The sequence below is a fragment of the Nonomuraea sp. NPDC003709 genome, assembly GCF_040610775.1.
Classification (GTDB): Bacteria; Actinomycetota; Actinomycetes; order Streptosporangiales; family Streptosporangiaceae; genus Nonomuraea; species Nonomuraea angiospora_A.
The window spans coordinates 1-57,671 of sequence record NZ_JBEXMW010000021.1; the positions used below are offsets into that span (position 1 = coordinate 1).

General features: G+C 70.9%; 46 protein-coding genes (1 of these 46 running past the window's edge). 25 read left to right on the forward strand and 21 right to left on the reverse strand.

What is annotated here, in order from left to right; all coding sequences use genetic code 11:
* Nucleotides 1–189: 189 nt before the first annotated feature.
* On the forward strand, nt 190–3,237 hold the full coding sequence (locus ABZX61_RS46395) for a glycoside hydrolase family 3 N-terminal domain-containing protein (RefSeq protein WP_355204553.1): 3,048 nt from the start codon (nt 190–192) through the stop codon (nt 3,235–3,237).
* Nucleotides 3,238–3,282: 45 nt separating this feature from the next.
* Here ABZX61_RS46395 and ABZX61_RS46400 read toward each other — a convergent pair whose 3' ends face one another.
* On the reverse strand, nt 3,283–3,654 hold the full coding sequence (locus tag ABZX61_RS46400) for a VOC family protein (protein ID WP_355204555.1): 372 nt from the start codon (nt 3,652–3,654) through the stop codon (nt 3,283–3,285).
* Nucleotides 3,655–3,729: 75 nt separating this feature from the next.
* Here ABZX61_RS46400 and ABZX61_RS46405 point away from each other — a divergent pair, with 75 nt between their 5' ends.
* Nucleotides 3,730–4,293, forward strand: a complete 564-nt coding sequence (locus ABZX61_RS46405) for a thioredoxin family protein (RefSeq protein ID WP_355204557.1) — start codon at nt 3,730–3,732, stop codon at nt 4,291–4,293.
* A gap of 292 nt (nt 4,294–4,585) precedes the next feature.
* On the opposite strand, the gene ABZX61_RS46410 is transcribed toward ABZX61_RS46405, so the two are convergent.
* The gene (locus tag ABZX61_RS46410) at nt 4,586–4,903 is read right to left on the reverse strand and encodes a hypothetical protein (protein ID WP_350739125.1); all 318 of its coding nucleotides are present in this window, start codon (nt 4,901–4,903) and stop codon (nt 4,586–4,588) included.
* A gap of 139 nt (nt 4,904–5,042) precedes the next feature.
* Between ABZX61_RS46410 and ABZX61_RS46415 the strand changes: the two genes are divergently transcribed.
* Entirely contained in the window at nt 5,043–5,537 is a 495-nt protein-coding gene (locus tag ABZX61_RS46415) for a carbonic anhydrase (protein WP_350739128.1), read from the forward strand.
* A 641-nt stretch (nt 5,538–6,178) separates the two neighbouring features.
* Here the strand turns inward: ABZX61_RS46415 and ABZX61_RS46420 are convergent.
* Nucleotides 6,179–8,245 carry a DNA topoisomerase IV subunit B gene (locus ABZX61_RS46420; RefSeq protein ID WP_355204560.1) on the reverse strand — a complete coding sequence of 689 codons (2,067 nt, stop codon included), beginning with the start codon at nt 8,243–8,245 and terminating at the stop codon, nt 6,179–6,181.
* Nucleotides 8,246–8,492: 247 nt separating this feature from the next.
* On the opposite strand from ABZX61_RS46420, the gene ABZX61_RS46425 reads away from it, so the two are divergent.
* Complete coding sequence (locus ABZX61_RS46425; protein ID WP_139635676.1) at nt 8,493–8,723, forward strand: hypothetical protein; 231 nt, start codon at nt 8,493–8,495, stop codon at nt 8,721–8,723.
* A 398-nt stretch (nt 8,724–9,121) separates the two neighbouring features.
* Here ABZX61_RS46425 and ABZX61_RS46430 read toward each other — a convergent pair whose 3' ends face one another.
* Entirely contained in the window at nt 9,122–9,862 is a 741-nt protein-coding gene (locus ABZX61_RS46430; RefSeq protein WP_355204563.1) for a GNAT family N-acetyltransferase, read from the reverse strand.
* A 339-nt stretch (nt 9,863–10,201) separates the two neighbouring features.
* Between ABZX61_RS46430 and ABZX61_RS46435 the strand changes: the two genes are divergently transcribed.
* Nucleotides 10,202–10,948, forward strand: coding sequence for a peroxide stress protein YaaA (locus ABZX61_RS46435; protein WP_355204566.1), 747 nt, complete (start codon nt 10,202–10,204; stop codon nt 10,946–10,948).
* Between the two features lie 1,035 nt (nt 10,949–11,983).
* On the opposite strand, the gene ABZX61_RS46440 is transcribed toward ABZX61_RS46435, so the two are convergent.
* From ABZX61_RS46440 to ABZX61_RS46450, 3 genes are all read right to left on the reverse strand, one after another.
* Nucleotides 11,984–13,636 (reverse strand): RNA polymerase sigma factor, encoded by a 1,653-nt coding sequence (locus ABZX61_RS46440; RefSeq protein ID WP_355204569.1) that lies wholly within the window; start codon nt 13,634–13,636, stop codon nt 11,984–11,986.
* A 242-nt stretch (nt 13,637–13,878) separates the two neighbouring features.
* A complete protein-coding gene (locus ABZX61_RS46445) occupies nt 13,879–15,975 on the reverse strand; it encodes a SpoIIE family protein phosphatase (protein WP_355204572.1) in 2,097 nt (698 codons plus the stop codon).
* Nucleotides 15,976–16,221: 246 nt separating this feature from the next.
* Entirely contained in the window at nt 16,222–16,785 is a 564-nt protein-coding gene (locus ABZX61_RS46450; RefSeq protein WP_355204575.1) for an HhH-GPD-type base excision DNA repair protein, read from the reverse strand.
* 154 nt (nt 16,786–16,939) lie between these two features.
* On the opposite strand from ABZX61_RS46450, the gene ABZX61_RS46455 reads away from it, so the two are divergent.
* From ABZX61_RS46455 to ABZX61_RS46480, 6 genes are all read left to right on the forward strand, one after another.
* Nucleotides 16,940–17,164, forward strand: a complete 225-nt coding sequence (locus ABZX61_RS46455; RefSeq protein ID WP_185078019.1) for a hypothetical protein — start codon at nt 16,940–16,942, stop codon at nt 17,162–17,164.
* A gap of 175 nt (nt 17,165–17,339) precedes the next feature.
* On the forward strand, nt 17,340–18,830 hold the full coding sequence (locus ABZX61_RS46460; protein WP_350739327.1) for a hypothetical protein: 1,491 nt from the start codon (nt 17,340–17,342) through the stop codon (nt 18,828–18,830).
* Nucleotides 18,831–18,883: 53 nt separating this feature from the next.
* Nucleotides 18,884–19,654: a thioesterase family protein gene (locus ABZX61_RS46465; RefSeq protein WP_355204578.1), complete on the forward strand. Its 771-nt coding sequence runs from the start codon at nt 18,884–18,886 to the stop codon at nt 19,652–19,654.
* Nucleotides 19,655–19,677: 23 nt separating this feature from the next.
* The gene (locus tag ABZX61_RS46470; protein ID WP_350739149.1) at nt 19,678–20,433 is read left to right on the forward strand and encodes a 5-oxoprolinase subunit PxpA; all 756 of its coding nucleotides are present in this window, start codon (nt 19,678–19,680) and stop codon (nt 20,431–20,433) included.
* On the forward strand, nt 20,430–21,044 hold the full coding sequence (locus ABZX61_RS46475; RefSeq protein ID WP_355204581.1) for an allophanate hydrolase subunit 1: 615 nt from the start codon (nt 20,430–20,432) through the stop codon (nt 21,042–21,044). The genes ABZX61_RS46470 and ABZX61_RS46475 overlap by 4 nt, the downstream gene beginning before the upstream one ends.
* Nucleotides 21,041–21,877: a biotin-dependent carboxyltransferase family protein gene (locus ABZX61_RS46480; protein WP_355204584.1), complete on the forward strand. Its 837-nt coding sequence runs from the start codon at nt 21,041–21,043 to the stop codon at nt 21,875–21,877. Before ABZX61_RS46475 ends, ABZX61_RS46480 begins: the two co-directional genes overlap by 4 nt.
* Here ABZX61_RS46480 and ABZX61_RS46485 read toward each other — a convergent pair.
* Nucleotides 21,855–22,685 carry a PhzF family phenazine biosynthesis protein gene (locus ABZX61_RS46485; protein WP_355204586.1) on the reverse strand — a complete coding sequence of 277 codons (831 nt, stop codon included), beginning with the start codon at nt 22,683–22,685 and terminating at the stop codon, nt 21,855–21,857. The two genes, ABZX61_RS46480 and ABZX61_RS46485, sit on opposite strands and share 23 nt — an antisense overlap.
* Nucleotides 22,686–22,745: 60 nt before the next feature.
* On the opposite strand from ABZX61_RS46485, the gene sthA reads away from it, so the two are divergent.
* A complete protein-coding gene (sthA, locus tag ABZX61_RS46490) occupies nt 22,746–24,161 on the forward strand; it encodes a Si-specific NAD(P)(+) transhydrogenase (RefSeq protein ID WP_350739158.1) in 1,416 nt (471 codons plus the stop codon).
* Here the strand turns inward: sthA and ABZX61_RS46495 are convergent, their stop codons facing one another.
* From ABZX61_RS46495 to ABZX61_RS46515, 5 genes are all read right to left on the reverse strand, one after another.
* Nucleotides 24,162–26,006, reverse strand: coding sequence for a ricin-type beta-trefoil lectin domain protein (locus ABZX61_RS46495; RefSeq protein WP_355204589.1), 1,845 nt, complete (start codon nt 26,004–26,006; stop codon nt 24,162–24,164).
* A gap of 132 nt (nt 26,007–26,138) precedes the next feature.
* Nucleotides 26,139–27,161: a LacI family DNA-binding transcriptional regulator gene (locus ABZX61_RS46500; protein ID WP_355204592.1), complete on the reverse strand. Its 1,023-nt coding sequence runs from the start codon at nt 27,159–27,161 to the stop codon at nt 26,139–26,141.
* A 43-nt stretch (nt 27,162–27,204) separates the two neighbouring features.
* Nucleotides 27,205–28,797, reverse strand: a complete 1,593-nt coding sequence (locus tag ABZX61_RS46505) for a membrane dipeptidase (protein ID WP_355204594.1) — start codon at nt 28,795–28,797, stop codon at nt 27,205–27,207.
* 316 nt (nt 28,798–29,113) lie between these two features.
* A complete protein-coding gene (locus ABZX61_RS46510; RefSeq protein ID WP_355204596.1) occupies nt 29,114–29,806 on the reverse strand; it encodes a DoxX family protein in 693 nt (230 codons plus the stop codon).
* A gap of 8 nt (nt 29,807–29,814) precedes the next feature.
* Nucleotides 29,815–31,344: an MFS transporter gene (locus tag ABZX61_RS46515; RefSeq protein ID WP_355204599.1), complete on the reverse strand. Its 1,530-nt coding sequence runs from the start codon at nt 31,342–31,344 to the stop codon at nt 29,815–29,817.
* 251 nt (nt 31,345–31,595) lie between these two features.
* Between ABZX61_RS46515 and ABZX61_RS46520 the strand changes: the two genes are divergently transcribed.
* The 8 genes from ABZX61_RS46520 to ABZX61_RS46555 all read left to right on the forward strand — a co-directional run bounded on the left by ABZX61_RS46520 (nt 31,596) and on the right by ABZX61_RS46555 (nt 43,585).
* Nucleotides 31,596–33,380: a tetratricopeptide repeat protein gene (locus tag ABZX61_RS46520; RefSeq protein WP_355205044.1), complete on the forward strand. Its 1,785-nt coding sequence runs from the start codon at nt 31,596–31,598 to the stop codon at nt 33,378–33,380.
* Nucleotides 33,381–33,395: 15 nt separating this feature from the next.
* Nucleotides 33,396–34,292, forward strand: a complete 897-nt coding sequence (locus tag ABZX61_RS46525) for a haloalkane dehalogenase (protein WP_355204602.1) — start codon at nt 33,396–33,398, stop codon at nt 34,290–34,292.
* A gap of 64 nt (nt 34,293–34,356) precedes the next feature.
* The gene (locus tag ABZX61_RS46530; RefSeq protein ID WP_355204604.1) at nt 34,357–36,708 is read left to right on the forward strand and encodes an AAA family ATPase; all 2,352 of its coding nucleotides are present in this window, start codon (nt 34,357–34,359) and stop codon (nt 36,706–36,708) included.
* A gap of 100 nt (nt 36,709–36,808) precedes the next feature.
* On the forward strand, nt 36,809–37,792 hold the full coding sequence (locus ABZX61_RS46535) for an ABC transporter permease (RefSeq protein ID WP_355204607.1): 984 nt from the start codon (nt 36,809–36,811) through the stop codon (nt 37,790–37,792).
* Nucleotides 37,792–38,706, forward strand: a complete 915-nt coding sequence (locus ABZX61_RS46540; protein WP_350739333.1) for an ABC transporter permease — start codon at nt 37,792–37,794, stop codon at nt 38,704–38,706. Before ABZX61_RS46535 ends, ABZX61_RS46540 begins: the two co-directional genes overlap by 1 nt.
* On the forward strand, nt 38,703–40,715 hold the full coding sequence (locus ABZX61_RS46545) for an ABC transporter ATP-binding protein (RefSeq protein ID WP_355204610.1): 2,013 nt from the start codon (nt 38,703–38,705) through the stop codon (nt 40,713–40,715). Before ABZX61_RS46540 ends, ABZX61_RS46545 begins: the two co-directional genes overlap by 4 nt.
* 30 nt (nt 40,716–40,745) lie before the next feature.
* Nucleotides 40,746–42,437, forward strand: a complete 1,692-nt coding sequence (locus tag ABZX61_RS46550) for an ABC transporter family substrate-binding protein (RefSeq protein WP_355204612.1) — start codon at nt 40,746–40,748, stop codon at nt 42,435–42,437.
* A gap of 41 nt (nt 42,438–42,478) precedes the next feature.
* Nucleotides 42,479–43,585 carry a winged helix DNA-binding domain-containing protein gene (locus tag ABZX61_RS46555; protein WP_355204614.1) on the forward strand — a complete coding sequence of 369 codons (1,107 nt, stop codon included), beginning with the start codon at nt 42,479–42,481 and terminating at the stop codon, nt 43,583–43,585.
* Nucleotides 43,586–43,612: 27 nt separating this feature from the next.
* Here the strand turns inward: ABZX61_RS46555 and ABZX61_RS46560 are convergent, their stop codons facing one another.
* Both ABZX61_RS46560 and ABZX61_RS46565 read right to left on the reverse strand, forming a co-directional pair.
* Nucleotides 43,613–43,864, reverse strand: coding sequence for a hypothetical protein (locus ABZX61_RS46560; RefSeq protein WP_350739188.1), 252 nt, complete (start codon nt 43,862–43,864; stop codon nt 43,613–43,615).
* 101 nt (nt 43,865–43,965) lie between these two features.
* On the reverse strand, nt 43,966–45,054 hold the full coding sequence (locus ABZX61_RS46565) for an MFS transporter (protein WP_355204616.1): 1,089 nt from the start codon (nt 45,052–45,054) through the stop codon (nt 43,966–43,968).
* Between the two features lie 80 nt (nt 45,055–45,134).
* Here ABZX61_RS46565 and ABZX61_RS46570 point away from each other — a divergent pair, with 80 nt between their 5' ends.
* The gene (locus tag ABZX61_RS46570; RefSeq protein WP_355204618.1) at nt 45,135–45,584 is read left to right on the forward strand and encodes a hypothetical protein; all 450 of its coding nucleotides are present in this window, start codon (nt 45,135–45,137) and stop codon (nt 45,582–45,584) included.
* A 23-nt stretch (nt 45,585–45,607) separates the two neighbouring features.
* On the opposite strand, the gene ABZX61_RS46575 is transcribed toward ABZX61_RS46570, so the two are convergent.
* The gene (locus ABZX61_RS46575; RefSeq protein ID WP_355204620.1) at nt 45,608–49,075 is read right to left on the reverse strand and encodes a WD40 repeat domain-containing serine/threonine protein kinase; all 3,468 of its coding nucleotides are present in this window, start codon (nt 49,073–49,075) and stop codon (nt 45,608–45,610) included.
* 87 nt (nt 49,076–49,162) lie between these two features.
* Here ABZX61_RS46575 and ABZX61_RS46580 point away from each other — a divergent pair, with 87 nt between their 5' ends.
* Together ABZX61_RS46580 and ABZX61_RS46585 are read left to right on the forward strand one after the other, a co-directional pair.
* Entirely contained in the window at nt 49,163–49,606 is a 444-nt protein-coding gene (locus ABZX61_RS46580) for a carboxymuconolactone decarboxylase family protein (RefSeq protein WP_355204622.1), read from the forward strand.
* Between the two features lie 300 nt (nt 49,607–49,906).
* Nucleotides 49,907–50,074 (forward strand): hypothetical protein, encoded by a 168-nt coding sequence (locus ABZX61_RS46585; RefSeq protein ID WP_350739201.1) that lies wholly within the window; start codon nt 49,907–49,909, stop codon nt 50,072–50,074.
* 62 nt (nt 50,075–50,136) lie between these two features.
* On the opposite strand, the gene ABZX61_RS46590 is transcribed toward ABZX61_RS46585, so the two are convergent.
* From ABZX61_RS46590 to ABZX61_RS46600, 3 genes are read right to left on the reverse strand one after another with little or no spacing between them, the layout of a single operon-like run.
* A complete protein-coding gene (locus ABZX61_RS46590; protein ID WP_355204625.1) occupies nt 50,137–50,757 on the reverse strand; it encodes a pyridoxamine 5'-phosphate oxidase family protein in 621 nt (206 codons plus the stop codon).
* Nucleotides 50,758–50,805: 48 nt separating this feature from the next.
* Nucleotides 50,806–51,879, reverse strand: a complete 1,074-nt coding sequence (locus ABZX61_RS46595; protein WP_350739207.1) for a PrsW family intramembrane metalloprotease — start codon at nt 51,877–51,879, stop codon at nt 50,806–50,808.
* A gap of 57 nt (nt 51,880–51,936) precedes the next feature.
* Nucleotides 51,937–53,148, reverse strand: coding sequence for an amidohydrolase (locus tag ABZX61_RS46600; RefSeq protein ID WP_355204628.1), 1,212 nt, complete (start codon nt 53,146–53,148; stop codon nt 51,937–51,939).
* 113 nt (nt 53,149–53,261) lie between these two features.
* Between ABZX61_RS46600 and ABZX61_RS46605 the strand changes: the two genes are divergently transcribed.
* Nucleotides 53,262–53,726, forward strand: coding sequence for a PPOX class F420-dependent oxidoreductase (locus ABZX61_RS46605; protein ID WP_355204631.1), 465 nt, complete (start codon nt 53,262–53,264; stop codon nt 53,724–53,726).
* On the opposite strand, the gene ABZX61_RS46610 is transcribed toward ABZX61_RS46605, so the two are convergent.
* Nucleotides 53,677–55,086: an MFS transporter gene (locus tag ABZX61_RS46610; protein ID WP_350739216.1), complete on the reverse strand. Its 1,410-nt coding sequence runs from the start codon at nt 55,084–55,086 to the stop codon at nt 53,677–53,679. The genes ABZX61_RS46605 and ABZX61_RS46610 overlap by 50 nt on opposite strands.
* Before the next feature lie 158 nt (nt 55,087–55,244).
* Here ABZX61_RS46610 and ABZX61_RS46615 point away from each other — a divergent pair, with 158 nt between their 5' ends.
* On the forward strand, nt 55,245–56,063 hold the full coding sequence (locus ABZX61_RS46615; protein WP_355204634.1) for a glycerophosphodiester phosphodiesterase family protein: 819 nt from the start codon (nt 55,245–55,247) through the stop codon (nt 56,061–56,063).
* A 463-nt stretch (nt 56,064–56,526) separates the two neighbouring features.
* Here the strand turns inward: ABZX61_RS46615 and ABZX61_RS46620 are convergent, their stop codons facing one another.
* Nucleotides 56,527–57,671: the final stretch of a vitamin B12-dependent ribonucleotide reductase gene (locus ABZX61_RS46620; RefSeq protein ID WP_355204636.1), read on the reverse strand. 1,696 nt of this gene lie beyond the right edge of the window; 1,145 of the gene's 2,841 nt are visible here — the last part of the coding sequence; its start codon lies beyond the right edge, outside the window; the stop codon is at nt 56,527–56,529.

Here is a 57,671-nt window from a genome sequence, read left to right on the forward strand (position 1 = left end):
CGCCCGGGCGGGCGCCCCCCGCCGCCCGGGCGCGGGCCCGCGCCCGGGGGGGGGCCGGCGCGCCCGCCCCCCCCCCCCCCCCGCGCGGCCCCGCCCCCCCCCCCCCCCCCCCCCGACAGCGCCTGTTATGAATCACGGATCGGCACCGATCTCATCTGGGAGAGCGCTCTCTCTCCTACTGGAGGTACCGTGTTCCGAGCCAGACGCCCGTTATGGGTGGCTCTTTCCCTGGTCGCCGCCCTGATCGTCGCACCACAGGCGGCCGCGGCCGCCGACCCCCTCACGATCACCGATTTCGAGTCAGGCGGCGTTCCCTCAGGCGTGTACGCCTGGGGCAACGACGCGGCCTCGACCCCCACGCTCACGATCGAGCCTGGCCCCGGCAGGCCGGGAGCCCCGGCGACCAACCGGGTGCTCAAGTCGGTCTACACCGTGAGCCAGTGGGGCGGCTGGTCGCACGATCTGGCCGCCACCCAGGACTGGTCCCCGTACGAGGGCTTCGCCTTCTGGGTGAACGGCGCCGCCTCGGGCCAGAAGATCTTCTTCGAGGTCAAGGACGGCGGCGGCGGGGCGGGCGCCGCCGAGCTGTTCGAGTCGTCGTTCACCGACGACACGGCGGGCTGGCGGCAGGTGAAGGTGCCGTTCGGGAGCTTCACCAGGCGCGCCGACTACCAGCCCGGCGGCGCGCCGTCCGACGGTGAGCTGGACCTGGTCGCCATGTGGGGCTACTCGATGCGGCTCCCGGCCTCCTCCCAGGGCACCCTGGAGTGGGACCAGGTCGAGCTCTACGGCACCGCTCCCCCGCGCCCGGTCAGGCTGTCCACCGACCGGCCCGTCTACCCGGTGAACGAGAAGGGCGAGGCCAAGGTCAACGTCACCGTCACCACCGCCGACGGCCGCCCCCTGCCCGCCGACCTGACCGTGACCTACAGGACCGGTACGGGCACCGCGACCCCCGGCGGCGACTACACGCCCGTCGAAGGCACGCTGACGTTCCCCGCGGGCAGGGCGTCCGGGGCCGCCAAGGCGTTCACGGTCAAGACGCTGAAGGACGGCCAGGACGAGGTCGCCGAGACCATCCCGATCGAATTGTCCGGCACGGGCACCAGGCCCCCGGCCGAGGCCCCGGTGGTCGTGATCAACGCGCACGGCCTCCCCTACCTGAACCCCCGCAAACCGATCAAGGAACGCGTCGCCGACCTGATCGGGCGGATGACGCCGGACGAGAAGATCGGGCAGATGACGCAGGCCGAGCGCGGCGCGCTGGGCAAGCAGAGCGACATCGCCACGTACGTGCTCGGCTCCCTGCTGTCGGGCGGCGGCTCCACCCCCTCGTCCAACACGCCGCGGGCCTGGGCCGACATGATCGACGCGTTCCAGCTCCAGGCGCAGCGGACCCGGCTCCAGGTGCCGCTGATCTACGGCGTGGACGCCGTGCACGGCCACAACAACGTGGTCGGCGCGACGATCTTCCCCCACAACGTGGGCCTGGGCGCCACCCGCGACCCGGACCTCGTCGAGCGGGCGGGCGAGATCACCGCCCGCGAGGTCAAGGCCACCGGCATCCCCTGGGACTTCGCGCCGTGCCTGTGCGTGTCGCGCGACGACCGGTGGGGGCGGGCCTACGAGTCGTTCGGGGAGGACCCGGCGCTGGTGTCGCGGATGGCCACGGTCATCGACGGCCTGCAGGACAACGGGGTGCTGGCCACGGCCAAGCACTACGTCGGCGACGGCGGCACCGCGTACGGCTCCTCGACCAGCGGCGACTACACGATCGACCAGGGCGTCACCAAGGTCGGCCGCCAGGAGCTGGAGGCGGTCCACCTGGCGCCGTTCGTGGAGGCGGTCAAGCGCGGCGTGGCCACCGTCATGCCGTCGTTCTCCAGCGTCGACTTCGGTGACGGGCCGCTCAAGATGCACGCCCACAAGGAGCTGATCACGGACGTGCTCAAGGGCCGGCTGGGCTTCAAGGGGTTCGTGATCAGCGACTGGCAGGCCATCGACCAGATCCCCGGCGACTACCCGAGCGACGTGCGCACCTCCGTCAACGCCGGGCTCGACATGATCATGGTGCCGTACGCCTACCCGGTCTTCGAGAGCACGCTGAAGGCCGAGGTCGAGGCCGGGCGCGTGCCGGTCAGCCGGGTGGACGACGCGGTCGCCAGGATCCTGACCCAGAAGTTCCGGCTGGGGCTGTTCGAGCACCCGTACGCCGACCGGTCGGGGATCGACGACGTCGGCTCGGCGGCGCACCGGGCGGTCGCGCGCACGGCGGCGGCCAGGTCACAGGTGCTGCTGAAGAACGACGGCGGCCTGCTCCCCCTGCGCCGCGACGCCAGGATCTACGTGGCCGGCTCGAACGCCGACGACATCGGCAACCAGGCCGGCGGCTGGACGATCAGCTGGCAGGGCTCGTCCGGGCCGATCACTCCCGGCACCACGATCCTGTCGGCCATCCGCTCCCGCGCGTCCTCCGTGACGTACTCCCGCGACGCCTCGGCCGAGCCGGCCGGGCACGACGTGGGCGTCGTGGTGGTGGGCGAGACCCCGTACGCCGAGGGACAGGGCGACGTGGGCCGCGCCGGGCGCACGCTGGAGCTGTCGGCCGCCGACCGGGCCGCGATCGACAAGGTGTGCGGGGCGATGAAGTGCGCGGTCCTGGTCGTCTCCGGGCGTCCGCTGCAGCTCGGCGACCTGTCGGGCGTCGAGGCCGTGGTGGCCTCCTGGCTGCCGGGCACCGAGGGCGCGGGGGTGGCCGACCCATTGTTCGGGGCGGTGCCGTACACGGGGCGGCTGCCGTTCACCTGGTTCCGTTCGGTGGCGCAGCTGCCGATCAACGTGGGCGACGCGGCTTATGACCCGCTCTGGCCTTACGGGTGGGGGCTGCGTACCGACCGGGCCCGCGACCGGCTCAAGGCGGCGCGCGACCGGCTCGCCTCCGGCGACGGGTTCTCCAAGGCCGCGTCGCTGGTCCTCGCGCTGCCCGCGCGCGCCTGGAACGCCGACGGGTCCGTACGTGACGCGCGGGCCGTCCTGGGCGCCCTGGGCACGGCCGCGACGCTGCTCGAACGGTCGAAGACGGACGCGTACACCGTGGACGACGCCGTCGTGTCGGTGGCCAGGGACGTCGCGCAGGGCGCGGGCAGACGGCCCGACCTGCAGGCGGCGGCCGACCACGAGCTGGCGGCGGGCAACCTGAGGAAGGCGGTGGACCTGCTGGCCCAGGCCGCCCGCTGAGGTCACGAGGGGCTGTCCCCGCCGGGGCGGGGACAGCCCCTCACGTCAGGCGCGGCACAGGCAGAACGGGTGTCCGGCCGGATCCAGGAACACCCGGAAGCTGTCGTCCTCGCTCGGCTGGTGCCCGTGCTTGGTCGCGCCGATCTCGATCACCTGCTTCTCCGCCTCGTCCATGTCGGCCACCGTTACGTCGAGGTGGAGCTGCTGGGGGCGTTCCGGATCCGGCCAGGTGGGCGGCCGGAAGTCGGGGGCGAGCTGGAACCCCACCCGTTTGGGAGCACCGCCGTCGCTCACCACCACCCACTCGTCATCGGCGTAGGTGACGGGCCATCCCAGCAGCCGGGAGTAGAACTCGGCCAGCGCCCTGGGGTCGGGACAATCGAGCACGACAGTGCGGAACTCCGCGATGCCACTCACGCGATTCACCTCTCATATTCGTTTTGCGGGCACGTCTTCGTTTTGCGGGCACGTCCGCAGACGAGAATGGATGCCATGGCTGCCAACTCGTACATGGTGCCGCTCGGCACCCCAGCACCCGCCTTCGACCTGACCGCCATCGACGGCGGCAGTGTCTCACTCGGGGATCTCAAGGGCTCGCCCGCCACTCTGGTGGTCTTCCTGTCCAACCACTGCCCGTATGTGCGCCACATCGAGAAGGGCCTCGGCGCCTTGGCCGCCGACTACGGCGCCAGGCTTTCCATAGTCGCGATCAGCAGCAATGACAGCGTGAACTACCCGGACGATGATCCGACACACCTGGCGGAGCAGGCGGCGCGGGCCGGGTTCGCGTTTCCGTACCTGCTGGACGACACCCAGGAGGTCGCCAAGGCCTACCGGGCGGCGTGCACGCCCGACTTCTTCCTGTACGACGCGCACCTGCAGCTCGTCTATCGAGGCGAGTTCGACGGCGCCAGGCCGGGCAACTCGGTGCCGGTGACCGGCGAGTCGCTGCGCGCCGCCATCGACGCCGTGCTCGAGGGCGAGCCGGTGCCCGGGGAGCAGAACCCTTCGCTCGGCTGCGGCATCAAGTGGAAGCCGGGCAACGCTCCCGCGTGATCCGGTTCCAGCCCCGCTCACCGGGCGGTGCCCAGCCGAGCAGCACCGGGACGCGGTGACGGCCGACCGACCTCGGCAAGCCGGTCTGAGGTGCCCCCACTGTCTGCCCGTGTGGCGCGTCGCCACCGCCTGCCCCCGGCAGTCACCTGGTCGGCCCTGGCGGTGGGGGCCGCGGGGAAGGGGCCGGCGCTGCGGCCGCGAGAAAGTGGCACGCATGTTCGCCGGGTTCGACGTGCTCGAACCCGGCGGCACCCGCGTGGCGGAGCCCGCGGGCGGCGAGCGGGCGGGCCGCTCAGGCGCCCGCGGCGCTGACGGCGGGCGGGAGGGCCAGCAGCAGTTCGTGCGGCTCGCCGCCGTCCCAGTGGCGGATCAGCTGGTTGCCTCCCTCCCCTGGGTCGAAGCTCTCGCACCCCAGGGGCCCGTAGCAGCCCGCCTGGTCCAGCATGAGGATCAGCGGATCGTCCTCGGGCAGGCTGGCCGCATAGGCGGCGGTGTCGAGGAGAGCCAGGGCCAGCCTGGCGTTGCGACCGCCGTCCTTGGACTCCACGCGGTCGAGGCGGCGCCGGGCTTGGGCACGGAGGTACTCGGCGAGCGATTCGGACCTACTCACGACAAACCTTCTTCGATCACGTACATACGGCTACGACATCATCACGCAAGGTGACGGTTTTTCGTGGGACGTTTGCCAACTCCAGCCAGTCGCCACCCCGTCTATCACTGGCTTTGGGGCACGGTGCATCATTTGTTGCATGAGTGCGTTCGACGACCTGTATGCCGCCAACGCGAGGTTTGCCAAGAAGTTCGGAAACTCCGGCCTCACCGGCCGCGCCGGCCGTGGGCTGGCCGTCGTGACCTGCATGGACTCCCGCATCGACCCGCTCGGCCTGCTGGGCCTGAAGCCCGGCGACGCCAAGATCCTGCGCAACGCGGGCGCCCGGGTGACGGACGACGTCCTGCGCACCCTGGTGCTGGCCGTCTACCTGCTCGGCGTGGAACGCGTGCTCGTCATGCCCCACACGGACTGCGGCATGGCCAAGGTCACCGACCCGGACGTCCACGCCCTCACCCAGGAACGCGGGGTGGACACCCGCAGCCTGGAGTTCCACACGGTCCCCGACCAGACCGAGGCGCTCCGCCACGACCTCACCCGCATCAGGACCAGCCCGTTCCTGCCGGAGGGCATGCCGATCGCGGGAGCCATCTACGACGTCCGCACGGGCCGGCTGACGCCTGCCGCGTTCTGAAAGAATTCACCTGACCTGAGTGGTGCCCGGTCCGTACAGCATGACCGGGCGCCCCGGACCCGCCCTGAGCGCGTTCGAGAGGACGCGCTTCGGGCGATCCGAGCTCTCCCCCGTCCTCGTACGAGAGGACGCGCTTTGGGCGATCCGAGCTCTCCCCCCGTCCCCGACGGCACGAGCGCGGACGACTTCGTGGGGGCACTGCGCCGGTTGCGGTTGTGGGCGGGCTCGCCGTCGATGTGACGGCTCGGTGGAACCAAGGTGGTCTCGGGGCCCGAAGTCGCCATCATTCCCCCGAGCACGATCTCGTACGTGCTGGCGGCCGCGCCTGGAGTTCGTGGAGGCGTACGTCGCAGCCTGCCTCGCGGCCCCGCTCCGCGCGTCAGAGCCTCGAGAGGCCGCGCTGAGCCGCGACCCGGCGTACCACTCCAGGAGATCGCCAAACGGCCCTGCATGGCACCTCAGAGCCGCGCGCGCATGCCTCAGGAACTCCCCTGACCGTTCACAGCGAGCTCACCAGCCACCCTGGGCACCCCGGGGCGGTCTCTCCCTGGGCCCCCTGGGCGGCCTCCCAGACGCCCGTCGCGTACCCAACCTCACCGGACGGCGGAACGGCTCCACGTCCTCACCGGACGGCGGAACAGCTAGGCGTCGATGTGGTCGCGGTCGACCTCGGCGGCGCTGTTGACGATGAACTCCCGCCGAGGCGCAACCTCGCTCCCCATGAGCAGGTTGAAGATGGCCTCGGCCTCCTCGACGTCCTCGATGCGGACGCGGCGCAGGACGCGGTGGCGCGGGTCCATGGTCGTCTCGGCCAGCTGGTCGGCGTCCATCTCGCCCAGACCCTTGTACCGCTGCACGGGGTCCTTCCACCGCTTGCCCCGGCGTTCGAGATCACGCAGCACCTTCTGCAGCTCGGCGTCCGAGTAGCAGTAGATGTACTTCTCCTTGCCCCGCCCGGGGTTGGTCAGCTCGATGCGGTGCAGCGGCGGCACGGCGGCGAACACGCGCCCCGCCTCCACCATCGGCCGCATGTAGCGGTGGAAGAGGGTCAGCAGCAGGCAGCGGATGTGGGCACCGTCCACGTCGGCGTCGGCCATGAGGATGACCTTGCCGTAGCGGGCGGATTCGATGTCGAACGAGCGCCCGGACCCAGCCCCGACGACCTGGATGATGGCGGCGCACTCGGCGTTCTTGAGCATGTCGCTCACGGACGCCTTCTGGACGTTGAGGATCTTGCCCCGGATCGGCAGCAGCGCCTGGAACTCCGAGTCGCGGGCCAGCTTGGCCGTGCCAAGGGCCGAGTCACCCTCGACGATGAACAGCTCGCTGCGGTCGATGCCGTCGCTGCGGCAGTCGACCAGCTTCGCCGGGAGCGCCGAGTTTTCCAGCGCGCTCTTGCGCCGCTGGTTGTCGCGGTGCTCGCGGGCCGCGATGCGGGCCTTGGCGGCGGCGACGATCTTCTCGAGCACGGCGCGCAACTGCTGCTTGAAGCCGCGCGGCGGGTTGGTGAACAGCTCCCTCAGCTCGCGGGAGACCACGTGGGAGACGATGCGGGTGGCCGCAGAGGTGCCGAGCACCTCCTTGGTCTGGCCCTCGAACTGCGGCTCCGGCACCCGGACCGTGACCACGCCGGTCAGGCCCTCGGAGATGTCGCTGTTGGTGACGGGGTCGTCGCCGTTCTTCAGCAGGCGCGTCTCGCGCAGCAGCTCGTTGACCGTGCGCACCAGGCCGCGCTCGAACCCGGTCAGGTGGGTGCCACCCTTGGGGGTGGAGATCACGTTGACGAACGAGCGGACGGTCGACTCGTAGCCCTTGCCCCAGCGGATCGCCACGTCGACGGTGAGCTCGCGCTGCACCTCGGTGGGCGTCATGTGGCCCTGGTCGTCGAGGACCGGCACGGTCTCGTGGAAGTGGCCCAGGCCCTGCAGCCGCAGCACCTCGCACACGGCCTCGTCGCGGGCCAGGAACTCGGTGAACTCGGAGATGCCGCCGTCGAAGCGGAACTCCTCCTCGGTGCGCTCCTCGTGCCTGCTGTCGAAGACGGCCAGCGTCAGGCCGGGCACCAGGAACGCGGTCTGCCGCAGGCGCACGTGGATCTCGTCGAGCGAGACCTCGGCGTCGGGCAGGAAGATCTGCTTGTCGGCCCAGAAGCGCACACGGGTGCCGGCGACGTTCTTGGGGAGCTTGTCGCCGATGTGCAGGCCGGACTTCTTCTTGAACTTCGCGGTGGGCCCGGGGCCGTCGAAGATCCCGGGGACGCCACGGCGGAAGCTGATCTCGTGGACCTTGCCGTCGCGGTCGACCTCGACGTCCACTCGCGAGGACAGGGCGTTGACCACGGAGGCGCCGACGCCGTGCAGGCCACCGGACGCGCCGTAGGAGCCGCCGCCGAACTTGCCGCCCGCGTGCAGCTTGGTATAAACCAGCTCGACCCCGGCCAGACCGCTCTTGGGCTCGATGTCGACGGGGATGCCCCGGCCGTTGTCGCGCACCTCGATGGAACCGTCGGCGTAGAGCTCGACCTCGATGCGGTCACAATGACCCGCCAGCGCCTCGTCGACGCCGTTGTCCACGATCTCCCAGAGGCAGTGCATGAGCCCGCGGCTGTCGGTGGACCCGATGTACATACCAGGGCGCTTGCGAACTGCTTCCAGGCCCTCAAGCACCGACAGGTGACGAGCCGTGTAACCCGCCTCCACTAGCGTCACTCCAGCTCCCCTGGTCTAGGCATCGAACACGTGTGCGTAGCTTACCGTTCTTCCCACACGCGCGCGTACAAGCTTGCCATGCCGACACGTTTGCTGTTACCAACCGGCTGATCGTCATTACTTTGGGACACATTCCGCTCTGGGCGTAGAGAGGGGGCGGTTGGGAACGTCCACGTCCGGTTAGATGTTGTTCCAAGTGACTGACGCCAGATCCTCGCTTCGGCGGGGGTGACCCGAAAGGCGATACGTGACTGGAGCTCTCGCCCCCGTTAAGCCGCTGACGGCCCTCGACCGCTGCGACCGCTGCGGTGCCCAGGCCTACATTCGCGCGACCCTGCCTGTGGGTGGGGAGTTGCTGTTCTGCGCCCACCACGGGCGTCAGCACATCGCAGCGCTGCGCGAAAAGGGTGCCGACATCCTGGACGAGTCGGCTCGACTCAGCGAAACCCCTTCAAATGCCCCCAACGACGAGCGCTGACGCAGCGCCTGTCGTGCTGAGATAACCACATATAGCGACAACGCAGAACGGCGACCCCGGCACCGCCCGGGGCCGCCGTTCTGCGTTCAGTCACTCTGGTATGCCCGGGGACACGCCGTCATGCACGGAGAACGGGGTTTATACGAGCGAAACGGCCGGTGCACACGCAGACGCGCGACTTCGCAGGTAGGCCGACCACTTCGCAGGCAGACGCGCGACTTCACGGGCAGACGCGCCGCTTCACGGGCAGACGCGCGACTTCACGGGAAGACGCGCCGCTTCGCAGGCGGACGCGCGACTTTGCGGGACGCCAGAGCCGCGCAGAGCGGCCGCCGGGACCGATAACGACGCGGTCGTGCCCAGAGCATCGGCCGCGCCCAAAGCGACAGTGGGGCCGGTCAGCGGACCCGGTAGTGGTACCGGTCCACGATCTCGAGTCCCTCACCACGGTAGAGAGCCTGAGCGGCCAGGTTCGGGGCCGTGGTGACCAGGTAGGCGGATTTCGCATCCGCATGCCGCACGAGCGCCCGGATGACCGCACGAGCCAGTCCTCGCCTGCGGGCCTGGGGCAGGGTGGCCATGCAGTAGATCCCAAGGGTGTCACTCTGCGAGGACGCCTCGTCCCCAGGGACACCGTACGTGCCGGCCTGGGGCACGGCCCGGCCGACGGCCAGTGCCACGCCGTCCTCCTCGAACGCCGCGTACCAGGCGGGCACCCCGGTGCAGATGCGCTCCGCCTCCTCGAACCCGGTGCCGTAACGACCGTCCACGGCCCACCACGTCTCCAGCCAGCCCTGCCACGGCCGGTCCTCGATCCTCACCTGGTACGGGGGCGGAGGGCCGGCGGGCGAGCCGGCCATGATGACGGTCGGATCGACCAGCTCATAGCCTCTCCGCTCCAGCTCCTCGTCCAGCCCGGGCGTGGCGTTCGGCCCCAGCGAGAAGACGCAACGCACCCCGCGCTCCCCGTAGAAGGCCTCCGCCGCCTCGATCGCCCCGTCCAGGTCGGCGGGCTCGTCCAGAGGGAGTACCGAGTTGGCCCGCTTGGTCACGCCACCGGCGTAACGAAGCACCCATCCGTCGTGAACGCGCTGCTCATAGGCGGGCCAGGCCTCATGGACAAGGAGGTCGAAATTCACCCGCGCAGCCTAGCCGACCTCCGAATACGCCTACCCTCCTGCCCGCCGGGCACCGGGGCTGAAGCCTCCCCAGAACGCTTCAACACCGTGCCGCAGGGCCGGGCCCATGCCGGAGCGGGACTCGCCGCCATGCCGGGAGCCTGCGCCCGAGGCCGACGATTCAGCGAAGAACATGGCCCAGGGGGCGCCGTTGCGGCGGCCGGCCATGTCCACCCGGTGAGCGTCACCCTGGACAGAGCCCGGCCACGGTCGGCGGGTGGTGCCCGCTTGGGCCACCGTAAAAGATCGTGACGGGGACGGCGGGAGAGCCTCCGACCAGGAGCAATAAGGTAAGGGGTTGTGCTGATCCTGTTGCCGCCGTCCGAGGGGAAGGCGCCCGAAGGCAGCGGGCCGCCCGTCGGCGAGCTGTCCTTCCCCACCCTCGACAAGGCCCGCAAGCGCGTGCTGAACGCGCTCGTACGGGCCTCCAAGCGCCGCGACGCCCTCGACGTGCTCGGCCTCACGCCTGGGCTCGCCGGCGAGCTGGTCAAGAACGCGGCCCTCAAGACCGCCCCCACCCTGCCCGCCGCCGACCTCTACACCGGCGTCCTCTACGACAACCTCGGGCTGGGCACCCTCGACGAAGAGGCGCGGAGGCGGGCGGAGGAGTCGGTGCTGATCTTCTCCGGCCTGTGGGGTGTGGTGAGAATCACAGATCTCATCCCGCCGTACCGGCTCTCGATGGGCGTCAATCTCCCGCCTCTCGGCGGGTTGGCCACGTTCTGGCGTCCGTTGATCGCCAAGGAGCTGGACCGGGTGCCGGGGCTGGTGGTGGATCTCCGTTCGGCCACGTACGCGAGCGCCTGGCAGCCTGGCACACGGTCGGTGACGGTACGGGTGTTCCGGGACGGCAAGGTCGTCAGCCACATGGCCAAGGCGACCCGGGGGGAGATCGCCCGAGCCCTTCTGCGGCACGACACCGCCCCGGACACCCCTGACGAGCTGGCCAAGACCCTCGATGCCCTGGGCTACACCATCGACCTGGCCGAGCCCGCCCGCGCCAACCGCCCCTGGACCCTCGACGCGCACGTCACCGACCCGGAGTAAGGGGTCGCGGGGCGGCTGCTGCCCATCGCCCGATCGCCGGGAGCCGTTCAAGGGCGGGCCCGCCCTGGTGATGCCGCCTCTCGACGGTGACCGTCCGTAGCGACGACCCTCAGGCGGGGATACGTCCCACGAGCCGTGCCACAACGGGCGTGGGGTGGGGCGATTGGCGTGCGGTGGGGGTACTGGGACTGCTGACCGTCGCTGGCGCGGGCATACATCCGGGCTCGGGCGAGGCGCATGCGCCTGAGCTCGGGCGTGGCGGAGGCACGTTACGGGCTACGGGCCACGATCGTCGGCGCAGCGCCTTGGACGATTCACTCGATCGCGGGCCGCCCGGGCGTGTCGCACGATCATGGGCCGCCCGGGCGTGGCGGAGGCACGTTACGGGCTACGGGCCACGACAGTCGGCGCAGCGCCCCGGGCGTGTCGCACGATCGCGAACTGCCCAGGCGTTTTCGCACGATCACCGGCTGCCCGGGCGTGTCGTACGGCCGCGACGCTGGATATACGCGGCGTCAGCGATGCGACCGGGGGCGCCCCGAGGCGCGGTGGAGAGCGACGGGAGCGCGACAGAACCGCCCGTGGTGCAGTGGGGGCGGTGGTAGTGCGACAAGCCATCCACGCTGCAGCGGCGGTCCCGTCGGGGTGTGGCGGCGCGGCGATGGTGCAACTGAGGCGTTGGGGACTGCGAAAAGCCACCGACGGCGCAGCGGCGGTGCCATCGGCCGGTGCGGAGGGGGCGGGGGTGCAGCCGAGGTGCCAACGGTGCGACGAGCGACCATGATCCAGCGGCGGTGCGGGGAGTACGGTAGAGCCGTCAGCGGTCTGGCGCGGCGTGCAGCAGAGCCGTCGGCTGGGTGGCGGGGCGTGCAGCAGGGCCGTCAGTTGGGTGACGGGGTGTGAGACAGGGCTGTCGGCTGGGTGGCGGGTGTGCGGCGGAGCCGTCTGCGGTGTGGCAGACGCGGAGTGGAATGGTGGGTGGGAATGCCGCCGCCCCGCACGGAAGGACCGGGCGGGGCGGGGGATTCGTGCGTGTTAGTCCAAGTAGTCCCGGAGGACCTGGGAGCGCGAGGGGTGGCGCAGCTTGGACATGGTCTTCGACTCGATCTGGCGGATGCGCTCACGGGTGACCCCGTAAACCTTGCCGATCTCGTCCAGCGTCTTCGGCTGCCCGTCGGTGAGACCGAAGCGCATCGAGACGACGCCCGCTTCCCGCTCCGACAACGTGTCGAGAACGGAGTGCAGCTGCTCCTGGAGCAGCGTGAAGCTGACGGCGTCGGCTGGGACGATGGCCTCGGAGTCCTCGATGAGGTCGCCGAACTCGCTGTCGCCCTCCTCACCCAGCGGGGTGTGGAGAGAGATGGGCTCACGGCCGTACTTCTGGACCTCGACGACCTTCTCGGGCGTCATGTCCAGCTCGCGGGCCAGCTCTTCCGGCGTGGGCTCGCGGCCCAGGTCCTGCAGCATCTGCCGCTGGACGCGGGCCAGCTTGTTGATCACTTCGACCATGTGGACCGGGATGCGGATGGTCCGCGCCTGGTCGGCCATGGCACGCGTGATCGCCTGCCGGATCCACCACGTGGCGTAGGTGGAGAACTTGTAGCCCTTGGTGTAGTCGAACTTCTCGACGGCCCTGATCAGACCCAGGTTGCCTTCCTGGATCAGGTCGAGGAAGAGCATGCCGCGGCCGGTGTAGCGCTTGGCCAGCGAGACCACGAGCCGGAGGTTGGCCTCCAGCAGGTGGTTCTTGGCCCGGCGACCGTCCTCGGCGATCCACTCCAGCTCGGCCTTGACGTCGACCGGCAGCCCCTCGGTCTCCCCGCCGCCGAGCTGCTCCTCGGCGAACAGGCCCGCCTCGATGCGCTTGGCGAGCTCGACCTCCTGCTCGGCGTTGAGCAGGGGGACCTTGCCGATCTGCTTGAGGTAGTCCTTGACCGGGTCGGCGGTGGCGCCGGCGGCGGCCACCTGGGCGACCGGGGCGTCATCGTCGTCGTCGGACAGGATGAGGACCTCGTCCTCGGTCTTCTGGACCGCGGCGACCTCGGAAGGCTTGGGCTCGGCGTCGGACTCGTCGTCGGACTCCTCCTCACCTTCGGAGTCGGAGTCCTCGGCCACGATCTCGTCGTCCTCGACGTCGATATCCTCGAGGTCCTCCAGCTCCACGTCGCCGTCGAGCTCGATGTCCTCGTCGTCGTCGGCGTCGGCCCGGGACTCGGGCTTCGGCTTGGTCTCGGCAGGCCCAGCGCTCTTCGGCTCGGCCTTCTTGGCGGCGGCGGGAGCCGCGGCCTTCTTCGCCGCCGGAGCGGCCTTCTTGGCAGGGGCCGCCTTCTTGGCGGCCGGCTCGGCTTCAGTGGTGCCCACGACCGCGGTCACGGTCTCGGGCTGCTGCTCTTTGGCGGCCGCTGCCGTCTTGGTCTTGACGGGGGCAGCGGTGCGGCGCTTTGCTGGACCACGAGACTTCTTCGGCGCAGCCGAATCCGCGGCGGTCACGACCACGGTCACGCCCTCTTTGCTGAGGTTCCGCAAGAACGCGGCGGCGTGCGACATGGGGATGTCCGCCTCCTCAAAGGCCTGACGGACATCCTCAGACTCGAGGAAACCCTGCGAGCGCCCACGCTCGAGCAGTCGCTGAATGACGGGCTCGTTCAGCTCTTGTGGCTTCGAGCGAGTCGAACTTGCAGGCGACACGAACACCTCTCGAACGAACGCGTGGCGACTATGGACCCAGATGCCCGCTGGGGGGCTGTTGCCTCTCTCGGAGATCGGTGAGGCCGTGCGGACCGCGACGGACCTGCACAGCATTCTGGCACGACCCCGCGCTCCGTACGGCCACCTCCCGGCGGTTGACCTCCACCCTAGGCCGACCGAGACAGTAGTGCGTACGTAAGCGGGGCACTGATACCCGAAAGCAACCGTTATGACTGTTTCATTCAGTCACTCTTCGTGGCTGGCGGGACGTGAATTGCTAGCGCGGTAACGTCATCATCCTGTTCATATCCAGACAACATCCGGTCAACCAGGAAGTCCAGCAACATGTGCGGACTACTCACAACTTCAGGCGGAGCTTCGGTCACAACACTGCAAAGGTCTGCCAATCCGGCATCCAGCCCGCGCTTCCTGTTCTCGACGAGACCGTCGGAGTAGAGCACGGCGGTATGGCCGGGCGGCACCACGAACCGGAACTGCCTGCGGCTGGTCGGCCAGCCTAGCGGAGTGCCGGGCTCGCCGTCGCACAGGATCGCCGTGCCCTGCGGCGAAACCAGGACGGGAGGCGGGTGGCCGGCCAGGGCCAGAGTGCCCTCGCCGGTGACCGGCTCCACGACCATGTACGCCAAAGTCGTGACCTGTTCTTCCTCTTCCGTGGCCTCGAAGACCCGGTCGAGCCCGGTCAGCACGGCCGCGGGCGGCGGGTTGGTCAGCGCCAGCGCCCGCATGGCGTTGCGGATGCGGCCCATGCCCGCCGCGGCCTTGACGCCCTTGCCCATGACGTCGCCGACGACCGCCGCGACCCGCCCGTCCTGCAGGACGAACGCGTCGTACCAGTCGCCACCGACCTGGACGTGGCGGCTGCCCGAGCGGAAGCGCTGGGCCAGCACCAGACCCTTGATCACGGGCAGGCGGTCGGGCAGCAGGCTGCGCTGCAGCGTCTCGGCGGTGCGGTGCTCACGCTCGAACAGCGTGGCCCGCTCGACCGCCAGCGCGCACTGGCCGGCCAGCGCCTCCAGGAAGACGCCGTCCTCCTGGGAGATCTTCACCGGCCTCGTGAAGGAGAATCGGAGCGCTCCCAGAGCCCTCCCCGCCGCCAGCAGCGGCAGGCCCACCCAGGCCCGCTCGTCGCCGTGGGTGATGAAGCCGGCCAGGATCTCCTCGTCGTCGCCCGCCTCGAGCAGCTGGGCCTTCAGCGACTCGGGCGACTCGGCGAAGACCGGCCGGCGGCTGTTGACGGCCATGGTCATCACGTTGGAGTGGGACAGCGGGATCTCGTCACCCGTGATCCCGGAGGCCTCCATGATGCCCTCGCCGTTGATCAACTTGAGCGCCGCGCGGTCGGGGTCGAGCAGCGCCACGGCCGAGCGGTCGGCGGCTAGGGCCGTGCGGCCCACGTCGATGATGACCTGCACCACCTGCTCGACCGTCAGGGCCTCGGCCAGCTGGGCGGTGGCGCCCTGGAGCCGGGCCGTGCGCAGGGCGGCGGCGCCGAGCTGGTCGGTCAGCCTGCCGCGCATCTCCTCGGCCTCGCGCTGCGGGGTGACGTCGGTGTTGGCGCCGACCCACTCGACGACCCGGCCGTGCCTGATGATCGGCACGGCCCGCACCTCGAAGTGTCGGTAGCCGCTGGCCCGGGTGCGCACGCGGTAGTTCCACTCGAACATGGTGCGCCCGCGCAGCGCCTCCCTCCAGGCCTCCTCGGTCTGCTGGCGCTCCTCGGGGTGGACGACCTCCAGCCAGCCGTTGGCGAGGTATTCCTCCAGGCCCTGGCCGGTGATGGCGCGCCACTGGGGAGCGTCCTCGACGACCGCGCCGGTGGGGGAGGTGATCCAGACGAGCTGCGACTGGGCCTCGACGAGCGAGCGGTAGCGCTCCTCGCTGCGGCGCAGCGCCTCCTCGGTCTGGCGGCTCTCGGTCACGTCGAGCCCGACGAGCGCGATCGCGCGCAGCTCGCCCGCCGCCTCGTCGTGGACCGGCGAGAACGACAGCGACCAGTGCCTGGTGTCGCCCTCCGCCGTCCGCACGCGTACGCGGCCCTCGGTGACGGGCGCGTCGGTCTCGATGACGGCCTGCACGGCGTGGGTGATGATCTGACTGAGGTCGGCGGCCAGCACCTCGACCGGCAGCCTGCCGGCCATGCGCTCGGCGGGCACGTTGACGACGTCGCTGAACACGTCGTTGACCCGCTGGATGCGGCCGTCGCCGTCGAAGAACGCGAAGGCGAACTCGGCCTCCGACAACATGCCCTTGAACAGAGCGGAGTCCGAGATGTCCACATCCGACTCCCGGGGACGGGGAACGGAGGTCTCGGCACTCATGGTCCGCACCTCCGTCGCGTGCCAGGGTCTCCCACGCGGCACATCTCCATAACTGTGTATCGGCGTAGCGCAGCTCCGGGCGACCGGATTCTGCAGTACATCATCGGCGATGGGCATGTGCGGACGGAAGCCCCTGCCGCGGCCCGGTCGCCTTTAGGGTCTACGCATCCTGTCAAAGTCGCTCCACATTGCGCAGCAAGATCAGGTTACAGCGCTCGATCGCCGGGGCCGAGACCCCGGCCCCAACTACTTCGCCGCGCGCTTCGCCTCCTGCTTGAAGGCTCGCACTCGGGCCAGGCTGTCGGCGTCGACCACGTCGGCGACCGACCGGCTCGACCCCTCCTCGCCATAGTGTCCGGCCGCTTCTCGCCAGCCCGGCGGCTGGACCTCCAACTGCTTCCCCAGCAATGCCAGAAAAATCTGGGCCTTCTGTTTGCCGTATCCCGGCAGGGCCATCAGTCGTTTCAGCAACTCTTTGCCGTCGGCGGCGTCTGCCCACAGCTTCTCCGGCTGACCGTCGTAGTGCTCGACGAAGTAGGCGGCGAGCTGCTGGACCCGGGCCGCCATGGACTTGGGGTAGCGGTGCACGGCCGGCTTCTCGGCCAGCAGCGCCGCGAACGCCTCCGGGTCGTAGGAGGCGATCTCCGCGGCGGTCAGGTCGTGGCCCAGACGCTGGGAGATCGTATATGGCCCCGTGAACGCCCATTCCATGGGGATCTGCTGGTCGAGCAGCATGCCGACGAGCAGGGCGAGCGGGCTGCGGCCGAGGAGCTCGTCTGCCTCGCTCCGCTGGGCGAGCTGGATGCGCATGGAGACAGCTTCGCACGAATGGGCACCGGGTGAAGTGAACACAACCGCCGCGGAGCCTTGACAGCCGCCCGAGAAAAGGTGAAATGAGAGCGCAAGTCGCCCTGCCGACATTCCTGGGGGTTTGCCCCCTGGTCTCCAGAGGAATCTCACTTCTATGCTCGCTCTGGCCACACGGTTCCTGCGGGAGCCGGTCAGTCTCAGGCTGGCCGAAGAGTTCCTGACCGTGCCCGTGGACACGATCGACCGCTGCGTGGCCGACGTGTGCGCGTGTGCGCAGCATCTCGGCGTCTCGGCGACGCCGGAGATAGTGGAGCGCATCGCTCGCGAGCATCTGCTCGCGATCGTCAACTCAGCGCCTCCGCCCCGAAGTTCCCGGTAGACAAACAAAAGCCCGGAAGTCGAGTTAAGTCCCATCCAGAAGTCCCCGATAACATCGGGGTCACCAGGCCGAGTTCTCCGCACCGTTTGCGCCTGGAATACGAGAGAGTGAGGGTGTGCGCCGACACCGACGAGATCCCCGGGAGAGCACCCCGCCAGACGACGTGTTCAAGGAGATGGTGCAGGCGGCTCGCGAGCTGCTCGCCGTACGCACCCCTCTGGACGCGGAGCTGATGGTCTCCGACATGATCGGGGCCTGGTGGGGCAGGCGGGTCAGGGGCGGCGACGTGGAGCAGGTGCTCGGGGAGGGACTGGTCGACTACGCCGCCAAGGCCGGCACGCCGGCCTCGCTGACGCTGCTCATCTGCCTGGCCTATCTGGGCACGGCCCGCCAGGGCGCCAAGGCCGAGGGCGCGGCGCTGGCCATGATGGAGTCGGGGGTGGCCAGACCGGGCTGGGCCGACCGGGTGGGCGCGGTCAAGCCGGCGGGCTGTTACGTCTCCCGCGACTCCTACGGCGACCAGGACACGGTGATCTGCACCTTCGCCTACCGCTGGGACGAGGACTCGCTGCCCGTCGACCGGCACGCGCTCGTCATGGTGGTCGACTACAACATGAGCGGCATGGCCCGGGACGCCTGGGTGTCCTCGCAGGTCGACAAGCTGCTGGAGCAGGCCAGGGCCGAGGCGGCGGGCAATCCGCTGCTGCTGTTCGAGGAGATCGAGCCCGAGCAGGCCAGGGCGCTGCTGGAGTCGGCCATGAAGGCCACCAGGGAGCCGAAGACGCCGCCGCCGGTGAGCGACAGCTACAGCGCCTACCACGCCTTCGCCCGCGCCAGGCTCAAGGCGCTGCCTCCCGGGCGCAAGCGGCCTGCGCCGCGGCACACCGAGGCCCCGTACAGCAGGGAGCGGCGGGCCATGCTGGCGGCCGAGTTCCTGGCGTCCGACGCGGCCGAGCACCTGTCCGACCCGTCGGCGGCCTCGCGCTGCGCCGACCACATCATCGACTACGGCTGCGACCAGGACTTCAACCGTCCGCTGCGGGTCAGCCCGACCAAATGTGAAACGTTCCTGCTCGACTGGCTGCCGCGCAAGGTGATGCTGAGCGTGGCCGAGCAGGAGGCGATGCCGCACGTGCTGTCGGCGTGGGTGCGCTTCGCCGCCCACCGCACGGGCCTGCCGGAGCAGGGGCTCAAGGCCACGCTGGACGCGGTGTGGGAGGCGATCGGCAAGTTCCCCGAGGCGTACCGGGACCCGACGTCCTTCGGGCTCGACCGGCCGCTGCTGGAGCGGCTGCTGCCGGACGGCGACCTGTCGGCGCTGGCCAGGCGGGTCTTCGCGTTCCCGTATCTGCAGGGCGTGCACAACGGGATCGAGCTCGACAAGCTCAACCCCGCCGACCAGGCGGACCGGCGTACGCTGCTCGAGATCGACCACGGCGACGCGATCGACCAGGAGCACCTGGCCTGGCACGAGGAGATCGCCACCCGGCTGTGGGAGGGCGACCCGCCGCAGCTGTGGGAGGCCGCGCAGCGCCTGCTCGACCTCGGCCACGACCGCCACGACGTGCTCCACGTGCTGATCGAGATCGCCGAGCGGATCGGCGGCGACCCCGACGAGCTGGCGGCGGCGCTGGACGACATCGCCGACATCCCGGACGAGTTCTAGGAACGGTCCCCGCGACGGACCGCCGGACGCGGACCGCCGTAGAATTTTCTTCTATGGCGATGTACACCCGCTTGACCGAAGGGCGTTACCGGGCCTCCGAGCACACGCAGGGTCCGTGGGATCCGCGCACCCAGCACATGGGCCCGGTCACCGCCCTGATCGTCCACGAGCTGGCCCAGACCGCGCCGCGCCCGGGCCTGGAACTGTCCAAGCTCGTGGTGGACGTGTTCGCCCCCGTGCCCGTGGCCGAGCTGGAGATCGCCACCGACGTGACCCGCGACGGCAAGCGCGTGCAGTGCCTGTCGGCCAGCGTGTCGTCCGGCGGCCGCGAGTACGCCAGGGCGAGCGCCTGGCGCATCCGTACGGCCGACACGCCCGCCTCGCCGGTCCCCGGGCCGCCGGGGCCGGTCCCGCCGCCCTCGGAGGAGGTCGCCGGCTCGTGGCTCGGCTCGGGATTCGGGTACGGCCGCGCGCTCGACTGGCGTTTCGCCGAAGGCGGCCCCACCCGGCCCGGCCCCGCCACGGTCTGGGGCCGGTTCACGGTCCCGCTGGTCGAGGGCGAGGAGTTCAGCCCGATGGAGCGCCTGGCCGCCTTCGCCGACAGCGGCAACGGCGTCAGCGCCGCCCTCGGCTTCGACACGCACGTGTTCGTGAACGTGGACCTGACCATCTCGCTGTTCCGCGCCCCCGAGGGCGAGTGGATCTGCATGGACGCCGCCACGGTCGTCGGCCCGTCCGGCAGGGGCCTGACCCGGTCCACCCTGTACGACGGGACAGGTGAAGTCGGCACGGCGATCCAGACGTTGTTCGTCGCACCGAGATAGGCGCCGAGATAGCCTCTACTGCCATGGTGATCGACCTCAACGCCGACCTGGGTGAAGGGTTCGGCGTCTGGCGGCTCGGCGACGACCTCGCTCTGCTCGACATCGTCACGAGCGCCAATGTGGCCTGCGGTTTCCACGCGGGCGACCCTGTGACGATCAGACGCACGTGCGCGGCGGCCGTCGACCGCGGGGTGACGATCGGCGCGCAGGTGTCCTACCGCGACCTGGCCCACTTCGGGCGCAGGGAGATGGACACCGAGCCGGAGGAGCTGTGCGCCGAGGTGCTGTACCAGCTCGCGGCCGTCGACGGCATCGCCAAAGCCATGGGCGGCCGGGTCTCCTACATCAAGCCGCACGGCGCGCTCTACAACCGGATCTGCCGCGACGAGGTGCAGGCGGCGGCGGTGATCGACGCGGTGGCCGACTACGACCCCTCGCTGCCGGTGCTCACGCTGCCCGGTTCGGTGGTGCACGCGGTGGCGGCCGCCGCGGGCGTCCCGACCGTGAACGAGGCGTTCGCCGACCGCGCGTACACCCCCGAGGGGACGCTGGTGTCGCGCAGGGAGCCGGGCGCGGTCATCCACGACCCCGCCGCGGTGGCCGACCGAGCGTGCCGGATGGCCGTGCACGGCTCCGTGACGGCCATCGACGGCAGTTCTGTCCCGGTTTCGGCACGTTCCATCTGTGTGCACGGCGACACGCCTGACGCCGTCCGGCTGGCGCAGGGGGTGCGGGACGCGTTGCTGGCGGCCGGAGTGGTCCTGCAGGCGTTCGCGTGATCCGGGCGGCCGGGGAGCACGGGCTGCTCGTGGAGACCGGCTCGCTGGAGCTGTCTCACCGGCTGGACGCGGCGCTGCGGGCCGATCTGCCGGCCGGGGTGGTGGAGATCGTGCCGGGGCCGGAGACGGTGCTCGTGGTGGCTCCTGGGGCGGATCAGGCGCGGCTGCGGGCGCTTCTGGCGGACGTGGTCGGCCGCGAGCGGGACAGGGCCGGCGCTCGGGCGGCCGAGGGGGAGGTCGTGACGATTCCCGTCGTCTATGACGGGGCCGATCTCGATTCCGTGGCGGCACTGGCCGGGATCCCGGTGGACGAGGTGGTCTCCCGGCACGCGGGGCGGGAGCTGGTGGTGGGCTGGCTGGGGTTCGCCCCGGGGTTCGCCTATCTCACGGGGCTGGATCCGGTGCTGGAGACGCCCAGGCTCGACACGCCGCGCACGTCGGTGCCGGCCGGGTCGGTGGCGGTGGCGGGGCCGTATTCGGCGGTCTACCCGAGCGCCTCGCCGGGCGGGTGGCGGCTGATCGGACGCACCTCCGTCCGGGTGTGGGACGTGACGGCCGACCCTCCCTCGCTCTTCAGGCCGGGCGTGCGCGTACGGTTTGAACCCACATGATCGAGGTGATGGCGGCGGGGCCGTACGCGACCGTCCAGGATCTGGGGCGGCCGGGCCTCGCCCATCTGGGGGTGCCCCGCTCGGGGGCGGCCGACGCGCCGAGCCTGCGGCTGGCCAACAGGCTCGTGGGCAACCCGGAGGGGCTGGCGGGGATCGAGCTGACGTTCGGCATGGCGCGGCTGCTGTTCCACGACGGGGCGTGGGTGGCGCTGGCGGGCGCGCCCGTGGACAGCGCGGCGGGGATGGGGTCGCCGTACTGGGTCGCGAAGGGCACGGAGCTGCGGCTGGGCATGCCGGACTGGGGGCTGCGCACTTATGTGGCCGTGCGCGGCGGGATCGCGGTGGAGCCGGTGCTCGGCAGCCGCTCCACCGACTCGCTGTCCGGGCTCGGCCCGGAGCCGCTGCGGGCGGGGACGCTGCTGCCCGTCGGGCGGCCCGAAGGCATGATCTCCGTCGACCTGGCGCCGCCGCCCGGGCCCCGGCCCGCCGTGCTGCGGGTGACGCCGGGGCCGCGGGACGACTGGTTCGTGCCGGACGCGCTGACCGAGCTGTGCGCGCGGCCGTACTCGGTGAGCCAGGACAGCAACCGCGTCGGGGTGCGGCTGAGCGGCGCCGAGCTGGTCAGGGCCAAGGAGGGCGAGCTGCCGAGCGAGGGGATGGTCACCGGGGCGATCCAGGTGCCGCCGAGCGGGCAGCCGATCGTCTTCCTCGCCGACCACCCGCCGACGGGCGGCTACCCGGTGATCGGCGTCGTACGCGAGGCGGACCTGCCGGTCGCCGCCCAGCTGCGGCCGGGCGACGAGGTGCGGTTCACAGTTCGACCTGGCCGGTGACGCAGGTCAGCACGGAGCCGCCCACCCACACGTCACCCTCGGCGTCGGTGGAGATGTGCACCCGGCCCGAGAAGCCCAGCACCGTGCCCTGTCTGGCCACGTACGGGGCCTTGGCCCGGCCCGAGCGCAGCAGCCACTGGGCCATGGAGGCGTTGAGGCTGCCCGTCACCGGGTCCTCGATGGTGGAGCCGTGCGCGTGCGTGAACGCCCGCACCTCGAAGTCGTACGGCGCCCCCTCGGGGTAGGGGCCCGCCACGCCCACGTAGTTGGGGACGAGGCCCGGGCGCAGCGCGAGCACGGACTCGGCGTCCGCGAGCAGCACCGCGATCCAGCCGGGGCCGTTGTCGGCCCATTCCATGTCCACGATGTCGGCCCGCCCGATCCCGAGGGACTCGGCGATCCGCCCGGCCAGCGGCTCCTCCACGGGGCCCGACCGCACGAGGGGCGGCGCGTGGAAGGCCAGCCCGTCGCCGCTCCTGCGTACCCGTACCAGTCCGGCCGCGCACTCCTGGACGATCTCGCCCTCCTGGTGCGGCACTCCCCCGGCCTCCAGCCAGGCGTGGCAGGTGCCGAGCGTCGGGTGCCCGGCGAAGGGCAGCTCCACGGACGCGGTGAAGATCCGTACTCGGTAGTCGGCCTCGGGTGTGGTCGGCGGCAGCAGGAAGGTGGTCTCGGCCAGGTTCGTCCAGGTGGCGAACCGCTGCATCTCCTCGGTCGTCAGCCCCTGGCCGTCGAGCACGACCGCGAGCGCGTTCCCGTGGTACGGGGTGGTGGTGAAGACGTCAACCTCGGTGAAAGGGCGCAACATAATTCGGAGTCTCGCAGACAGGTCTTTTCCCGTTAACACGCCACCAGCAGACTGGACGGTGTGGCGGACTTTGATGTTGTGGTCCTGGGTTCCGGGCCAGGTGGACAGAAGGCCGCGATCGCGGCGGCGAAGCTCGGCAAGCGTGTCGCTGTGGTCGAGAAACGACACATGCTCGGCGGCGTGTGCATCAACACGGGGACGATCCCCTCCAAAACCCTCAGGGAGGCCGTCCTCTATCTCACAGGGCTCAACCAGCGGGAGCTGTACGGCGCCAGCTACCGCGTCAAGGACGAGATCACGGTCACCGACCTCGGGATGCGCACCCAGCACGTGATCGGCCGCGAGATCCAGGTGATCCGCAGCCAGCTCGCCCGCAACCACGTGACGGTGCTGCAGGGCACCGGCCGGTTCCTGGACGCGCACACGATCGGGATCACGCACGAGGAGGGCAAGTCCGAGGAGACGAAGATCACCGCCGAGAAGGTCGTGATCGCCACCGGCACCTCGCCCGCCCGTCCCGACAGCGTCGAGTTCGACGACAGGACGATCATCGACTCCGACGCGATCCTGCACCTCGACCGGATCCCCGAGACCCTGGTCGTGGTGGGGGCCGGGGTCATCGGCATCGAGTACGCCTCCATGTTCGCCGCCCTCGGCACCAAGGTGACGGTGATCGAGCGGCGCGAGCGCATGCTGGAGTTCTGCGACCTGGAGATCGTCGAGGCGCTGAAGTACCATCTGCGCGACCTGGCCGTGACGTTCCGCTTCGGGGAGAACGTGGCCGCCGTCGAGCGCCGCCCCGGCGGGGCGCTGACCCTGCTGGAGAGTGGCAAGAAGATCCCCGCCGACTGCGTCATGTACTCGGCCGGGCGCCAGGGCAAGACCGCCGAGCTGTGCCTGGAGGCCGCCGGCCTGGCCGCCGACGCCCGCGGCCGCATCTCGGTGGACTCCAACTACGCCACCGAGGTGTCGCACATCTACGCCGTGGGCGACGTGATCGGCTTCCCCGCGCTGGCGGCCACCTCCATGGAGCAGGGGCGGGTGGCCGCGCAGCACGCGTGCGGGGAGCCGGTCGAGGACGCCCGCGAGCTGCCGCCCATCGGGATCTACACCATTCCCGAGATCAGCTTCGTCGGCCGGTCGGAGGACGAGCTGACCCGGGACAAGGTGCCGTTCGAGGTGGGCATCTCGCGGTACCGGGAGCTGGCCAGGGGGCAGATCATCGGCGACTCGTACGGGATGCTCAAGCTCCTCGTCTCCCCCGAGGACCGGCGGCTGCTCGGCGTCCACGTGTTCGGCACGGGGGCGACGGAGCTCGTGCACATCGGGCAGACGGTCATGGGGTGCGGCGGGACGATCGACTACCTGGTCAACGCCGTGTTCAACTATCCGACGCTGGCCGAGTCGTACAAGGTGGCCGCGCTGGACGCGATGAACAAGATGCGGGTGGTCGCCCGCCTCACCGCCGGCATGTGATCACGACAGCGTCCACTTCTGGTTGGCGGCGCCCGTGCAGGTCCAGATCTGCAGCCGGGTGCCGTCGGCGCTGGAGTTGCCGGTGACGTCGGCGCACTTGTTCGCGGCGGGGTTCACCAGGTCGCGGCCCGAAGTGTAGGTCCACTGCTGGTTGGCGCCGCCCGAACACGACCACAGCTGGAGCTTGCTGCCGTCGGCGGTGCCGCGGTCGACCACGTCGAGGCACTTGCCGAGCGCGCGCAGCGTGCCGTCGCCCGGGCGGGTCCACTGCTGGGCGGCGGTGCCGTTGCAGGTGTAGAGCTGCACGGCCGCGCCGTCCGCGCTGCTGCCGCCGGCCACGTCGACACACTTGCCGCCCAGGCCGGTGATCGCGCCGGCCGGGTTGCCGCCCGGCGTGCCCGACCAGGTGAAGGTCGCGGTGGTACGGGCGGGCAGCGTGTACACGAACGACTGGTTGCCCCAGTTGACCCTCACCGACTGGGCCGAGGTGCCGCCGTTGTGGGCGATCAGGGCCTTGGAGCCGTCGGGGTTGCGCCAGGCGACGTTCTGCACCGTGGAGTTGGCGGTCGAGTCGATCCGGTACGCCCCAGGTCTGACGAACTTGGTGAGGTGGCCGGTCGTGTAGTACTCGATCGTGTAGTCCACCTGGCCGGCGCGCGAGCCACCCTCCTGGACCGTGATCAGGCCGGTGCAGGTGTCGCAGCCGCCGTTGTGCGGACCCATCTGCTGGTTGAGCGCCAGGCTCCACTTGACCAGGCTGCGGCTCCAGTTGCGGGTGTAGTGCACGATGTCGGCCATGTCCTCGTTGTGCTGGTTGCCGATCCAGGTGCCGCCGGAGTGCTCGGTGCTGAACTGGGGCACCGACGGGTACTGGTCGTGCACCTGCGAGCCGACCGCCGGGTCGCCGAAGTAGCCGTGCCAGGCGATGCCGCCGAACAGCGGGTCGTTCCGCAGCGCCGAGTCGGCCAGGATGGGGCCGCCGATCTGGCCGTAGTCGCCGTAGTTCCAGTCGTGTACGAGCACCTTCGTGGTGATGCCGGCGGCCCGGAAGGCCGGGTACACGAAGTTCTTGGTCAGCTCGATGAGGCCGGAGGAGTTCCAGTTCATGCCGGGGTAGTTCATGGCGGTCGGGTTGGACGCCTGGCAGCAGTTGGGCTCGTTCTGGACGGAGATGTAGTTCACCGGGACCCCGGCGGCCTGGTAGCTCTGGACGTACTTGACGAAGTACTGGGCGTACGTGGCGTAGTACTGCGACTTCAGCCAGCCCATCTGGTCCATCCGGCCGTTGTCCTTCATCCAGCCGGGCGCGCTCCACGGCACGCCCTTGACCCGCAGCTCCGGGTTGAGCTGCTTGGCCTGGACGGTCAGCAGGCGGACGTTGGTGTCGTAGCCGTTGGCGCCGAAGTCGTTGAGGTCACAGCAGGTGTCGTCGAGCGAGACCATGCCGGGGCGCGACAGGTCGGAGGCGCCGATCGGGTTGCGGACGAACGACAGGCCGATCCCGTCCGTGGGCGAGAACAGCTTGCGCATGGTCGCGTCCCGCGTGGCCGCGCTGACGGGGCCGCCGCGCAGCAGGTACGCGGTCGTGTCGGTGATCGACGCGCCGCCGCCCTCGAACTGCTGGTACGTGGTGCCCTCGTTGACGGTGATCGTCTGGTTGGCGCTGCCACCGGCGGAGCCGAAGGCGATCGGGGTCTGTTGCGCGAGACCGCGGGTGACGTTCCGGCCTCCGGAGTCCGAGGTGGTGGTGAGCCAGACGTTCACCGTCTCGCCGGCGGCGTACGCCGGGACGGGCACGGCCAGCGCCAGCACGGCCGCGCAGACGAGCGTGAGTATTCGGGACACGGCGTTGTTTCCCTTCCGGGCGGGGGGTGATGTCCATGTAACAAATGAAACAATAAAGAAACTTTCTTTTAGGTGACCACGGGTCATGGGCAGCGTCAAGGCCTATTTGTGGCTATGAAACAAATGAAACGATCAGGCGGGGCCGGTGGAGCCGCGGACGATCAGCTCGGACTCGAGCGAGACGTGCAGCGCCTCCACCGTGTGGCGGCTCAGCAGCCGCATCAGCAGCGTGACCGCCATCCGGCCCATCTCCTGCAGGGGCTGGCGCACCGTGGTGAGGGCGGGCGAGGTGGCCCTGCTGACGTCGATGTCGTCGAAGCCCGCCACCGACAGGTCGCCCGGGACGCTCAGCCCGCGCTCGGCCGCCGCCCACAGCGCTCCGACGGCCATCTTGTCGTTGAACGCCACCAGCGCCGTCGGCCGCTCCGGCAGGTCGAGCAGCTCGCAGGCCGCCAGGTAGCCGTACTCGGTGCTCGGCTCCGGCACGCTGCGCAGCAGCTCGGGCTCGGGCAGCACCCCGGCGTCCGCCAGCGAGGCCGTGTAACCCGCGAGCCTGGCCTCGCTCGGCAGCCACTCCACCGGGCCGCCGATGATCCCGACCCGGCGGTGGCCCAGCCCGACCACGTGCGCCATCAGCTTGCGCCCGCCCGCGAAGTGAGCGGCCGAGACCGCCGCGATGTCCTTGGGGGGCGGGGTCCGCGGGTCGATCACCACGAAGGGGAAGCCGCTGTCGCGCAGGCGTACCAGCTCGTCGCCCGGCTCCGGGGGCAGGACGAGGATCGCGCCGGCCACGCCCTGCCTGCCGGGCAGACCGGCGAGCACCGGGGCGTCCTGGGCGGCCTCGCCCGCGCCGAGGATCATCTGCCTTCCGTGCAGCTCGATGGTCTCCCCCACCGAGGAGACGATGAGCCCGAAATAGTCGGTCAGCACGTACGGGCAGCGCACGTACACGGCGCCGGCCGACGGGTCGTGGATCGTGCGCGGCCGCGGCGCCTGGTCGCCGAGGCGCCCGACGGCGCGCAGCACCAGCTCCCGGGTGTGCGGGGCGACGTTGGCCTGGCCGTTGAGCACGCGGGAGACCGTGGCGATGGACAGCCCCGTCTCCGCCGCGACGTCACGCACCGTCGCGCGCGCCCTGCCGGACCTGGCCGCCATCCACGCCCCTCGCTCCGCCCTGCCGCCAGAATAGCCGGGGCGGTCACGGCCTGGCCGAGGTGGCCGCCTCCCATGTGCGGAGGTAGGACTCGGCGCCGGCCGCCATGTCCCGGACGATCTCGTCGCCGGCGATGATCCGCATGTCCTCGATCCAGTCGGGCACCAGGCCGTAGTTGGCGACGCCGTCCGTGTTGACGTCCCACACCCGCTGGCCGGTGCGCAGCCGGTCCAGGAGCACACTGCCGTCGTACGACCTGAACGGGTACGTCACCCCGTTGGCGCCCGCCCGCGGGGCCGGCAACCTGCCCATGCCGTTGACGTCGAGCCCGTAGCCGTAGCCGGCGACCTGGTGCGCCTGCCTGGAGGGTCTGGTGCGGGCCCACTCGGCGACGAAGTGCTCCGCGTCGTGGCCGTACTGCGTGATCATGCCGCCGAGGGCGTAGATGCGGTCGAAGTAGAGCGGGTCGGCCCAGCTGTGGGAGGAGATCACGCCCGGGTAGCGGGCGGCTTCGAGCAGGTCGAGCGTGCGGTCGGCGGCCTTGGCGCTCATGTGGTCGAGCTCGATCAGCATGCCGCGGCGGATCATGCCCTGGACCATGTACTCGCCCAGCGCGGTCAGGCCCCTGGTGTTGCAGTGCGGGGCGGGGGGATAGACCGGCAGCGAGATGCCGGGAGGCAGCAGGCCCGCGATCGGGTCGGGCAGGACGCCTCCCGGGTCGATCGGGTTGTCGTGCTCGGGGGTCGTACAGGTGCGGGCCTGCCAGAAGGAGCCGGTGCCGAGGAAATTGCCCAGGTTGACGATCGCCCCCTGGGTGCCGGAGTCGAACCGCACGCCGCACAGGGCGTTGTCGTACTTGTGGCAGACGAACATGCTGCGTACGCCCAGCGCGTACATCTCGTCCAGGCCCCGGTCGATCTGCGCTCTGGTGCACTGGGGGATGCCCAGGATCTGGCGGCAGCCGAACGGCTCGGAGGTCTCGATCCCCAGGACCACGGCCAGCTTGCCGGCCTGGATGACCTGCCGGGCCTCGGCCGGATCGGCCACGATCCGGAACCAGCCCCTGCCCGGCCCGCCCTGCTCGGCGTCGATGTGCTCCTGCAACTCCCTCGCCCGCTGGGCCTGGAGCCTGATGATGGTCATCTCGTCGCACGAGTTCTTCTTCAACGGGTAGATCGCGCACAGCTGGCGGTTGGCCACCAGGTCGTTCACCAGGATCCGCAGCCCGCCCCGCCAGGCGCGCTCGACCCAGGTGTAGTAGGCCTGCTGGTGGGTCAGCGAGTCGTTCGCCGGCCAGTCCCTGAACGTGGGCCAGCCGACGGGGTCGTGGGTGCCGGTGACCGTGCCTTTGCGGGTGAAGTTCTCGAACCAGGCCAGTTCGCCGTTGGGGTAGTGGTCGGGGCAGTCGGTCAGCGCCTTGGCGATGCCGTCGGGGTCGAACGGCTTGCCGCACATGAGCCGGCCGCCGAACGCCTCGTAGGAGAAGAGGTGGCTGTGGGCGTCGATGAAACCGCTGACCTGGGCTGCCGTGGTGGTGGTGGTCTTGGCGGTGGCCGTGGCCGTGGCCTGGGGGATCACCAGGGTGCCGGCGAGGAGGAGCACGAGGACGATCAACCGGTGGGCTGAGCGGCGCGGCATGGGGCACCTCACGGGGCTGGGGGTACCGGGGGCTCGCCCACCAGCATCCGCCGCGTCCGCGTGACCAACAAGACCCAAACATGAGCCCATCTCACATGCCACGCACCCCCGGACTGCCCCGGCCCACCGCCCGCCGCGAGGGCCTCCAGGCGGAGGTGACGCGCGACCTCCGCCTCACCCGGCGCCGGGTCGGCGAGGCGGGGTGCGGCGGAGCTCGGCGCAACGCGGTCGGCGGCCAGGCGATCCGACCGCGAGATGGCGCACGCGCGAGACGACGCGACGGGTCAGCCGGAGGACGCGCGAGACGGCGGGACGGTCAGTCGGAGGGTGGGCGGCGGGTGCGGGCGGCGGGTTTCTTGCGGCCGGCGACCAGGGTGTCGCCCGGGACCGGTGCGGGGTCCTCCGCGCGGCTCGTCTCCCCGCTCTTGCCGCGCGGCCGGGGGTGGGGCGCCGTATCCTCCGTGGCGGCGGTGTCCTTGGGCTCGTCCCGCGCCTCCGGCTCCGGAGCCGGTGATTTGTCGGGTTCCCGGAGTGAGGCGATGACGCGGTCCGCCTCCGTGTCGGCCGCGAACTCGTTCGCCGCCTCCGACTCCCTCCGCCTGATCACCACCATGTGGTCCACCGACACCCGTCCAGCGCCCACCACGGCGAGCAGGAGGGAGGCGGCGCCGAGGAGGATGAGCTCGTTCAGGCTGATGGGGTTGAGCGGCGGGGCCACCACGAAGACCCCCAGCGCCTCGGCGAAGAGGATCAGGCCCGTGACCGAGACGGCCAGGCCCGCGATCAGCAGCGCGCCGCCGATGAGCTCGGTGAGCATGGTCACCGTGGCCCAGGCGCCGGGTGCGGGGGCGCCCTGCGCGAGAAACTTCGCCCCGGTGGCCTTCAGCCCGTCTTCCAGCTTGGTCCAGCCGTTCGCGAAGAAGATGCCGCCCACGCCGATGCGGGCGACTAAAGCAGCAAGATCACGAAGGGCCTGTTTCACGGTAGTTGTCTGCCCTAATCGGGACATGGCACACCTCAATCACGGCTGAGCAGCGTGGCCACCGCGACGGCGGTCAGGCTGAGCAGGACGACGCTCACGACCACGGTCGTGTGCAGGGCGTTCACGAAGGCCCATCGGGCCGCGTCGAGCAGGGCGCCGCCCGCGCTGCCGCCCACCTCGTGCGCGACGTGCGCCGCGCCCGCGAGCGACTGCCTGGCCTTGTCCATGCCGCTGGCGGACACGCCGGGCACCGAGTGCAGGCCGGGGGCGTACACGACGGCGGTGATCGTGCCGAGCACGGCCACTCCCAGGCCGGCGCCCAGTTCGTACGCGGTCTCCTCGATGGCCGCGGCCCCGCCCGCCTGGGACTCCGACGCCGCGGACATGATCGTGTCGGAGGCGGCCAGCAGCGCGACCTGGACCCCGAACCCGATGCCCACGAAGCAGAACGCCAGCATCACGGGATGACCCTCGACGCCCCAGGAGAGCGTGGGGGTCAGGGAGAGCGCGACGAGCCCGAGCCCGCCGCTCATCGTGGTCCGCATGCCGATGCGCGGCAGGATGTGGGCGGCGGCGAGCCCGCCGGAGATGGCCGAGATCACCAGCGGCAACATCCGGATCGCCGCGCGCAGCGGGCTGTCGCCGAGCACGAGCTGCAGGTATTGGGCGAGCATGAGCTGCAGGCCCACCAGCGCGAACACGCCGAGCAGCACGCCGGCCACCCCGGTCGTGAACTCGCGCCGCCGGAACAGCCCGACCTCCAGCAGCGGGTGGCGCAGGCGCGTCTGGCGGCGTACGAACAGGAAGAGCAGCCCCAGCCCGGTCAGGAACACCAGCACCGACGCCCACAGCGGCATCAGGCTGCCCGAGCCCGCCTCCTTCAGCCCGAACGCCAGCGCCAGGATGCCGAGCACTGACAGCACCGCGCTCGCGCCGTCCCATCCCCTGTCCTTGCGCCCCGGCGAGTCCGGCAGCAGGCGGACGGCGGCGGGGATCAGCGCCAGCAGGATCGGCACGTTGATCAGGAAGACGGCGCCCCACCAGATGCCGACGAGCACGCCGCCGATGAGCGGGCCGACGGCCGCGCCGGCCGCCGCCACCGCGCTCCAGACGCCCAGCGCGATGGCGCGCTCGCGCCTGTCGGTGAAGATCTGGCGGATCAGGGACAGCGTGGCCGGCATGATCATCGCTCCGCCGATGCCGAGCAGCGCCCTGGCCAGGATCAGGGTCAGCGGCGTCGGGGCGAACGCGGCCCCGGCCGAGGCCAGGCCGAACAGTACGTAGCCGCACAGCACCAGCCGTTTGCGCCCGTACCGGTCGCCGAGCGTGCCGAACATGATCAGCAGCGGCGCGACCACCAGCGAATAGATGTCGATGATCCACAGCAGTTGCACCGCGGACGGCTCCAGCGCGGCAGTGAGCGCTGGCACCGCGATGTGCAGGACGGTCGCGTCGACGGTGATCAGCAGCAGGCTCACGCAGAGCAGCACGAGAATGGACCAGCGGCGGTCCCCGTGCTCCCGATCGGCAGTCCGTACGAGGGGTGCGGCCTGTATGACGGTCATGGGCCTCCTTGCAGGCCGATCCGTTGACAGGGCCCGCACGTGCTCTTTGGTCGGCGGCGGGAGCCCGGCTCGACGCTCGCTCCTCCCGAGCTCCTCCGCCTCGACTCCTCGCACTCCGGCTTGCGTCGCAGCTTAGGGCATGTCCAGCACTTGTCATAGCAGTATCGACTGATCCACAGATGCCCCAGTACCTCTCTAGACAGATACAGCCATATGTCGGCATCTATCCAGGGTTCGCCCTCGACCCGATCATGGAGACCGTGGGGCGCGACGAAAGTGACAGAAAAGGCGATATTTCCGACCGATCCTCACGTGAATGGTGTGACGAGGCCCTGACCAGGCTGAACGCCGGCCGCCCCGAGTCCGCGCTCGACGCCGCCCGCCGCGCGGCCGACCTGGATCCGGACGCGGAATGGGCGTACCGGCTCATCAGCCTCGCCCACGAACGGCTGGGCCGCGACGCCGACGCGCTGCCCGCCGCCGAGCATGCCGTGGAGCTGGCCCGCGGCTCCTGGCCGGCCCGCCTGCGCCTGGCCGCGATTCTGCGCCGCTCCCCCGGCCGCCGGCGGGAGGCGGTGGAGCACGCCACGCTGGCCGGGAAGTTCGCGCCGGAGCGGCCCGATCCCGAGGTCATGCTGGGCGACCTGGCCCTGCTGGGCGGCGACCACACCGGCGCCGAGCGGTCGTACCGGGCCGCGCTCGCCGCCGACCCGGCGAACCCCCAGGCCCGCATGAACCTCGGCCTGTCCCTGCTGCGCTGGGACCGCCCCCGCCCGCACCACGACCCCGCCTGGCCGGTCGACCCGCGCGAGACGGGCCGGGTCAGGCGGGCGCTCGAGGTCTGGTCCCGCCAGGCCCGCCTGCTGGTCGCGCTCGCCACGCTCGCGATCGCCGGGGCCGCGCTCCTCCTCGACCGGGACACCCAGCTCGGCGGGTTCGCCGTGCTGGTGCTCCTGGCGCCGCTCACGGTCAGGCAGGCGCGGCGGGTGGGCCTGTGGTCGTACGTGCCCGCGATGCTCTGCCGGGATCCCTGGCTCGGCGCGGCGGTGGTGTCTGCGGCCGTGTCGGTGGTCGCGTTCGCCGCCTGGCTGCTGCTGGGGGCGGTGCCATCCGTTCCGTCCGTGCTCGACCCGGTCTGGGCGGGGCTGGCGGGCATCGTGGTGCTGGGGTGGCCCGCTTTGGCGGCCGTACGGGCGCTGGCCGAGACGTGGCGCGGCCGCCCGCTCCTGGCGCTGGCCGAGACCACGCGCGCCGGGGAGGCCCGGGAGCACGCCCACGCGGCGCAGATCGACCGCACCGCCCGCAGGAACGCCGGCGTCCTGCTCTGGATCCTGCTCGGCAGGACCTGGTCCGTGCTGGTCCCGCTGGTGGGCGGGGCGCTCGCGGTGGAGCCCAGGGCCGCCGTCGCCGCCGTGGCGGTGCCATACCCGATGGTGCGCGGCTACCTGCGCGCCCGTCACCGCGGCGACCGGTGGCTGCCCGCCGCGACCGCGCTCGTCGTCCTGGCCGCGGCTTCCTGCGCGGCGGGCGGGCTGCTGGAGGCCTGGCGGGCCGAGCCGGCGGCGACGTGGGCGTGGCGGCTCGGGCTGGGCGCGCTCGCCGCAGCGATGGCCGTGTTCGGGGCGCGGGCGGCGCGGGCCTGGTGGCGGGGCGGGCCGGGCCCGTGGCGGACCTCCCTGATCATGTGCGACCTGCCCGTGGGCGCCGAGCCGTCCGTCACGCTGGACCCGGAGGTGCGCCAGACCTTCTCGTACGCCCGCAGCATCGTCCTTTCCTACGGCGACGCCCTCGGCCCCCGGGTCGCCGGCGCGGTGGCGACCGTCACCTCGTCGGGCGAGCTCCGGGTGATCACGGAACTGGAGGCGTGGGACGCCATCGCGGCCGACCCCAGGGTGGCGGTGTTCGCGGCGGACCCGCTGCAGCGGCGGTTCTGGGTGGAGGTACGCGGGATCGCCCTGCCCGACTCCGACGTCCTGCGCGTCACCCCCAAACAAGTGCTCGTCGGCGAATTCCCTGGGCGGCACCAGCGCCGCTAGCTAGAATCTTGTTCTATGCGTATCCTGCGCACGCCAGAAGAGCGCTTCGCCGGCCTGCCCGGCTTCCCCTACGAGCCCCGCTACGCCGAGGTCCCCGACGGCCTGCGGATGGCGTACGTCGAGGCGGGCCCCGCCGACGGCGAGCCCGTCGTGCTCCTGCACGGCGAGCCGAGCTGGTCGTTCCTCTACCGGCACGTCATGCCCGAGCTGGCCGCGGCCGGGCTGCGCGCGATAGCGGTGGACCTCGTCGGGTTCGGCCGCTCGGACAAGCCCGCCGACCAGGCCGAGCACACCTACGCCAGGCACGTCGAGTGGACCCGCGCCCTGCTGTTCGAGGCGCTCGGGCTGAGCCGCGTCACCGTCGTCGGCCAGGACTGGGGCGGCCTGATCGGGCTGCGGATCGCCGCCGAGCACCCCGAGAGCGTCGCCAGGATCGTGGCCGCCAACACGGGCTTGCCGACGGGTGACATTCCCATGCCCGAGGTGTGGCACCAGTTCAGGAACGCCGTGCTCAAGGCCCCGGTGCTGGACATCGCCCGGCTCGTCCAGGCCGGCTGCCGGACGGAGTTGCCCGAGGAGGTCCGGGCGGCCTACGACGCGCCGTTCCCCGACGAGTCGTACAAAGCGGGCCCTCGCGTCATGCCGAGCCTCGTCCCGATCACCCCCGACGACCCGGCCGCGCCCGCCAACCGCGCTGCCTGGCAGGTTCTCACGACACTCGAGCGGCCTTTCCTCGTGGCGTTCTCCGACGGAGATCCGATCACCGGGGGCATGGCGCCCATTCTGCTCAAGTCGATCTCGGGCACGTCCGGCCTGCGGCATCCCGTCATCAAGGGCGCCGGGCACTTCCTGCAAGAGGACGCGGGGGCCGAACTCGGGCGACAGATCGCCGCTTTCGTGACCTCCACCTAGCGTGTCAGGAGCGCCCAATCGTCGGTCCGGTGCGGTATAACCGGGGGCGGACCGGGGAGGCGTGATGCAGGAGTCCGGCAGGGCCCAGGCCGCGGGGCGGGTCGCGGCGCGGGATCTGTTCGAGAAGGTTCGGCTGCGTTATTACCAGATTCCCCCGGCCGTGCGCCGGGTCCTCTACGTGGTGGTGCTGGTCGCCATCATGGGCCTGGGGGCGGCGCTCGGGTGGAATCTGCTCAACACCTTCCCCCTCGTCCTGCTGGGGCTCGCGTTCGTCGCGCTGACCATGCGCTTCCCCCGCGCCGCCGCCACCGTGCTGGTGGTCGCGGGTTGGGTCGTGCTGACGCTGCCGATCTTCTCCGGGCTGTTCCCCGCGGGCTCCGGCTCGGTGCACCTGATGGTCGCGCTGGCCCTGCCCGCCGCCGGGGGCGCCCACCTCATCCGCTGGGTGGCGCCGTGGGTGACCACGCTGCTGGCGCTCGCTCCCGCCGGCGTGCTCGCCGTGCCGCTCTCGTTCGTCTCGGCGAACGTGGCGGTCTGGGTGGCGTACGCGGTGGCCGCCGCGGTGCTGGTCTACCGGTTCGTGCTGGCCCGCAGGGTCAAGGCGGAGAGCGCCGCGGCCGAGGACCAGCCGGTACGCGTCAGGGCGCGCGAGGGCAGGCCCGAGTCCCCCCAGGACAGGCAGGGCGGGCTCCCGCAGATCTCCGTCGAGGAGGCGCTCAGCGAGCTGGAGAGCATGGTCGGCCTGGCCCCCGTCAAGGAGCAGGTGCGCTCGATCGCCGCCTCCATCGAGGCGTCCCGGCTGCGCGCCGAGGCCGGCTACACCACCGAGCGGCCCACCAGGCACTTCGTCTTCCTCGGCCCGCCCGGCACCGGCAAGACCAGCGTCGCCCGCGCGCTCGCCAAGATCTTCTACGCGTTCGGCCTGCTGGAGACCCCCTACGTGGTCGAGGCGCAGCGGGCCGACCTGGTGGGCGAGTTCCTGGGCGCGACCGCGATCAAGACCAACGAGCTGGTCGACCGGGCCCTGGGCGGCGTGCTCTTCATCGACGAGGCGTACGGGCTGGTCAACTCCTCCGACGGGCAGCCCGACAGGTTCGGGGCCGAGGCCGTGCAGACGCTGCTCAAGCGCGCCGAGGACGACCGCGAGCGGCTGATCATCATCCTGGCCGGCTACGAGCAGGAGATGGGCGCGTTCCTGTCCAGCAATCCCGGGCTGGCCAGCCGGTTCGCCACCCGGGTGCGCTTCCCCGGCTACTCCCCCACCGAGCTGGTCGAGGTCACCGGGCTGCTCCAGCGGCGACGGGGCGACACGATGGACGCCGAGACCAGGCGGGTGCTGCTCGGCCTGTTCGAGGACGTGCACCGGCGCGGCCTGGTCGACGAGCTGGGCAACGCCAGGTTCGCGCGCAGCCTGGTCGAGGCCGCCGCGCAGGCCCGTGACGTGCGCGTGGTGGGCGCGGGCGGCACCCCGACCACCGAGGACCTGGTGACCACCACCACGCCCGACGTGACCAAGGCGTTCGAGGAGCTGACCGCGCGCTTCCGCGGCTACGTCGCCACGCCCACGCTGGAGGAGGCGCTGGCCGACCTCGACAGGATGGCGGGCCTCGCGCCCGTCAAGCGGCAGGTCCACGCCATCGCGGCCCAGCTCCAGATGGCGCGCATGCGACAGGAGCGCGGGCTGCCCACGCCGCCGCAGATGCGGCACTTCGTGTTCGTCGGCCCGCCCGGCACCGGCAAGACCACGGTCGCCAGGGTCATCGGCCGCATCTTCGCCGCGCTCGGCCTGCTGGCCAGGCCCGACGTGGTCGAGGCGCACCGCGCCGACCTGGTCGGCCAGCACCTCGGCGCCACCGCGATCAAGACCAACGAGCTGGTCGACCGGGCCCTGGGCGGCGTGCTCTTCATCGACGAGGCCTACAGCCTGGTCAACCCCGGCTACCAGGGCGGCGACGCGTTCGGCGCCGAGGCCGTGCAGACGCTGCTCAAGCGGGCCGAGGACGACCGCGACCGGCTCGTCATCGTGCTGGCCGGCTACGAGCGCGAGATGGACGCGTTCCTGTCCACCAACCCCGGCCTGGCCAGCCGCTTCAACCAGCGGGTGGGCTTCCCCAGCTACTCGCCGCAGGAGCTGTCCGAGATCGCGGTGCTGCTGGCCGGGAAGGCCGGCGACACCTTCGACGAGGAGGCGCTGCGCGACCTCGACGACGTGTTCGCCTGGGTGTGCGAGGAGCGGCTGATCGACGGGCTCGGCAACGGCCGCTTCGCCAGGTCGCTGTTCGAGCGCGCCGCCATGCGCCGCGACGTGCGGCTGGCCGCCCATGCCTCGCGCGGCGGGTCCGCCAGCTCCGCCGACCTGACGACGATCACGAGCGAGGACGTCCGCACCGCCGTGGACGAGCTTTCCGGACGCTGACCATCTCCAGAGGCGACCATCTTCGGCGGTTCCCTGCGCGCGACCCGTCACATGGTGTAGCAATATAACTACGTGCGGTGCGCGTCGGAGGGGGAGCACGATGGCGGGGTTTCTGGCCCGCAGGCTGCTCAACTACGCCGTGCTGGTCGTAGTGGCCGCCAGTCTCGCCTACCTTCTGGCTGCCACGGCTCTGAATCCCCGCTCCAACTACGCGGACCGCACGCCAAAACCTCCGCCCGCGGTCGTGGACGCGCAGCTCACGGCGCTCAACCTCAACGACAAGACGCCGCTGCTGCAGCGCTACGCCACCTGGGCGAGCGGGGTGATGCGCGGCGACTTCGGCAAGTCCGTCGGGGGCGCCCCGGTCAATGAGGATCTCAAGCGGCGCATGGGTGTGACGGCCCGGCTGGTCGTGCTGGGGATGCTGTTCGGGAGCCTGCTCGGGGTGCTGGTGGGCGCCTTCGCGGCGGTCCGCCAGTACGGCTGGTTCGACCGGATCTCGACCGCCCTGTCCTTCGTGGTGCTGGCCGTGCCGGTGGTCGTGCTGGCCAACATGCTGATCCTGGTCGCCGCCTGGGCCAACGAGAACGTGTTCGGCCGCTCGGTGTTCCTGGTCAGCGGCGAGTACACCGACGGGCTGGAGGCCGGGTTCTGGGGGCACGTGGTCGACCGGCTGCAACACCTGATCCTGCCGACGATCTCGCTGTCGGTGGGGCTCGTCGCGGTCTTCAGCCGCTACCAGCGCAACATGATGCTCGACGTGCAGGGCGCCGACTTCGTCCGCACCGCCCTGGCCAAGGGGCTGAGCAGGCGCCGGGCGCTCGTCAAGCACGCGCTGCGGACCGCGCTCATCCCGGTCGTGACCTATTTCGCGTTCACGTTCGGGGCGCTGCTGACGGGGGCGACCTTCACCGAGAAGATCTTCGGCTGGCACGGGCTGGGCGAGCAACTGATCAACTCCATCTTCAGCAACGACGTCAACACCGTCGCGGCCATCTCCCTTCTCGCCGCCGTTGCCGTGCTGTGCTCCGCGCTGGTCTCCGACCTGCTGCACGCGGCGCTCGACCCGAGAGTGCGGGCGTGATGACGCTTTCCGACGAGGAGCTCGCCGAGGAGCTGACCGACGGCACGGCGGCCACGGCGCCGTCCCGGCTGCGGGTGGTGGCCGGGCGGTTCTTCCGCTCCCCGCAGGGGCGGGTCGGGTTCGCGGTGCTGGCAGCGATGTTCCTGCTGGCGTTCGCGGGGCCGATCTTCTCCAGGTGGACGTACACCGACAAGGACTTCACCGCGTTCATGCAGCCGCCGTCGGCCACCCACTGGTTCGGAACGCTCCAAACCGGCGCCGACGTCTACGCGGTCACGCTGCGCGGCATGCAGAAGTCGCTGGTCGTGGGGCTGCTCGCGGCCCTGATCTCCACGGCGCTGTCGGCCGTGGTGGGCGCGTTCGGGGGCTACTTCCTGGGGTGGACGGACCGGACGCTGAACTGGGTGACCGACCTGCTGCTCGTGCTGCCCGGCTTCCTGATCCTGGCGATCATGTCGCCGCTGTTCGAGGCCGGGCAGTGGCCGCTGTTCGTGGTCATGCTGGCGTTGTTCCTGTGGATGGTCACCTCGAAGATCGTCAGGGGGATGACGATCTCGCTGAAGGAGCGGGAGTTCATCCAGGCCGCCCGCTTCATGGGCGTGTCCCCCGTACGGATCATCTTCCGCCACGTGATCCCCAACCTGTCGTCGCTGCTGATCGTGGACGCCACGCTCAACGTCAGCAGCGCGATCCTCACCGAGACCTCGCTGTCGTACTTCGGGTTCGGCATCCAGCCGCCCGACGTGTCGTTCGGGACGCTCATCGCCGACGGGTCCAGGACGGCGGTCTACGCGCCGTGGACGTTCTGGTTCGTGGCGGGGCTGCTGGTGGTCACCGTGCTCGCGGTCAACCTCATGGGCGACGCGCTGCGTGACGCGTTCGACCCCTCGACCTCGCGGAGGAGGCGGCGATGAGCCCGGTCCTCGAGGTCACCGACCTCAACGTGTCGTTCGGCGGCGTGCCGGCCGTACGCGGGGTGAGCTACCACGTGGAGCCCGGCGAGGTCCTGGGCATCGTCGGCGAGTCAGGGTCGGGCAAATCGGTCACCTCGGCGGCCGTCATGGGGCTGCTGCCACCGGGGGCGCGCGTCACCGGGTCCGTACGGCTGCACGGCAAGGAGCTGATCGGGGCCCCCGAGCGGGAGCTGACGTCCTTCCGCGGCAAGACCATCTCGATGGTGTTCCAGGACCCGCTCTCGGCGCTCACCCCCGTCTACCGCGTCGGCGACCAGATCGCCGAGGCGGTGCGCGTGCACCAGCGGGTGAGCAAAGAGACGGCCATGGTCAAGGCCGTCGAGCTGCTGGAGCTCGTGGGCATCCCGCGGCCGGCCGAGCGGGCGCTGGCCTTCCCGCACGAGTTCTCCGGCGGCATGCGGCAGCGCGTGGTGATCGCGATGGCCATCGCCAACGACCCCGACGTGATCATCTGCGACGAGCCGACCACCGCGCTCGACGTCACCATCCAGGCACAGGTGCTGGAGGTGCTGAAGAAGGCGCAGCGGAAGACCGGCGCCGCGATCATCATGATCACGCATGATCTGGGCGTCGTGGCCGGGTTCGCCGACCGGGTGCTGGTCATGTACGCCGGGCGTCCCGTCGAGGTCGGCGACGTGGACGACATCTACTACGGGATGCGGATGCCGTACACGGTGGGCCTGCTCGGCTCGATCCCGCGCGTGGACCGGGGCGCGCGGCAGCCGCTGGCGCCCATCGAGGGCAGCCCGCCCTCCCCCGAGGCGCTGCCGCCCGGGTGCCCGTTCGCGCCGCGCTGCCCGATGAAGATCGACGCCTGCGACGAGGGCGAGCCGCCGCTGTTCGACGTGGGGGCGGGGCACCGGGCGGCCTGCATCCGCTGGCAGGAGGTACGCCCCCGCGAGCCCGTCCTCGTCCCCGTCGAACCGGGACGGCGCGAGCGCGGCGAGCGCACGGTGCTCGAGGTGCACGGCCTGGTCAAGGAATATCCGCTGCTCAAGGGCGCGATCTTCAAGCGCAGGGTGGGCACGGTGCACGCGGTGGCGGGGGTCGGCTTCGACATCCGGCAGGGCGAGACGCTGGGGCTGGTCGGCGAGTCGGGCAGCGGCAAGACGACCACGCTGACGCAGATCCTGGAGCTGGCCGCGCCCCAGAGCGGGCGCATCGTCGTGCTCGGACGCGACACCGCGCGGCTGAGCGGCCCCGAGCGCAAGGCGATCCGGCGCGACATGCAGGTCGTCTTCCAGGATCCGCTGGCCTCGCTCGACCCGCGCATGACGGTGCACGACATCCTGGCCGAGCCGCTGCGTACACACGGGCGGCGGCGCCCCGGGCGGCGCATCGCCGAGCTGCTCGCCCTGGTCGGGCTCGACGCCTCCCACGCGGCCCGCTACCCGCAGGACTTCTCGGGCGGCCAGCGGCAGCGCATCGGCATCGCCAGGGCGCTGGCCCTGGAGCCCCGGCTGCTGGTGCTGGACGAGCCGGTCTCCGCGCTGGACGTGTCGATCCAGGCCGGGGTGATCAACCTGCTCGGCTCGCTGAAGGCCCGGCTGGAGCTGTCCTACCTGTTCGTGGCGCACGACCTGGCCGTCGTGCGGCACATCGCCGACCGGGTGGCGGTGATGTATCTCGGCAGGATCGCCGAGATCGGCCAGGTGGACGCCGTGTTCGACGCCCCGGCGCACCCGTACACGCAGTCTCTGCTGTCGGCGATCCCGCTGCCCGATCCGGTACGCGAGCGCGCCCGGGAGCGGATCCTGCTCGAAGGCGACCTGCCCAGCCCGGCCAACCCTCCGACGGGCTGCCGATTCCGCACCAGGTGCCCGAAGTTCCGCGGCGAGCTCACCGACGAACAACGCAGGCTCTGCGTGGACGTCGAGCCCGAGGTGCGTCCGTTGGGCGAGGACCAGGGGGCGGCCTGCCATTACGCCGAGAGGCGCGAAGTCGTATAGACCTCGCTCTGACCAGGAGGAATTCTCTCGATGAAAGCATCACGTCTTGTCGTGGCCGCCGTTGTCACGGGCTCGCTGTGCCTGGCGGGCTGCGGCAAGGGCACGGGGAGCGGGCCGGGCCGGGAGAGCGGCGGTGACGAACGTACGATCAAGGCCTACGACATCAACCCGCGGCCGCGCGACAAGGTCAAGGACGGTGGGACGCTGCGGTGGGGCATCAACGAGTTCCCCGCGCAGTGGAACAGGAACCACGTCGACGGCAACCTGGCCATGGCCGCCGTGGTCAGCAACGCGCTGCTGCCCTCGCCGTTCCATTCCGACGAGAAGGCGGAGATCTCGGTCGACCGCAACTACGTGCTCGACGCCGAGGTGACCGCCCAGCGGCCCAAGCAGGTGGTCACGTACAAGCTGAACCCGAAGGCGAAGTGGTCCGACGGGAAGCCGATCACCTGGGGCGACTACGAGGCCCAGTGGCACGCGCTGAACGGGCGCAACCCCGCCTTCCACATCGCCTCGTCCACCGGCTACCAGGACATCGAGAAGGTGGCGCGGGGGAAGGACGACTTCGAGGTGGTGGTGACGTTCGACAAGCCGTTCGGAGACTGGCAGGCGCTGTTCGGGCCGCTGCTGCCCGCCGCCACCAACCGGACGCCCGAGGCCTTCGACAACGCCTGGCTGAACAAGATCCCGATGACGGCCGGGCCGTTCAGGTTCGGGGGGTTCGACCAGACGGCGAAGACGATCACGATCGTGCGGGACGACTCCTGGTGGGGGAACCGGGCGAAGCTCGACAAGATCATCTATCGGTCGTCGGAGCAGGACTCGCTGATCTCGGCGTTCAGCAACGGGGAGCTCGACCTCATCGACGTGGGGCCGTCGGCGCCCGACTACGCGCGGGCGAAGGGCACGCCGGGGGCGCAGGTGCGGCAGGCGGCTGGCCCCGATTTCCGGCATTTCACCTTTAACGGGTCCAGCGAGCTGCTCAAGGACCGCAACGTCCGGCAGGCCGTCCAGCTGGGCATCAGCCGCCAGGCCATCGCGCAGTCGGACCTCCAAGGCCTCGACTGGCCGATCGCCCTGCTGAACAACCACTTCTTCATGAACACCCAGGAGGGCTACCAGGACAACGCCGGGAAGCTCGGGGCGTACGACCCCGGTCAGGCGCGGCGGCTCCTGGACGCGGCCGGGTGGAAGCTGAGCGGCTCGTTCAGGCAGAAGAACGGCAAGGTGCTGGAGCTGCGGTTCGTGGTGCCGTCGGGGGTTCAGATCAGCAAGGCGGAGGGGGAGCTGGCGCAGACCATGCTCGCCCAGATCGGCGTGAAGCTGACCATTCAGGCCGTGCCGAGCGATGACTTCTTCACCAAGTACGTCATCCCCGGCAACTTCGACATCACGCCCTTCGCGTACATCGGGACGCCTTTCCCGGTTTCCAGCAGTTTCGGGATTTATGCCAATTCCGCCGATGGCAAGACCTGGAACGCGAACTTCGGCCGTACCGGCTCGCCCGCCATCGACCAGGCCATGAACCGCGCTGCCCAGAGCCTCGACCCGGTGCGGGCGCGCGCGGCGGCCAACGAGGCGGATGCGCTGATCTGGCAGGAGGTCAACGTGCTGCCGCTCTACCAGCGGCCGCAGAACGTCGCCGCCCGCCAGACGCTGGCCAACGTGGGAGCCCGCGGCTTCTACGACCTCCGCTACGAGGACATCGGCTTCACCGGCTGACCCGTTCGGAAGTGTCGGCGGCCGGGTGTAGAAGTGGACGCGTGACTACCAAGCTGACCTGGCCGCAGATCCTGGCCTGGCGCCTGCGCAGACAGTTCGTGAGCGAGCCGGACGCGCCCGATCCCGTGGCGGTCGCCCGGCGGCTGTGCGGCGTCCAGGCACAGGTCGCCTCCTCGGCCCAGCTCGCGGTGGCGGTCCGGAGCGACAAGCCCGACCCGGGCGGCATCGACCAGGCCCTGTGGAGCGACCGCACGCTGGTCAAGACGTGGATCATGCGGGGCACCCTCCACCTCCTCCCCGCCGACGAGCTGGCCGACTTCTGCGCGGCCCTGGGCACATTGCGCTTCTGGGAGAAGGGCTCGTGGCAGCGCGGCCACGGGGTCACCGCCGACGAGATCGCGGCGATCATCGACGCGGTCCCCCGCGCCCTGCGCGACGGGGCGCCGGGTGGGGCGGCGCTGACCAGGGAGGAGCTCGTCGACGCCGTGGTGACGGTGACCGGGGACGCTCATCTGCGGGAGGCGCTCACGTCCGGCTGGGGCGCCCTGCTCAAGCCGCTGAGCCGCCTGGGCGAGCTCTGCTACGGCCCGCCCCGCGACGGCAGGGTCACCTTCACCTCCCCGCGCACCTGGCTCGCCGGATGGCCCGCCGCGCTGCCGCCTTACGAGGAGGCCGGCGTACGGGTGGCGCGCGCGTTCCTGGGGGCGCACGGGCCGGCGACGCCGGAGATGTTCGACACGTGGCTGTTCGGCGGCGTGGCGAAGAAGACGGTGCTGAAGGGATGGTTCCGCGACCTGGCGCCCGAGCTGACCGAGGTGGAGACCGACGACGGCCAGACCCTGCTGGCCCTGACCGAGCACCTCGACGACCTCGCCGCCACCGGCCCGTCGGCCGAGGTCCACCTGTTGCCGGGCTTCGACCAGTACATCCTCGGCGCCCCGCGCGGCCTCGCCCCGCTGATCCCGCCGCCCCTCAAGCCCAAGGTGAGCCGTCAGGCGGGGTGGATCTCCCCTGTGGTCGTCCACGAGGGGCGGGTCGCGGGAGTCTGGGAGGCCAAGAACGGCCACATCACCGTCGACCTCGCCGCCCCGCTCCCCCCGGGCCCTCTTGAGGAGGCCATCACCCGCATCCGCACCCTGCTCCCGTAACCCGCCCGCGCCCGGGGGCGGGGTGGGTCAGCGGCCGGTGGTGGCCATGATGCGGTCGACGAGGCCCTGGCTGCCTTCCTCGCGCGCACAATGCGCACAGCAGTACCAGTGCTCGCCCGATTGCACCCCATGCCCGATGACCTTGGTGCCACAGTGCTCGCAGATGGGCGCCATCGCCTCGATCGCACACTGGAAGCAGTCGAAGGTGTGCACAGCTCCCTGCGCATGCACCTCGAACGCCATGTCGTAGTCATTTCCGCACGTCTCGCAGACAGCCATGGTGATCCCTCCTACAGTCCATTCCGCCGGGGGGATACCCGGTTCTATGGCCTCTCTTCCTCAAAGGCCCACCAATTTCCCCAAATGTCCCTCGAAGTCGGTCAGGGCCGGGCGACGCGGGCCACCAATGGCAGGCCCAGGAGGCCGAGGAGGGCCAGGGCGGAGGGCAGGCCGAGCCATCCGCTCAGAGCCGCGACGAGCAGCGGGCTGATCACGAACCCCGCGTACGAGATCGTCGACACCCCCCACACCAGCGTTCCGCTCGGGTCGTCGGCGGCGGCCCGGCTGAGGAGGGCGGGCACCAGCGGGCCCAGCGCCAGCCCGGTCACCGCGAAGCCCGCCATCGAGGCGAGCACGGTGCCGCCCAGCCCCGCCAGGGCGATGCCCGCGCCGCCGCCCACCCCCGCCACCAGGTACAACGCCCGCAGCGGCACCCGAGGCAGCGCCTGTACGATGAGCCGCCCGGCCGTCAGCGCCGCCATGTAGACGGACGGCGCGGCGCTCGACACCAGGGGTGTGGCCCCACGGTGCTCCTCCAGCAGCAGCACCGACCACTGCTCGACCGAGTTCTCGATGACCAGGACGCAGGCCGCCAGCGCCCCCACCACGACCGCGGCGCCCCACAGCGCCCGCCTGTCCGGGCCGCCGGACGAGGCGGACGCTCCCTCGCCCGCGGGCAGCGCCAGCACCGTCAGGGACGTGGCGATCACGATCAGGGCGATGATCACGAGGACCGTGCCGACGCTCAGACCCAGGGATCGGGCCAGGCCGGTGGCGGGGGACGCCGCTATGACCGCGACCGGGAAGGCCGCGTGGACGGGCTGGAAGAGGCGGCGGCCCGTCTCGCGCTCGGCGCGCCCCGTGGCCAGGTTCAGGGCGATGTCGAGCGCCCCGCTGGTCGCCCCGACGAGCAGCAGCGACAGCGCGAGCTGCCAGGGCGTGGCCACCAGCCCGATCCCGGCCACGCTGAGCCCGAACAATGCCGTCGTCACCAGCAGGGCGGTCCGCTCGCGCCCCCGCACCAGCCGCCCGGTCAGCGCCATCGCGGGCAGGGCCCCCACGGGTACGGCGCTCAGCGCGAGTCCCAGGTCCCCCGCCGAGATGCCCAGATCCAGCTTGATGGCAGGCAGGAGGGCCGACCAGGAGCCCCAGAACACGGCCCAGGCCGCGCACACCGCGATAAGCGGCATTTACCACAACCCCTTGATATTTCGGTCAAGGCACAGTAAAGATCGACGTTGTCCTTATTACCCCTGCCGAAGGGAAGCTCGTGCTCACCCGAACGGTCATCGCGACGGCCTTGGTCGCGGCCGGGATCGTCGCCACCCCCTCCTCCGCGTACGCGGCCACGGCCCGCTTCTCCCCTGAGCGGGTCTGCGGCCCCGGCTTCCATCGTGTCAAGGACGGCCAGCGGGCGATGAAGACCCGCGAGGGCGCGGTGCTGGGGCAGGTGTACCTGATGTACAACAAGCGGAGCGGCAAGAACTGCGTGACCGCCATCAAGAGCGCGTACACGGGCACGCGCACGGTCACCGGCGCCTACCTGGAGGTCAGGGGCGGCGGCCGGGCGGAAGACGTGCAGAAGTATCGCTTCTACGCCGAGACCGGCCACATCGACGGCAAGTGGAAGTGCGTGAAGTACGCCGGCTGGACCCGCGACCCGGACAACCGCGTCGAGGCCTGGGGCGGCCGCAAGACCTGGGGCAACTGCAAGGGCTGAGGTCCCTGGAGGGCGGCGTCCCGTCAGGGGCAGACGTTCTGGTACGGCACGCCGCCCAGGTACCGGCCCCACTCGTCGGCCGACAGCGAACGCCCGGCCCGCGCGCACACCTCCTGCGCGACCCGTTCACTCCGCACGGGAATCGCGTGCAGGGCCTCGTCGGTCCCGGCCTGCAACGTCTCCCCGTCCGCACTGAACGCCAGCGACACCGGGCCATCCCCCAGCCGGTAGGACCCGCCGAGCCGCCGCCTGGTCTCGACGTCCCAGAGCTGGAGCGCGCCTTTCTCCGTGACGGAGGCCAGGGTCCTGCCGTCGGGTGAGAAGGCCAACAGGAGGAGGTCGTCGGCGGCCCGGGGCAGGGCGGGGCTCAGCCGGGTCGGCCCGTCCACCGACCACAGCCCGATCCGCCCGGTGGCCGCCTCGTTCACGGCCATGAGCCCGCTCCGGCTGAACTCGATCGCGTTCGTGGCCCCGAACCCGGCCCCCACGGGCTTGCCGGTGCGCAGGTCGACGAACCTGCCGCCGAGCAGCGACGCGTACGCCGTACCGCCCGGGAGCAACGGCCCGCCCTGGTACCTGGTGTCGGTCGAGCTCAGCAGGCGGCCGTCGGCGGCGTCGAGCATCACTTCTTCGGCCACCGGGTTCTGGGGGAACACGACGTTCGTCACCAGCCGCCGCCCGTCCCGGGTGAAGTGCACGTCGGTGACGGCACCGGCCGGCTTGGACACCCGCGTCGACCAGAGCTTCGCGAGGGTCCGCACGTCCCAGAGCGCGATCGTGCCGTTGGCGTCCGAGACGGCCAGTCTCGTTCCGTGGAACTCCGCGGGTTCCCCGTCGTCATCGCCGACGGGAAGGCTGCCGGTCTCCTTGCCCGCGCGCACGTCCCAGATCCGAAGCCGCTTTCCGGCTTGGAGCGCCGCCCACCGGCCGTCCGGGCTGAGGAAGGCCGAGCCCGGCGTCTCCGTCACGTGCGTACGCGACCGCAGGTCCAGGCTGACGACGGCGTCGTCCACGACGTACCGCAGCGTCCTGCCGTCGGGGTCGAAGGCGACGTCGGCCAGCTCCCCCTCGGCGCGGTAGCCGAGTGCCGCCCGGCGGGTGCGCAGATCCCAGACCTGCACGTCTCTGCCGCGGTATGCCGCGAGATGACGGCCGTCCGGGCTGAAGCGCAGCTTGCTTTCCGATCCGCAGACCTCGCAGGTCAGCGCCACGCCGAAGGCCCGGCCCGAGGCGACGTTCACGAGCGCGACCTCGGTCCCGTTGCCGCAGGCGAGCGTCCTGCCGTCCTGGCTGAACGCCGCCAGGTCAGGATGCGTCACGCAGGCGCGGAAGGGTCGCTCGGCCCGCCAGCCCGGCAGCGAGCGCTGGTCGAAGCGGCCTCCCGGCAGCAGCAGGTGCCGGCCCGAGGGGTCCACGAGCGGATCGTTCACCGCCACCTCGCCGCGCTGTTCGAAGACGCCCTTGCCGAACCGCCTGCCGGTGGACACGTCAAGCAGGTAGTAGATCTCCTGACTGGCGTACATCAGCGTGAGCGTGGTCTCGTGCTCGCCGAACACGGCGGTGTAGACGCCCTCGAACGCCGGTGGAATGCGCCGTTCGAGGAGTTTCCTGCCGGTCTTCAGGTCCCAGACACCCAGCTCCTCCGTGGAGGTCTCGGCCAGCAGCCGGCCGCTGCGGCTCAGCGCGGGCGTGCCGGTGATCGTCCCGTTCACCTTCATCTCGGGCCAGCTCGCCGTGCGCTCGTGGGTGCGCACGTCGTACACGTTGACCCCGCCCTCGCTGGCGCTGACCAGCGTGCGGCCGTCGCGGCTGAGCAGCCGCTCGGCCGAGCCCTTGACCGGCGGCTCGCGGAAGACGGCGGCCTCCTGCTGCTGCAGTGAGGCGATCAGGCTGGAGCGGGCCTCCGGCTGTGCCGGCGAGACCCGCCAGGCCGCCACGCTGAGCAGCATCGCCAGGGCCGGGTCGGCGGTACGCATGCGGTCGGCCTCGGCGGCCACCTGCTTGGCGGCGAGGATGTCGCGCTGGCGGGCGGTCTCCTGGCGCTGCCGGACCGCCAGCCCGCCGGCCACCAGCGCCACCACGAGCAGCAGGGCCAGCGTGACCGTGGTCAGCGTCCGGCGTCTGGCCCGGCGCCTGGTCAGGTCGGTGCCGGCGCGCAGGAAGTCGCGTTCGAGCGGGGTCAGCGTAACGTGGCGGCGTCCGGTGGCGGCCCAGCTCAGCGCCTGTTCCAGGCGGCTGCCCTGGAACGCGTCGGCGTCGCGGCGGCCGTTGCCCGCCCAGTGCCGGGCCGCGGCGTTGACGGTGTTCAGCAGGGCCAGGCCGTCGCGGTCGGCGTCCACCCACATGCGCAGCCTCGGCCAGGCGCGCAGCAGGCCGGGACGCGACAGCGCCACCGAGCCGTCCCCGTCGGCGATCACGTACGAGAACGCCTCCAGCACCCGCTTGACCGCCGCCGACTCGCGCTCGGACCGCCCGCCGAACAGCTCCTCGTACCCGGCCGTCCGCCCCTCCTCGTGCCCGTCCCCGTCCACGGCCACCAGTCGCAGGAACACCTCGGCCGCGACCTCCCGCTCCTCGGGAGCCAGCGACTCGTAGGCGTCCTCCGCGATCGTGCCGAGCGCGGGATCGGCGTGGCCGGGACCGTGCACGTCCCGGGCGGTCCGGCTGCCGGCCGCCAGCAGCCCCCTGATGTCGGAGCCGGTCCCGCTGACCAGCGCGAGCAGCAGGTCGTGGGCCGCGGGCCGGGCCGCCGGCTCCTTGTCGAGGGCGGCTTCGACCAGCGCGGCCAGCCGCGGGGGCAGCGCGCTCAGGTCGGGCCGGTGGGAGAGCACCCGGTGCATGACGCCGCCCAGGTTCTCGGCGCCGAACGGCTCGTGCCCGGTCGCGGCGAACACCATGACCGCGCCCCACGCGAACACGTCGGCCGGGGCGCCCGCCCGCTGCCCCGTGAACACCTCGGGCGCCATGTACGCCGGCGTGCCCGACACCTCGCCGGTCTTGGTGAGCGACATGTCGATCGTGCGCGCGATGCCGAAGTCGATCACGCGTGGGCCGTCGGGTCCGAGCAGCACGTTGTCCGGTTTGAGGTCGCGGTGCACGACCCCGGCGTCGTGGATCGCGGTCAGCGCCGTCGCCACCGCCGTGGCCAGCCGGTGCAGGTCGTCGCCGCCGAACCGGCGCCCGTCCCGCACGGCCGCGCCCAGGCTCGGCCCCGGTACGTACTCCGAGACCAGGTACGGCTTGCTCCCCTCCAGGTCGGTGGCCAGCACGCGAGCCGTGCAGAACGATGACACCCGCCCCGCCGCCGTGGCCTCCTTGGCGAACCGGTCGCGGATCGCGCGGTCGCCGTTCGCGTGCAGCACCTTGACCGCGACCCGGCTGCCGCCGGCGTCGTAGGCGTCGTACACGACCCCCTGCCCGCCCGAACCCAGCCGCCCCGCCAGCCAGTAATCCCCGATGCGCTGGGGATCCCCCGCTCTCAGCGCCTCCATGGCGGGTTAGATGTCACTTTCTTCGCGGAAGTTGTCACAACTGGGCGGCCCATCCCGTCCTCCTACAAACGAACTGAGGAGAGACACATGACCCAGCGGATCAACGTCGCACAGCAGGTTCCGCAGGCGTACCACCACTTCCTGGCCGTGGAGAAGCTGCTGCACGAGAGCGAGCTGCCGACCACCACCCTCGGGCTGATCAAGTTGCGCGCCAGCCAGATCAACGGCTGCGGCTACTGCGTGGACATGCACAGCCGCGACCTGAAGAAGGCCGGTGAGAGCGACGAGCGCCTCTGGTCGGTGGCCGCCTGGCGGGAGGCGACCGTCTACACGCCGGCCGAGCGGACCGCGCTCGCGCTGGCCGAGGAGGCGACCAGGCTGGCCGACGGCGCGGGTGTGCCGGACGCGGTCTGGGAGGAGGCCGCGAAGCACTACAGCGAGAAGCAGCTGGGACTGCTCATCGTGGCGCTGGCCATGATCAACGCGTGGAACCGGATCGGTGTCACGGCCCGGCTCACGCCCGGAGCATGACATTCGTAGAAATGCATTGAGAGAGCCGGTGGTGGCCCGTTAGGTTGGCGCGCATGGCGGGTGGCAGGCGCCCGTCATGCCACCGGCCGGCGGCGCGGACACGCGCTTCCGAAGGGGGAGGCCATGAAACGCGTCAGAGTCACGAAGTCGACGACCAAGCGGCCCACGAAGCCGGCTCTGGAGCTGGACCTGCGGACCCCGGCGGGCCGCACACTCCCCTACTGACGTGCTCTCTTTACGCCGGATTTATCGGTCCTTCGGTAGATAACTAGATAACAAAGTCATCACGGGGGGCTCACGATGAAGAGGCTTGTGGTGGTGCCGCCACACATCGCCAGGCACAAGGTCCGCGAGATTCCTTCGGCCGACCGCCGCAAGCAGCCCGCCGATCCCAAGGTGATCGACCTGCGGGCCTACAGCGGCCGCAACGTCATCCGTTTCCCGGGCGGTCCGACCTCCGCCGCCTGAAACGCCTGAAACGCCTTGAAAGCACCGCCGCCCGGCCCGGGGCCGAGCGGCGGGCTCCGAGGTCAGCCGTAGAGGCGCTCGGCGTAGGTCTTGCCGTAGTAGCTCTCAAGCTGTTCGAGGCTTTCCTCCACTTTCTGCACGTCCTTGACGAGCCGCGCGTGGGAGGGCAGGACCTCGGGCTCCCAGCTGTCCGGCTTCCACAGCGAGGAGCGCAGGAACGCCTTGGCGCAGTGGAAGAAGATCTGCTCGATCTCCACCACGAGCGCGAGGTGCGGGCGGTGGCCCTTCACGATCATCTCGTCGAAGAACGGGGCCTCGCGGATGAGCCTGGCCCGGCCGTTGATGCGCAGGGTCTCGTTGCGGCCGGGGATCAGGAAGATGAGCCCGACGTGCGGGTTCGTCAGGACGTTGAGGAATCCGTCGGCCCTGCGGTTGCCCGGCCGGTCCGGGATGGCGATCGTGGTGTCGTCGATGACGTGGACGAACCCGGCAGGGTCACCCTTGGGCGAGACGTCGCAGGCGCCCGTGTCGTCCGACGTGGCGATCAGGCAGAACGGGGAGGCCGCCAGCCACTCCCGGTCACGCTCGTGCAGCCGTACGCGCTCCTTGGTCGCCGCCCTCGGCATGACCTCGCCGAGCAATTCGCGTAGCTCAGTCTCGGACCCGATCTCCACCCAGCTCATCTGCTCTCCCTTCGAGGGTTCACCCCATTTTGCCAGGGAGCGTCCGGGTCACCAGCGGCGGGCGTTCGCCATCATGCCCAGGTGCGCGTCGCGTTCCACGGCGAAGCGGACCGGGTCCATGGCCTGGCGCTCGGCCCGCAGGTGCAGCATGGTCAGCTCGGTCGCCGCCTGCTGGTAGTCGCCCATGGCCCGGCCGAGCCCGGCGCCCCTGGCCCACTTGCGGGCCGCCTTGCGGCCGGACAGCGTGCTGAGCATCCTGACGTCGGCCTCCGTGATCAGCCCGGTCTGCTGGTAACCGGGCAAATAGACGCCCATCCTGGTGACGAGCTGACGGCGTTCGATGACGGTCACGGTGATCAGCAGGATGAGCGCCCCCATGATCACGAGGTACGCGGCGGCCACCCAGGCCAGGGAGCCCGTGGTGGCGGAGCCGTTCCAGAGACCGTGCAGGAAGACCGCGCCCAGGTAGCCGAGCGGGATCGCGGCGAACCTGGCCGCGGTGCGCCTGGTCAGGGCGTAGGCGACACCGAGGCCGATCATGGAGGTGTAGATGGGGTGGCCGAGCGGGTCGATGAGGCCCCTGATCACGAACAGTTGCAGCGCCCCGCCGGCCCCGTCCTCGTTGTACGCGAGCAGGTAGTAGCCGACGTTCTCCACGGCCGCGAAGCCCAGGCCGGCCATGGAGGCGTACACGATGCCGTCGGTCAGCCCGTCGATCTCCTGCCGCCTGCGCAGGAGCAGCAGCAGCGCCGAGCCCTTGAGCGCCTCCTCGATCACAGGGGCCAGCAGGACGGTGCCCACGTCGTCGACGACCGCCTCGCCGAACCCGGCCCTGGTGAACAGCGCCTCCCCCACGAACGACAGCGCGACGCCGAGCACGATCGCCACCCCCGCGCCCCACGCGAAGGCGAACGCCAGGTTCAGCTTCGGCTCGGGCTCCAGCCTGTCGAGCGAGAGCACGGCCGCCAGCAGCACCGGCAGCGGCGCCACGCCCAGCAGCGCGGACAGCCCGAACCCCAGGGGCCCGCCCGACAGCAGCATGACGGTCAGCACGATCAACGCCAGGGCGCTGGACACGACCAGGCCGATCAAGAGGGCCTTGCTGGGACGCTGGACTGGCATCGTGGTGCCTCCCTTTCGCTGGTCCGACCACTATGCCCGCCCCGCATCTACAGCCGCTTAACGGTCACTTGATTCGCGGTAATACGGATCCGCCACGACGGCCTCGCCGTCGGCGTAGGTGTACACCTCCCGGCCGGAGACGAACACCCGCAGCGCCCGGCTCATGACGTCCAGCGGGTCCCCCGACCAGATCACGACGTCGCCGTCGAGCCCGGGGCGGAGCGCGCCCACCCGGTCGTCGATCCCCATGATCCGGGCCGGGTTCAGGGTGATCGAGCGCAGCGCCTCGGCCGGGTCCAGGCCCTCCTTGACCGCCAGCGTGGCCTGGTGGACGAGGAAGTGGATCGGCACGACGGGATGGTCGGTGGTGATGGCCAGCCGCACGCCCGCCCGCGCCAGGATGCCCGGGTTGCGCAGCGAGCGCCGGCGCAGCTCGACCTTCGACCGGCTGGTGAAGAGGGGGCCGATGATGACGGGGACGTCCCTGTCGGCCAGGGTGTCGGCCAGCAGGTGGCCGTCGGTGCCGTGGTTGATGATCAGCCGGTAGCCGAACTCGTCCGCCAGCCTGAGCGCGGTGGAGATGTCGTCGGCCCGGTGCGTGTGCTGGCACCAGGGCAGCTCGCCGTCCAGCACGCGGACCAGGATCTCCAGCGTGCCGTCCCGGTCGAACGGCTTGCCCTCGTCGGCGGCCGCCGCCCGCCTGGCCTTGTAGTCCTGCGCCTTCATGAACGCGTCCCGGATCACGGCCGCCACGCCCTGCCGGGTGGACGGCAGCTTCTTCTGGTCGCCGTACACGCGCTTGGGGTTCTCGCCGAGCGCGCTCTTGACGCTGGCCGGCTCCTTGACCAGCATCTCGTCCACGGACCTGCCCCAGCACTTGATCGCGACCGTCTGGCCGCCGATCGGGTTGCCGGAGCCCGGCTTGATCACCGCGGTCGTCACGCCGCCGGACAGCGCGTCTGCGAAGGCCAGGTCGGCGGGGTTGATGGCGTCGAGGGCGCGCAGGCGGGCGCCGTTCGGGTCGGTCATCTCGTTGGTGTCCTGACCGGCCCAGCCCTCGGCCTCCTCGTACACGCCGAGGTGCCCGTGGGCCTCGACGAAACCGGGCAGCACCCAGCCGCCCGCGGCGTCCACGATGGGGGTCCCCTCGGGCACGGCCACGTCCCGGCCGACGGCGGTGATCTTCCCGTCCTGGACGAGTACGGTGCCGCCGTCGATGGGGTCGCCGTCGATCGGCACAACGTATCCGCTGGTAATAGCAAAATTCATGACTCGTAACCTACCGGTGGGCGGGTCGCCGAGCCCGTGCACACTGGGTCCTCCAGGGCCAGGCGACATGGGGATAGGCTGATATTTCAGGATTTGCACGAGGGAGAGGATGCATGTCGCAAACGTACGGGCCAGGCGCGGGCCCGGCCCCCCAGTCCCTCGGCGACGAGGAGCTCTCGCGGCTGCTGGCCGGGCAGCGCTTCGGCGCGCTGGCGACGAACAAGAGCAGCGGCCACCCTCACCTGTCCACCGTCCTGTACACCTGGGACCCCGACCAGCGCGTGGTGCGGATCTCCACGATCGCCGACCGGCTCAAGGTCCGCCAGCTCCACAAGGACCCGCGCTGCGCCCTCTACGTGGCCAGCGACGACTTCTGGTCCTACGCCGTCGCCGAGGGCCAGGCGGAGCTGTCGCCGGTGAGCGCCGAGCCGGGCGACGAAGTGGGCATGGAGCTCCTCGCCATGCAGCAGCACATGGACGACCCGTACGCCTTCCTGCGGCAGATGGTCGAGGACCGGCGGCTGGTGATCAGGATCCGCGTCTCGCGTTTGTACGGGACCGCGCTGCCCGTTTCGTGACGACGGCGCGGTGGCGGTTGTAGGCCACCGACGCGATCACGACGAGGACGAGCCCCAGGTCGATGCCCGCCGACCAGCGCATGGCAGTGACGTGGTGCCCCCCTTCCGCCGCCGCGAAGAAGACCGCGCCGATCACCGCCACGCCGCCCGCGCCCGCGAACTGCTGCGCCGTGCTGAGGATGCCCGACCCGATGCCGGCCTGGTGCGGGGCGACCTCCACCAGCGCCGCGCCGATGAGCTGCGGCAGGACCAGCCCGTTGCCCGAGCCGACGAGCATGAGCGCGGCCATGATGTACGGCAGGCCCAGCCCGGCCCCGACCACCATCAGGGCCAGTCCGAGCCCGATGATCACGCCGCCGATCACGACGACGATCAGCCCGTACCTTCTGACCAGTCGCGTCCCCAGGATCGACGTGACCGAGAACAGCACCCCCATCGGCGCGAACGCCAGCCCCGCCTGGAAGGCCGTCAGCCCCAGCCCGCCCTGCAGCAGCAGCGTCAGCGTGAACATGAACGAGGCGAAGTACGCCATGAACGCGACGATCGAGCCCACACCCGCCAGGTAGGAGTGGACCTTGAGCAGCGCCAGGTCGAGCACCGGCTGCCCGCCGCGCGCCCCGAGCGCCTGCTGCCACCGCCAGGTCAGCACGAACACGGGCACCGCGGCCCCCATGCTGATCCACGTCCAGACGGGCCAGCCCAGGCTGTTGCCCAGGCCGAGCGGCACCAGCACCAGAGCCAGCCCGACGGCCAGGCCCGCCGCGCCCGGCACGTCGAGCCTGGCCCGCCGGGCGGTCTCGACCTCGGGCAGCAGCCAGCTGGCCAGCGGCACCACGATCAGGCCGACGGGCAGGTTGATCAGGAAGATGACCCGCCAGCCGAGCCCCAGCGTGTCGGCGGTCAGCAGCAGGCCGCCGAGCACCTGGCCCGCGATCGAGCCCAGGCCGCCCGCGACGCCGTACCAGCCGAGGGCGTGCGCCCGCTCCGACGGCGAGTAGGCCGCGGAGATCGTGGCCAGCACCTGCGGCACCATCGCCGCGCCAGCCAGGCCTTGGAGCAGGCGGGCGGCCACGAGCTGGACCGGGTTGACGGCCATCCCGCACAGCACGGACGCGATCGTGAACGCGACCACGCCCCAGATGAACAGCCGCCGGTAACCGTAGCGGTCGCCGAGCCGGCCTCCGGTGATCATGCCGGCCGCGTAGGTGAAGGCGTACCCGCCCACGATCAGCTCGAGGGCGGCCGGGCCCGCGTGCAGGTCCCGTTCGATGGAGGGAGCGGCCACGTTGACCACGAAGAAGTCGAACTGGGCCATGAACCAGGCCGCCAGGAGTACGGCCAGCATCCCACCATGCTTCACGACATTCAGGCTAGAACTCCATGATTCGCTCCTCCGGCACGGGGGTCGCGTGTCGAATGCTCATCGGTCGGGCACCGGGCCGTTACTCTGCCATCAACCAGCAGTCATGAGATCTTGTCACCGTCGAGTCGACTGTCTCTCCCCACCCGAGGAGACCCATGTTCAGGCGACTCGCCGTCATGATCGTGATCTCGTCCACCCTCCTGACGACCCCTGCCGAGGCGGCCACCGCCGTCGTCAACGTCGCGCACCGGGGCGCCTCCGCGTACGCGCCCGAGAACACCATCGCCGCCTTCGAGCTGGCCGACAAGCAGCGGGCGGACGTGTTCGAGCTCGACGTCCAGGAGACCAAGGACCACGAACTGGTCCTGATGCACGACACGACCCTGGCCCGCACCACCGACGTCGAGCGGGTCTTCCCCGGTCATGCGCCGTGGCGCGTCGGAGATCTCACGCTCGACCAGATCCGCAAGCTGGACGCCGGCTCGTGGTTCTCCGACGGGTACGAGGACGAGCGGGTGCCCACGCTCGACGAGACGCTCAGCGAGATGAGCGGCTCGGGGCTGGACCTGCTGCTGGAGATCAAGGCTCCGGAGCTCTACCCCGGCATCGAGGCCCGCGTGGCCGCGGAGCTGCGCCGCCATCCCGGCTGGCTGGCGGAGGGGCGGCTGGTGGTGCAGTCGTTCAGCTGGGCATCGATGCGGACCTTCCACCGCCTGCTGCCCGACGTGCCGATCGGGCTGCTCGGCACGCCGTCCAGCGCCGACCTGCCGGGGCTGGCCAAGTTCGCCGACCAGATCAACCCGCCGTACACCTCGCTGTCGGCCTCGTACGTACGGCGCGTGCACGCCCTCGGCATGCAGGTGCTCGCCTGGACGGTGGACAACCCGGACACCATGCGGCGGATGCTGGACTACCAGGTGGACGGCATCATCACCAACAAGCCCGACGTCCTGGACGAGCTACTGAGCGACTGAGACGGCGAGCACGGCCTGCGCGAGCGCTCCCAGGACCGCATCCACCCCTGTGAAGCGGTCCCCACTGAGACATTTGGCCCGGTCATCGACCGGCCTCCCTCACGCCCAGAGCACAGGCTCTCCCCACGCCCGGCGCGCAGGCCGAGCACGATCACGTACCCACCGAACAGAGCCGGCAGCACAGGCGGGGAGACCAAGGCACTCACGACGGCCCCACCTCAGGCAGCCAGCCGGATCCGCTCACGACGAGCCGCACCGGGCCCCTCCCTCGGTCGGCGGGGCGCAGCACCCTCACGATGACCCCACGCTCAGGCGGCGAGCCGAATTCCCTCGGGAGGACCCGCGCCTGGATCCACCCCCGAGACGACGGGGCGGAGGCGCGCCGAATCCGCTCGCCCCCGAGACGACGAGGCGGAGGCGAGCCGAATCCGCTCGCCCCCGCCCCGGTCAACCGATCTCGCGACTAGCTGCAGCCGCTGGTGGAGCCGCAGCCCTCACAGACGTAGCAGCTCCCCGCCGGCCGCATCTTGGTGCCGCAGGTCATGCAGAGCGGCGCGTCGGCCGTGAAGCGCTGGTGGCTCTCCAGCGTCAGCTCCTTGACCGCCGGCGACTGCTCGGCGACCTCCGCCTTCGGCTTCTCCTCGATGGGCGCCGACTGGGCCAGCGCCTCGCGGTCCACCGTCTCCTGCAGCGCCGCCGGGTCCTCGCCGCGCTGCTGCGCGGCGCGCTCGGCCGCCGAGAAGATGCCCAGGGCCGCCCGCTCGTCGTAGGGCAGGTGGTCGAGGGCCAGGCGGCGGAAGATGTAGTCCATCACCGACGTCGCCATCCGGATGTCCGGGTCGTCCGTCATCCCGGCCGGCTCGAACCGCATGTTGACGAACTTGCTCATGTACGTCTCGAGCGGCACGCCGTACTGCAGGCCGATGGAGATCGCGACGGAGAAGGCGTCCATGACGCCCGCCAGCGTCGAGCCCTGCTTGGACATCTTGAGGAAGACCTCGCCGAGCCCGTCGTCAGGGTAGGACGAAGCGGTCATGTAGCCCTTGGCACCGCCCACCGTGAAGCGGGTGGTCATGCTCGGCCGCTGGTTGGGCATGCGCCGCCGGGTCGGCCGGTTGACCTCGATGACCTTGACCTCGGGCTCCGCCTTGGCGGCTTCGTCCTTCTTGGCGGCCTCGTCCTTCTTGGCGCCGTTGCCGGCCGACAGCGGCTGGCCGACCTTGCAGTTGTCGCGGTAGACGGCCAGGGCCTTGAGCCCCAGCTTCCAGCCCTCCTGGTAGACCTGCTCGATGTCGTCGATCGTGGCCGACTCGGGCAGGTTGACCGTCTTGGAGATGGCCCCCGACAGGAACGGCTGCGTGGCCGCCATCATGCGCACGTGGCCCATCGGCGCGATCGCCCGCTCGCCCATCGCGCAGTCGAACACCTCGTAGTGCTCCTGGCGCAGGCCGGGCGCGTCGACGACATGGCTGTGCTCACCGATGTACTCGACGATGGCCTCGATCTGCTCCTGCTGGTAGCCGAGCTGCTTGAGCGCCCGCGGGATCGTCTGGTTGACGATCTGCATGGAGCCGCCGCCGACGAGCTTCTTGAACTTGACCAGCGCCA

What these genes read in the sequence shown, in the direction of transcription:
- ABZX61_RS46585 (WP_350739201.1), top strand. Translation starts at nt 49,907, where the DNA reads ATGAAGAGGCTTGTGGTGGTGCCGCCACACATCGCCAGGCACAAGGTC.
- ABZX61_RS46580 (WP_355204622.1), top strand. Translation starts at nt 49,163, where the DNA reads ATGACCCAGCGGATCAACGTCGCACAGCAGGTTCCGCAGGCGTACCAC.
- ABZX61_RS46455 (WP_185078019.1), top strand. Translation starts at nt 16,940, where the DNA reads ATGCTCGCTCTGGCCACACGGTTCCTGCGGGAGCCGGTCAGTCTCAGG.
- ABZX61_RS46590 (WP_355204625.1), bottom strand. Translation starts at nt 50,757, where the DNA reads ATGAGCTGGGTGGAGATCGGGTCCGAGACTGAGCTACGCGAATTGCTC.
- ABZX61_RS46480 (WP_355204584.1), top strand. Translation starts at nt 21,041, where the DNA reads ATGATCGAGGTGATGGCGGCGGGGCCGTACGCGACCGTCCAGGATCTG.
- ABZX61_RS46530 (WP_355204604.1), top strand. Translation starts at nt 34,357, where the DNA reads ATGCAGGAGTCCGGCAGGGCCCAGGCCGCGGGGCGGGTCGCGGCGCGG.
- ABZX61_RS46470 (WP_350739149.1), top strand. Translation starts at nt 19,678, where the DNA reads ATGGTGATCGACCTCAACGCCGACCTGGGTGAAGGGTTCGGCGTCTGG.
- ABZX61_RS46550 (WP_355204612.1), top strand. Translation starts at nt 40,746, where the DNA reads ATGAAAGCATCACGTCTTGTCGTGGCCGCCGTTGTCACGGGCTCGCTG.
- ABZX61_RS46605 (WP_355204631.1), top strand. Translation starts at nt 53,262, where the DNA reads ATGTCGCAAACGTACGGGCCAGGCGCGGGCCCGGCCCCCCAGTCCCTC.
- ABZX61_RS46415 (WP_350739128.1), top strand. Translation starts at nt 5,043, where the DNA reads ATGAGTGCGTTCGACGACCTGTATGCCGCCAACGCGAGGTTTGCCAAG.
- ABZX61_RS46560 (WP_350739188.1), bottom strand. Translation starts at nt 43,864, where the DNA reads ATGGCTGTCTGCGAGACGTGCGGAAATGACTACGACATGGCGTTCGAG.
- ABZX61_RS46505 (WP_355204594.1), bottom strand. Translation starts at nt 28,797, where the DNA reads ATGCCGCGCCGCTCAGCCCACCGGTTGATCGTCCTCGTGCTCCTCCTC.
- ABZX61_RS46405 (WP_355204557.1), top strand. Translation starts at nt 3,730, where the DNA reads ATGGCTGCCAACTCGTACATGGTGCCGCTCGGCACCCCAGCACCCGCC.
- ABZX61_RS46465 (WP_355204578.1), top strand. Translation starts at nt 18,884, where the DNA reads ATGGCGATGTACACCCGCTTGACCGAAGGGCGTTACCGGGCCTCCGAG.
- ABZX61_RS46545 (WP_355204610.1), top strand. Translation starts at nt 38,703, where the DNA reads ATGAGCCCGGTCCTCGAGGTCACCGACCTCAACGTGTCGTTCGGCGGC.
- ABZX61_RS46500 (WP_355204592.1), bottom strand. Translation starts at nt 27,161, where the DNA reads ATGGCGGCCAGGTCCGGCAGGGCGCGCGCGACGGTGCGTGACGTCGCG.
- ABZX61_RS46450 (WP_355204575.1), bottom strand. Translation starts at nt 16,785, where the DNA reads ATGCGCATCCAGCTCGCCCAGCGGAGCGAGGCAGACGAGCTCCTCGGC.
- ABZX61_RS46535 (WP_355204607.1), top strand. Translation starts at nt 36,809, where the DNA reads ATGGCGGGGTTTCTGGCCCGCAGGCTGCTCAACTACGCCGTGCTGGTC.
- ABZX61_RS46520 (WP_355205044.1), top strand. Translation starts at nt 31,596, where the DNA reads ATGGAGACCGTGGGGCGCGACGAAAGTGACAGAAAAGGCGATATTTCC.
- ABZX61_RS46445 (WP_355204572.1), bottom strand. Translation starts at nt 15,975, where the DNA reads ATGAGTGCCGAGACCTCCGTTCCCCGTCCCCGGGAGTCGGATGTGGAC.
- ABZX61_RS46525 (WP_355204602.1), top strand. Translation starts at nt 33,396, where the DNA reads ATGCGTATCCTGCGCACGCCAGAAGAGCGCTTCGCCGGCCTGCCCGGC.
- ABZX61_RS46615 (WP_355204634.1), top strand. Translation starts at nt 55,245, where the DNA reads ATGTTCAGGCGACTCGCCGTCATGATCGTGATCTCGTCCACCCTCCTG.
- ABZX61_RS46600 (WP_355204628.1), bottom strand. Translation starts at nt 53,148, where the DNA reads ATGAATTTTGCTATTACCAGCGGATACGTTGTGCCGATCGACGGCGAC.
- ABZX61_RS46575 (WP_355204620.1), bottom strand. Translation starts at nt 49,075, where the DNA reads ATGGAGGCGCTGAGAGCGGGGGATCCCCAGCGCATCGGGGATTACTGG.
- ABZX61_RS46460 (WP_350739327.1), top strand. Translation starts at nt 17,340, where the DNA reads ATGGTGCAGGCGGCTCGCGAGCTGCTCGCCGTACGCACCCCTCTGGAC.
- ABZX61_RS46510 (WP_355204596.1), bottom strand. Translation starts at nt 29,806, where the DNA reads ATGTCCCGATTAGGGCAGACAACTACCGTGAAACAGGCCCTTCGTGAT.
- ABZX61_RS46540 (WP_350739333.1), top strand. Translation starts at nt 37,792, where the DNA reads ATGACGCTTTCCGACGAGGAGCTCGCCGAGGAGCTGACCGACGGCACG.
- ABZX61_RS46565 (WP_355204616.1), bottom strand. Translation starts at nt 45,054, where the DNA reads ATGCCGCTTATCGCGGTGTGCGCGGCCTGGGCCGTGTTCTGGGGCTCC.
- ABZX61_RS46485 (WP_355204586.1), bottom strand. Translation starts at nt 22,685, where the DNA reads ATGTTGCGCCCTTTCACCGAGGTTGACGTCTTCACCACCACCCCGTAC.
- ABZX61_RS46595 (WP_350739207.1), bottom strand. Translation starts at nt 51,879, where the DNA reads ATGCCAGTCCAGCGTCCCAGCAAGGCCCTCTTGATCGGCCTGGTCGTG.
- ABZX61_RS46515 (WP_355204599.1), bottom strand. Translation starts at nt 31,344, where the DNA reads ATGACCGTCATACAGGCCGCACCCCTCGTACGGACTGCCGATCGGGAG.